Source organism: Staphylococcus ureilyticus, assembly GCF_025558845.1.
Classification (GTDB): domain Bacteria; phylum Bacillota; class Bacilli; order Staphylococcales; family Staphylococcaceae; genus Staphylococcus; species Staphylococcus ureilyticus.
Genome location: NZ_CP094825.1, coordinates 288358 through 346028 on the forward strand (window position 1 = coordinate 288358; position 57671 = coordinate 346028).

56 protein-coding genes and 1 pseudogene (1 of these 57 running past the window's edge) are annotated in these 57671 nt (G+C 32.5%); 38 read left to right on the plus strand and 19 right to left on the minus strand.

Translation table 11 applies throughout. The annotated features are described in order from the left end of the window. Window positions 1–81: the 3' portion of a sialate O-acetylesterase gene (locus tag MUA21_RS01305; protein WP_192958736.1), read on the plus strand. 762 nt of this gene lie to the left of the window's left edge; only the last 81 of its 843 coding nucleotides appear in the window; the start codon falls outside the window, past its left edge; it ends in the stop codon at window positions 79–81. Between the two features lie 128 nt (window positions 82–209). Here the strand turns inward: MUA21_RS01305 and MUA21_RS01310 are convergent, their stop codons facing one another. Then, window positions 210–515 carry a monooxygenase gene (locus MUA21_RS01310; protein ID WP_192958735.1) on the minus strand — a complete coding sequence of 102 codons (306 nt, stop codon included), beginning with the start codon at window positions 513–515 and terminating at the stop codon, window positions 210–212. Between the two features lie 270 nt (window positions 516–785). Between MUA21_RS01310 and isaB (MUA21_RS01315) the strand changes: the two genes are divergently transcribed. From isaB (MUA21_RS01315) to cidR, 3 genes are all read left to right on the plus strand, one after another. Beyond that, entirely contained in the window at window positions 786–1373 is a 588-nt protein-coding gene (isaB, locus tag MUA21_RS01315) for an immunodominant staphylococcal antigen IsaB family protein (protein WP_107360022.1), read from the plus strand. 376 nt (window positions 1374–1749) lie between these two features. Beyond that, a complete protein-coding gene (gene bla, locus MUA21_RS01320; RefSeq protein WP_225792144.1) occupies window positions 1750–2598 on the plus strand; it encodes a class A beta-lactamase in 849 nt (282 codons plus the stop codon). Between the two features lie 42 nt (window positions 2599–2640). Next, the gene (cidR, locus tag MUA21_RS01325; RefSeq protein WP_040029908.1) at window positions 2641–3516 is read left to right on the plus strand and encodes a cidABC operon transcriptional activator CidR; all 876 of its coding nucleotides are present in this window, start codon (window positions 2641–2643) and stop codon (window positions 3514–3516) included. Between the two features lie 443 nt (window positions 3517–3959). On the opposite strand, the gene MUA21_RS01330 is transcribed toward cidR, so the two are convergent. After that, complete coding sequence (locus tag MUA21_RS01330; protein ID WP_107360020.1) at window positions 3960–4904, minus strand: LacI family DNA-binding transcriptional regulator; 945 nt, start codon at window positions 4902–4904, stop codon at window positions 3960–3962. Between the two features lie 145 nt (window positions 4905–5049). Here MUA21_RS01330 and eda point away from each other — a divergent pair, with 145 nt between their 5' ends. The 10 genes from eda to MUA21_RS01380 all read left to right on the plus strand — a co-directional run bounded on the left by eda (window position 5050) and on the right by MUA21_RS01380 (window position 14752). Continuing rightward, a complete protein-coding gene (gene eda, locus MUA21_RS01335; protein ID WP_046207228.1) occupies window positions 5050–5667 on the plus strand; it encodes a bifunctional 4-hydroxy-2-oxoglutarate aldolase/2-dehydro-3-deoxy-phosphogluconate aldolase in 618 nt (205 codons plus the stop codon). Between the two features lie 2 nt (window positions 5668–5669). After that, window positions 5670–6641, plus strand: coding sequence for a sugar kinase (locus tag MUA21_RS01340; protein WP_192958731.1), 972 nt, complete (start codon window positions 5670–5672; stop codon window positions 6639–6641). Window positions 6642–6669: 28 nt separating this feature from the next. Continuing rightward, complete coding sequence (locus tag MUA21_RS01345) at window positions 6670–7707, plus strand: TRAP transporter substrate-binding protein (RefSeq protein WP_073343537.1); 1038 nt, start codon at window positions 6670–6672, stop codon at window positions 7705–7707. Next, window positions 7682–8191 (plus strand): TRAP transporter small permease, encoded by a 510-nt coding sequence (locus tag MUA21_RS01350; protein WP_107525625.1) that lies wholly within the window; start codon window positions 7682–7684, stop codon window positions 8189–8191. Before MUA21_RS01345 ends, MUA21_RS01350 begins: the two co-directional genes overlap by 26 nt. After that, on the plus strand, window positions 8188–9483 hold the full coding sequence (locus MUA21_RS01355; RefSeq protein WP_064209874.1) for a TRAP transporter large permease: 1296 nt from the start codon (window positions 8188–8190) through the stop codon (window positions 9481–9483). The genes MUA21_RS01350 and MUA21_RS01355 overlap by 4 nt, the downstream gene beginning before the upstream one ends. Before the next feature lie 15 nt (window positions 9484–9498). After that, the gene (uxaC, locus tag MUA21_RS01360; protein WP_040029914.1) at window positions 9499–10905 is read left to right on the plus strand and encodes a glucuronate isomerase; all 1407 of its coding nucleotides are present in this window, start codon (window positions 9499–9501) and stop codon (window positions 10903–10905) included. 2 nt (window positions 10906–10907) lie between these two features. Beyond that, window positions 10908–11939, plus strand: a complete 1032-nt coding sequence (uxuA, locus tag MUA21_RS01365; protein ID WP_262561659.1) for a mannonate dehydratase — start codon at window positions 10908–10910, stop codon at window positions 11937–11939. After that, the gene (locus tag MUA21_RS01370; protein ID WP_070657517.1) at window positions 11939–12760 is read left to right on the plus strand and encodes an SDR family oxidoreductase; all 822 of its coding nucleotides are present in this window, start codon (window positions 11939–11941) and stop codon (window positions 12758–12760) included. The genes uxuA and MUA21_RS01370 overlap by 1 nt, the downstream gene beginning before the upstream one ends. A gap of 181 nt (window positions 12761–12941) precedes the next feature. Continuing rightward, a complete protein-coding gene (locus tag MUA21_RS01375; RefSeq protein ID WP_262561660.1) occupies window positions 12942–13388 on the plus strand; it encodes an MFS transporter in 447 nt (148 codons plus the stop codon). A gap of 290 nt (window positions 13389–13678) precedes the next feature. Further along, window positions 13679–14752, plus strand: a complete 1074-nt coding sequence (locus tag MUA21_RS01380) for a YkvI family membrane protein (RefSeq protein WP_046207236.1) — start codon at window positions 13679–13681, stop codon at window positions 14750–14752. A 69-nt stretch (window positions 14753–14821) separates the two neighbouring features. On the opposite strand, the gene MUA21_RS01385 is transcribed toward MUA21_RS01380, so the two are convergent. From MUA21_RS01385 to MUA21_RS01395, 3 genes are all read right to left on the minus strand, one after another. Then, window positions 14822–15997, minus strand: a complete 1176-nt coding sequence (locus MUA21_RS01385) for an Nramp family divalent metal transporter (protein WP_438873804.1) — start codon at window positions 15995–15997, stop codon at window positions 14822–14824. A gap of 61 nt (window positions 15998–16058) precedes the next feature. Next, window positions 16059–17003 (minus strand): agmatinase family protein, encoded by a 945-nt coding sequence (locus MUA21_RS01390; protein ID WP_262561662.1) that lies wholly within the window; start codon window positions 17001–17003, stop codon window positions 16059–16061. A 221-nt stretch (window positions 17004–17224) separates the two neighbouring features. Further along, window positions 17225–18469, minus strand: a complete 1245-nt coding sequence (locus MUA21_RS01395; RefSeq protein WP_107525619.1) for a Glu/Leu/Phe/Val family dehydrogenase — start codon at window positions 18467–18469, stop codon at window positions 17225–17227. Window positions 18470–19303: 834 nt separating this feature from the next. On the opposite strand from MUA21_RS01395, the gene MUA21_RS01400 reads away from it, so the two are divergent. Together MUA21_RS01400 and MUA21_RS01405 are read left to right on the plus strand one after the other, a co-directional pair. Then, window positions 19304–20686, plus strand: coding sequence for an amino acid permease (locus MUA21_RS01400; RefSeq protein ID WP_262561663.1), 1383 nt, complete (start codon window positions 19304–19306; stop codon window positions 20684–20686). Window positions 20687–20761: 75 nt separating this feature from the next. Next, window positions 20762–21238, plus strand: a complete 477-nt coding sequence (locus MUA21_RS01405; protein ID WP_040029923.1) for an SRPBCC domain-containing protein — start codon at window positions 20762–20764, stop codon at window positions 21236–21238. Between the two features lie 151 nt (window positions 21239–21389). On the opposite strand, the gene MUA21_RS01410 is transcribed toward MUA21_RS01405, so the two are convergent. Beyond that, window positions 21390–22571 carry an MFS transporter gene (locus MUA21_RS01410; protein ID WP_107525616.1) on the minus strand — a complete coding sequence of 394 codons (1182 nt, stop codon included), beginning with the start codon at window positions 22569–22571 and terminating at the stop codon, window positions 21390–21392. 123 nt (window positions 22572–22694) lie between these two features. Between MUA21_RS01410 and MUA21_RS01415 the strand changes: the two genes are divergently transcribed. After that, on the plus strand, window positions 22695–23585 hold the full coding sequence (locus tag MUA21_RS01415) for a LysR family transcriptional regulator (protein WP_040029925.1): 891 nt from the start codon (window positions 22695–22697) through the stop codon (window positions 23583–23585). Between the two features lie 379 nt (window positions 23586–23964). Here the strand turns inward: MUA21_RS01415 and fusF are convergent, their stop codons facing one another. Then, window positions 23965–24609 carry a fusidic acid resistance EF-G-binding protein FusF gene (fusF, locus tag MUA21_RS01420; protein WP_040029926.1) on the minus strand — a complete coding sequence of 215 codons (645 nt, stop codon included), beginning with the start codon at window positions 24607–24609 and terminating at the stop codon, window positions 23965–23967. Between the two features lie 409 nt (window positions 24610–25018). On the opposite strand from fusF, the gene MUA21_RS01425 reads away from it, so the two are divergent. Further along, window positions 25019–25975 carry an NAD-dependent epimerase/dehydratase family protein gene (locus MUA21_RS01425; protein WP_046207245.1) on the plus strand — a complete coding sequence of 319 codons (957 nt, stop codon included), beginning with the start codon at window positions 25019–25021 and terminating at the stop codon, window positions 25973–25975. A gap of 528 nt (window positions 25976–26503) precedes the next feature. Beyond that, window positions 26504–27580 (plus strand): branched-chain amino acid aminotransferase, encoded by a 1077-nt coding sequence (locus MUA21_RS01430; RefSeq protein ID WP_040029928.1) that lies wholly within the window; start codon window positions 26504–26506, stop codon window positions 27578–27580. Between the two features lie 135 nt (window positions 27581–27715). Here MUA21_RS01430 and MUA21_RS01435 read toward each other — a convergent pair whose 3' ends face one another. Next, a complete protein-coding gene (locus tag MUA21_RS01435) occupies window positions 27716–28231 on the minus strand; it encodes a cupin domain-containing protein (protein ID WP_371913910.1) in 516 nt (171 codons plus the stop codon). 165 nt (window positions 28232–28396) lie between these two features. Between MUA21_RS01435 and MUA21_RS01440 the strand changes: the two genes are divergently transcribed. Both MUA21_RS01440 and MUA21_RS01445 read left to right on the plus strand, forming a co-directional pair. After that, a complete protein-coding gene (locus tag MUA21_RS01440) occupies window positions 28397–29083 on the plus strand; it encodes an HAD family hydrolase (RefSeq protein WP_070657538.1) in 687 nt (228 codons plus the stop codon). Between the two features lie 217 nt (window positions 29084–29300). Then, complete coding sequence (locus MUA21_RS01445) at window positions 29301–29690, plus strand: UCP033725 family protein (RefSeq protein ID WP_046207248.1); 390 nt, start codon at window positions 29301–29303, stop codon at window positions 29688–29690. Window positions 29691–30279: 589 nt separating this feature from the next. Here MUA21_RS01445 and MUA21_RS01450 read toward each other — a convergent pair. Next, window positions 30280–30942 carry a deoxynucleoside kinase gene (locus MUA21_RS01450; protein WP_040029931.1) on the minus strand — a complete coding sequence of 221 codons (663 nt, stop codon included), beginning with the start codon at window positions 30940–30942 and terminating at the stop codon, window positions 30280–30282. Next, window positions 30935–31552, minus strand: a complete 618-nt coding sequence (locus MUA21_RS01455) for a deoxynucleoside kinase (RefSeq protein WP_046207250.1) — start codon at window positions 31550–31552, stop codon at window positions 30935–30937. The genes MUA21_RS01450 and MUA21_RS01455 overlap by 8 nt, the downstream gene beginning before the upstream one ends. Before the next feature lie 64 nt (window positions 31553–31616). Between MUA21_RS01455 and tadA the strand changes: the two genes are divergently transcribed. From tadA to MUA21_RS01470, 3 genes are all read left to right on the plus strand, one after another. Further along, complete coding sequence (gene tadA, locus MUA21_RS01460) at window positions 31617–32126, plus strand: tRNA adenosine(34) deaminase TadA (protein WP_046207251.1); 510 nt, start codon at window positions 31617–31619, stop codon at window positions 32124–32126. Window positions 32127–32205: 79 nt separating this feature from the next. Further along, window positions 32206–33078, plus strand: coding sequence for a Cof-type HAD-IIB family hydrolase (locus MUA21_RS01465; protein WP_046207252.1), 873 nt, complete (start codon window positions 32206–32208; stop codon window positions 33076–33078). Window positions 33079–33096: 18 nt separating this feature from the next. Continuing rightward, complete coding sequence (locus MUA21_RS01470; RefSeq protein WP_262561667.1) at window positions 33097–33663, plus strand: NADPH-dependent FMN reductase; 567 nt, start codon at window positions 33097–33099, stop codon at window positions 33661–33663. Between the two features lie 135 nt (window positions 33664–33798). On the opposite strand, the gene MUA21_RS01475 is transcribed toward MUA21_RS01470, so the two are convergent. The 5 genes from MUA21_RS01475 to MUA21_RS01495 all read right to left on the minus strand — a co-directional run bounded on the left by MUA21_RS01475 (window position 33799) and on the right by MUA21_RS01495 (window position 37292). After that, the gene (locus tag MUA21_RS01475; RefSeq protein WP_046207254.1) at window positions 33799–34137 is read right to left on the minus strand and encodes a transcriptional regulator, SarA/Rot family; all 339 of its coding nucleotides are present in this window, start codon (window positions 34135–34137) and stop codon (window positions 33799–33801) included. A 36-nt stretch (window positions 34138–34173) separates the two neighbouring features. After that, on the minus strand, window positions 34174–34980 hold the full coding sequence (locus tag MUA21_RS01480) for a helix-turn-helix transcriptional regulator (RefSeq protein WP_107525611.1): 807 nt from the start codon (window positions 34978–34980) through the stop codon (window positions 34174–34176). A gap of 381 nt (window positions 34981–35361) precedes the next feature. Continuing rightward, window positions 35362–36240: a GTP cyclohydrolase FolE2 gene (folE2, locus tag MUA21_RS01485; RefSeq protein ID WP_046207256.1), complete on the minus strand. Its 879-nt coding sequence runs from the start codon at window positions 36238–36240 to the stop codon at window positions 35362–35364. Between the two features lie 14 nt (window positions 36241–36254). After that, window positions 36255–36920: a bacillithiol biosynthesis deacetylase BshB2 gene (gene bshB2 / locus MUA21_RS01490; RefSeq protein WP_262561668.1), complete on the minus strand. Its 666-nt coding sequence runs from the start codon at window positions 36918–36920 to the stop codon at window positions 36255–36257. A gap of 12 nt (window positions 36921–36932) precedes the next feature. Next, the gene (locus tag MUA21_RS01495; protein ID WP_040029939.1) at window positions 36933–37292 is read right to left on the minus strand and encodes a YojF family protein; all 360 of its coding nucleotides are present in this window, start codon (window positions 37290–37292) and stop codon (window positions 36933–36935) included. 360 nt (window positions 37293–37652) lie between these two features. On the opposite strand from MUA21_RS01495, the gene MUA21_RS01500 reads away from it, so the two are divergent. The 3 genes from MUA21_RS01500 (at window position 37653) to hxlB (ending at window position 39679) form a co-directional block, all read left to right on the plus strand. Beyond that, window positions 37653–38381: a glucosamine-6-phosphate deaminase gene (locus MUA21_RS01500; protein WP_107525609.1), complete on the plus strand. Its 729-nt coding sequence runs from the start codon at window positions 37653–37655 to the stop codon at window positions 38379–38381. Window positions 38382–38496: 115 nt separating this feature from the next. Further along, entirely contained in the window at window positions 38497–39129 is a 633-nt protein-coding gene (hxlA, locus tag MUA21_RS01505; RefSeq protein WP_046207260.1) for a 3-hexulose-6-phosphate synthase, read from the plus strand. A 1-nt stretch (window position 39130) separates the two neighbouring features. Beyond that, complete coding sequence (gene hxlB / locus MUA21_RS01510; protein WP_262561670.1) at window positions 39131–39679, plus strand: 6-phospho-3-hexuloisomerase; 549 nt, start codon at window positions 39131–39133, stop codon at window positions 39677–39679. Between the two features lie 143 nt (window positions 39680–39822). Here hxlB and MUA21_RS01515 read toward each other — a convergent pair whose 3' ends face one another. Beyond that, the gene (locus MUA21_RS01515) at window positions 39823–41997 is read right to left on the minus strand and encodes a bifunctional glycosyltransferase/CDP-glycerol:glycerophosphate glycerophosphotransferase (RefSeq protein ID WP_262561671.1); all 2175 of its coding nucleotides are present in this window, start codon (window positions 41995–41997) and stop codon (window positions 39823–39825) included. A 228-nt stretch (window positions 41998–42225) separates the two neighbouring features. Then, window positions 42226–45411, minus strand: a complete 3186-nt coding sequence (locus tag MUA21_RS01520; RefSeq protein ID WP_262561672.1) for a CDP-glycerol glycerophosphotransferase family protein — start codon at window positions 45409–45411, stop codon at window positions 42226–42228. A gap of 118 nt (window positions 45412–45529) precedes the next feature. Between MUA21_RS01520 and MUA21_RS01525 the strand changes: the two genes are divergently transcribed. The 10 genes and pseudogenes from MUA21_RS01525 (at window position 45530) to MUA21_RS01570 (ending at window position 55344) form a co-directional block, all read left to right on the plus strand. Then, a complete protein-coding gene (locus tag MUA21_RS01525) occupies window positions 45530–46957 on the plus strand; it encodes a glycosyltransferase family 2 protein (RefSeq protein WP_262561673.1) in 1428 nt (475 codons plus the stop codon). 303 nt (window positions 46958–47260) lie between these two features. Then, on the plus strand, window positions 47261–48070 hold the full coding sequence (locus MUA21_RS01530; RefSeq protein WP_262561674.1) for an acyltransferase family protein: 810 nt from the start codon (window positions 47261–47263) through the stop codon (window positions 48068–48070). Beyond that, a complete protein-coding gene (locus tag MUA21_RS01535; protein WP_262561675.1) occupies window positions 48037–49287 on the plus strand; it encodes an acyltransferase family protein in 1251 nt (416 codons plus the stop codon). The genes MUA21_RS01530 and MUA21_RS01535 overlap by 34 nt, the downstream gene beginning before the upstream one ends. Window positions 49288–49363: 76 nt before the next feature. Continuing rightward, window positions 49364–49519, plus strand: a complete 156-nt coding sequence (locus tag MUA21_RS01540) for a hypothetical protein (RefSeq protein ID WP_157948047.1) — start codon at window positions 49364–49366, stop codon at window positions 49517–49519. Between the two features lie 370 nt (window positions 49520–49889). Beyond that, the gene (locus MUA21_RS01545) at window positions 49890–51257 is read left to right on the plus strand and encodes an AMP-binding protein (protein ID WP_262561676.1); all 1368 of its coding nucleotides are present in this window, start codon (window positions 49890–49892) and stop codon (window positions 51255–51257) included. Further along, the gene (locus MUA21_RS01550) at window positions 51258–52400 is read left to right on the plus strand and encodes a thiolase family protein (RefSeq protein WP_262561677.1); all 1143 of its coding nucleotides are present in this window, start codon (window positions 51258–51260) and stop codon (window positions 52398–52400) included. Beyond that, window positions 52372–52755 carry a VraC family protein gene (locus tag MUA21_RS01555; protein WP_107525605.1) on the plus strand — a complete coding sequence of 128 codons (384 nt, stop codon included), beginning with the start codon at window positions 52372–52374 and terminating at the stop codon, window positions 52753–52755. Before MUA21_RS01550 ends, MUA21_RS01555 begins: the two co-directional genes overlap by 29 nt. Further along, complete coding sequence (locus MUA21_RS01560) at window positions 52736–53002, plus strand: hypothetical protein (RefSeq protein WP_107525604.1); 267 nt, start codon at window positions 52736–52738, stop codon at window positions 53000–53002. The genes MUA21_RS01555 and MUA21_RS01560 overlap by 20 nt, the downstream gene beginning before the upstream one ends. Window positions 53003–53188: 186 nt before the next feature. Next, window positions 53189–54597 (plus strand): annotated as a pseudogene (locus MUA21_RS01565) (MFS transporter). A gap of 306 nt (window positions 54598–54903) precedes the next feature. Then, window positions 54904–55344, plus strand: a complete 441-nt coding sequence (locus MUA21_RS01570) for an ASCH domain-containing protein (protein WP_070657564.1) — start codon at window positions 54904–54906, stop codon at window positions 55342–55344. A 247-nt stretch (window positions 55345–55591) separates the two neighbouring features. On the opposite strand, the gene vraX is transcribed toward MUA21_RS01570, so the two are convergent. After that, window positions 55592–55762: a C1q-binding complement inhibitor VraX gene (gene vraX / locus MUA21_RS01575; RefSeq protein ID WP_019468209.1), complete on the minus strand. Its 171-nt coding sequence runs from the start codon at window positions 55760–55762 to the stop codon at window positions 55592–55594. 284 nt (window positions 55763–56046) lie between these two features. Between vraX and isaB (MUA21_RS01580) the strand changes: the two genes are divergently transcribed. Beyond that, complete coding sequence (gene isaB / locus MUA21_RS01580) at window positions 56047–56574, plus strand: immunodominant staphylococcal antigen IsaB family protein (protein WP_073343439.1); 528 nt, start codon at window positions 56047–56049, stop codon at window positions 56572–56574. A gap of 82 nt (window positions 56575–56656) precedes the next feature. Here isaB (MUA21_RS01580) and thiD read toward each other — a convergent pair whose 3' ends face one another. After that, window positions 56657–57487, minus strand: a complete 831-nt coding sequence (gene thiD, locus MUA21_RS01585) for a bifunctional hydroxymethylpyrimidine kinase/phosphomethylpyrimidine kinase (protein WP_107525601.1) — start codon at window positions 57485–57487, stop codon at window positions 56657–56659. Window positions 57488–57671: the final 184 nt, after the last annotated feature.

Below are 57671 nucleotides of genomic sequence, written 5' to 3' on the forward strand. Positions count from 1 at the left end.
TATATGCTTGTGGCTAGGTTATCTAAAAATGAAATCACGTATCAAGATTTTATCAATGAAATGTCACAAATGAATAAATAATGATCTGGAAAATTATCATTTTTAAAAATATTTATTTTTTCGTTCAATCTATGTCTAAAAAGCCTTTCAAAACACACGAGATGTGTGTACATTTGAAAGGCTTGTTGTATTTTATCATCCCATTATGGTTATGTTAATCGTCCATGTGTGATTTTAGTAAGTGCGTCATTTGTAGCAAATATTTTAGCATTTACAGTTGGGACACCCATGGATTGTAGGCGCTCACTATGCATGTTTAAATAATTTTTAGCATTTTTGTAACTATCAAATGCATAAATGCCACCCGCTTCTTTTTCATCAGCATTTTCTGTCCAAATTTTCCATAAAAAACCTGGTTCTCTATTTATAGATTTCGCTAAATCAGCGAATTGTCTGGACATCTCTTGTCCAAAAGGACCATCGATTGGAAAATCAACTTGTAAAATATAGATCATGATAAACCATCCTTTTTAAATTATTTATTATGTTTACTATACCAATTAAAAATACATTGCAGTATGGTTTTAGCTCAAGCACTTTTCTAATATGAACAATAAAATGTTTAACATAACATCAAAGCTATATCGATAAAGTATTTTCATATATAATTTGTACTAATATTTACAAAAGTGTAATATTACTTGAAAATAAAACGGAGAGGTGTATGATGAAAGTAAACAATTACACTTTGCATATGGAAGACTACAAATAAGGAGTGATTTATTATGCGGAAAGTTGGAAAGTTAATTTCAGCAACTGTCGTTGTATCTACACTGGTTGTCGGTTCTTCAGCAGCATATATCTCAACGAGTAGTCCAACAGCGCAAGCAGCAGAGCAAGTCCAAAAGTGGGGACACGGTGAAGGTGGCGCAAGCGGTGCAAATAGTGAAAATGGTGTTCGTTCACAAGCACAAACAACACCTTGGTATAATTACGAAGGTTATACAACATATGATCCATCTTTTACTCAAGATTATAACTTCGTACGTGCTTTAAAATATGACAATGTTACGATTGATGGTTATAAAGTTGACACTAATGCCAAGAAAGAATTTGATCATTCTAAGAAAATTTATGATACAAGCGTAGAATTTAATAGTGACAATGAAGTGGTGCAACTTACTTTCTTCACAAAACCTGATTCAGTATCTAAGTCAACATTTAAGAAGGCTCATACTTCAAATGAAATCATAGGAGAAGGTAAATTAGGCAATAAAGATGGCACTTATGTGAAATATGAAACAAATAATGGCTTTTATACTGCTTTCTTTGATCAAAATGATAATTTGGTGGAAATAACAATTGGTCAGTAGTTTAAATAGTATTAAAAAAGTTAAGATTCAACTCAGAGATGATTTGAAATCGCACGTTTTTGAGATTATAGCAACAGTTACTTTAATTGAAATTGTATGCTTTGGCTGGGGCAAATTAAATGTCTCAGCCTATTCTGTTGTATAGTCAATAAAATAAAGTATTCATTAAGAGTGAATGTAGCAGATTTTGTTGATGAAATGTTTAATTGCAGTATTTTTAAATTTTAAAGTTACTGAAGTATATATTTAGTCCCAATTATTTCTACTCGTTAATGGTTAGGCGTAATAAAGATAATTGTGTTTTGTTATATTTATGATTATAGTTAAACGTAAGTATAGCGTATTGCTTTCAAATGTGAATAGGGGGATTGAAAACTTGAAAAAATTCTATTTAAGTGTTTTGTTTGGGCTTTTTTTACTCACAGTGACAGGAAAGGTCGCTGATGCAAAAAGTTTTGATCAAATAGAACAAGATAATGATACAATTGTAGGGGTTTATGGTGTCAATACAGCTAATGGCAAAGTGGTACAGCACAGATCAGGTGAACGGTTTGCATTTGCATCTACATATAAAGCAATTTCAAGTGGTATATTATTACAAAACACGCCAACGTCAGAACTAAATAAAAAAATAGTGATATCCAAAGATGACATTGTCGCTTATTCACCCGTCACTGAAAAATATATCGGCAAGCAAATGACGTTAAAAGCATTAATAAAAGCTTCTATGTTGCAGAGTGATAATACAGCTAATAATAAAGTCATCGAAGAAATAGGTGGAATTAAAGGATTTCAACAAGCACTCATACATCGTGGAGACCATATAACTAATCCACAAAGACTCGAACCAGATTTAAATTTATATGATCCACAAAGTACAGATGATACAACCACACCTAAAAGAGCTGCAACAACGTTAAATCATCTTCTACAGAGTGAAAATATGAGCAAAGCCAACCTTGAATTACTAAAGCATACAATGATTCATAATGAAACTGGAGATACGTTAATAAAAGCAGCTGTATCTAAGGATGATGTTGTAGGAGATAAAAGTGGTCAAGGTTTAACCTATGGTAGCCGAAACGATTTAGCTTTTATATATCCAAAAAAGCAAAATAAGCCAATTATTCTTGCTATTTACACGAAAAAATCAGATAAAGATGCGAAACCTGATGATAAAGTTATTCAAACAGCGGCAGAAACAGCTATTAAGTCATTAAAATAAATTCAAGTAAGCGAAACTTAGATTGGTGCAGAGGGGTTAAACATGGAAATAAAGCAAATGAAATATTTTGTAGAAGTTGTGAAAAATGGGGGGATGACACAAGCATCCGAGCATTTATATATTGCGCAATCTACAATAAGTAAAAACATTAAAAGTATTGAAGACGAATTTAATATCACTTTATTTGATAGAAGAAAAAAGCATATTATTTTAACGGATATCGGCCAGATTTTTTATGATAAATGCGTGGAAGCTTTAGCGGTGCTAGATGATTTATCATTAGAAATGGGAGATGTAACAAATTTAGAAAAAGGCCATATTAGAGTTGGTATATCAGCAATTATGAACGTGAGACTTTTTACAGAAAGTTTAAATCATTTTCATAGTAAATATCCAAAAGTGACATACGAAGTTATTGAAGGTGGAGGCAAAGCTGTAGAGTCTTATTTAAATAATGATGAAATTGATGTAGGCATTACTACGTTACCTGTAGATAATGATATCTACCATGCTATCCCACTATATAATGAAAAGTTATTGCTAGTCGTAAACAAAGATGCGATGCTTGCGAAACAAGGACCAGTCTATCTAGGTGATTTGAAAAATGAACGTTTTATTATGTTTCATGATGATTACTATTTAAAAGATCAAATTATTGAAAGTTGTAGAAAAGTTGGTTTTCATCCAAAAACGGTTGCTAAAATGTCTCAAATTACTTTTATTGAAAATATGATCCGAGATGGCATCGGTGTGAGTATATTACCAGAAAGTATCGTAAATATTTTAAATGAAGACCTTGTGGGTATAGAAATTTCAGGTGCAGATGTGTCATGGAATTTGGGAGTTATTTGGAAAAAAGATAGCTATATGAATTATGTAACTCATGAATGGATTAAATTTTTAAAAGATACTAGATAATGATGCTTAACAAAGCGACTATAGTTTATGAAATATGTATTCCATAACAGAATGTTATATATTCCAACTATGTATTTTAATCATATTTCAGTGCGTAATATAATAGACATATAGAGGTAGTAAGTACTGATGATTAATAGAAGAATAAAAGTTAAAACATTTATGATAATCCCTAGCGCCAAAATATTAACTATATAAGCGTTTCATAATTTAAAGCTCATAACAAATTTATATAGAATTTAACTAATATAATAACTCTCCCCATTCATTCACTAAAATAAAGACACCCTATTCTTATTCATTATTATATTATTGAGCAATGATATTTAAAAACTAAGCTTATCTTCTAAATCAGTACAGTTTAATAAACGACCCTCTTGTCAAACATCAAACAAACATATAAACATGCCCAAACCTTAGCAATAGGTTTGGGCATGTTTATTTTAAATGTTTTTTTGTATTTTAGGGTGAAGATGATAGGCCGACTCAGTTGCTTCATCTTTAATAACTTTATCTAAAGTTGCTACAATCGTTTGAGCAATTTCAGCGGTTGGAACGCCAATCGCGTTGACTGGGTAATCTAATTTTTTAATTTGAGGGATATTGTCATATGAATACAAGATGGGGTGATCTTGTGGTCCTAGTGCATTTATTGTACCGACTGTTATATCATAGCTGCCACAAATCACGCCTGGTGCAAGTGCGTGTGTTTGTAAAAATTGTTTAACGGCAGATTCCGTTTCAATTGCATTCAAACTTGTAGAATCAATGATACGATAATTTATCTTGTGTTTGTCACAATATTGAGCAATCGCTTCTTTTTTTGCGATTTGACGTGTATCATTTGTATGTACATCACCAATATAATCAATGTGATCAATGTCCTGATCGATCAATGCTTCAATTGCCATGATCATCGCTTCTGAATGGTTTACGTTTATAATCGGATAAGGGATGTCACGATCGACACCATAGGCAACTACTGGGACATTGTTATAAATTTCTGGAGATAAGTTTGTTGCGTCACCTTCATCAAAAATGACGATACCATCACAACCGAATTCAACAAATTTTTTCGAAGCGGCAGCGACATCGTCTATCGACACAAACATGACATAACCTAAATCTTTGATGGCGTGATTGATTTCTGAAATAAGGTGTGTAACCGCTACACGATCTACAGAAGGCCAGATTAATCCAATTGTGCCACTTTTCTTTGAAACAAGTGCTCTAGCAGAATGATTAGGTATATAATTCATTTCTAAAGCTTTTTGTTGAATTAAATTTTTGGTTTTTGGTTTTACGAGATGAGAATTTTTAAGTGCTTTACTAACTGTGGAATAGCTGACACCACAGGCTTCAGCAACATCTTTTAAAGTTACAGCCATAAAATTTCTCCTTGAAATTGATTGATTTAAATGCAAATTAATTATACCATAGAGATAAGCATTACAATATTTTTTTGTACAAAAATAACAACGTTGTTATTTTGAAAGGTATTGTAATTGATATCATTTTTGAGGGGTTGAAGACATGGATTCAATGAATACAATGAAAGAGATTCAACAAGGCAAACACATTGCTGTCATGCGGACTGAAGATGCAAAATCTTTTTTAGATATTGCACATACCATTATTGATAAAGGCCTACACACAATTGAGGTTACTTTAACAACGCCGAACGCTATAGAAATTATAGCTGAATTATCAAAAAGAGACGACGCATTGATTGGTGCAGGAACAGTGTTAGACAGTATTTCTGCGCGTACTGCCATTTTAAATGGTGCGAAATTTATCGTTAGCCCATCTTTTGATAAAGAAACAGCGAAAATCGCTAACTTATATGATGTGCCATATATTCCAGGCTGTATGACTGTTAAAGAAATGGTTGAATCATTACGTTATGGTTGCAAAGTCCTTAAATTATTCCCAGCGACGCAATTCACACCTAAGTCAATTAAAGATTTCAAAGGGCCATTACCACAAATTGAAATTGTGCCTACAGGTGGCGTTGGTAAAGAAAACCATAAAGCATGGTTAGATGCTGGAAGTTTTGCAGTTGGCATTGGAAGCGAAATAACAAAAATTTATCAACAAGAAGGAAAAGATGCTTTAGAAAGATATATTTCAGAAATAAAAAGTGAGGTATAACAATGACGGTCTATGGTTTTGGTGAAGTATTATTACGTTACACGCCACCAAATTATGAACAGTTGAAAGATGCCAATACGTTTAAAGTAAATGTTGGTGGTGCAGAATTGAACGCACTTGTGACATTAGCACAATTTGGACATACGACTGAAATGTTAACGGTATTACCCAATCACGCGCTAGGACATTTAGCATTACAAAAAATGTTTCAAACACGTGTAGGTACTGCTTCAGTGAAATATAATAATGGCCGAATTGGTACATATTATATGGAAGAGAGTTTCGGCTTTCGTAGTGGCAAAGTGATTTATGATCGCGAACATTCAACATTTGCGAATCATGGTGAAGATGTAATGGAAGAAATCAATGCTCAAAGTGGAGATTTCTTTGTATTTACAGGTATTACGTTAGCTGTAAATAAAATGATTCGTCATCAAATTGTCGATGTATTAAAGCAACTAAAGCAACAAGGCGTTAACATAGTGTTCGATATTAATTTTAGAAGTAACTTATGGTCAAAAGAAACAGCAGTACCAATAATAAAGTCAATTTTACCATTTGTCGATGTTCTATTTTTTGGAAAAAAAGATGCTACACATTTGCTTGAAACTAATGATTTAGATGATGATATACAGTCATGTGCACAAACAATTCAATCCGAATACGACATTGATTTGATGGCTTCAAGTAATAGAAATATAGAACAAAGTACATTACAAGGTATTATGCTGACAAAAGAAAAATATATTGAAGGCCAAGCATATACTTACACTGTTTTAAACAGAATCGGTGCTGGTGATGCATTTATGGCAGGTGTATTACATGGATTGAATAAAGCATGGCAACCAGAAGATACAGTAGATTTTGCAACGAAATGTTCTGTTCTACAACATACAACAAATGAAGATGCACTAAGTGTACAAGAAAGTGACGTATTTAATTTATCAACGCATTTTGGAGAACTGAAACGATAAAAATTGCAATATAAGGGGTATAATCTTTATGAAGAAATTCACACTCCTTCTTGTAAGCGCATTCTTTGCGATGGGGATGGTATCGATGTTGCTTACAAATAAGGAGACAATTGCTAAAACAAAGACAAAAGAGATCATGTTAGCGCATAATCAGCCAACGGAACATCCTGTCCATAAATCTTTAAAAATTTTTAAAGATAGATTAGAAAAAGAATCACATGGTCAAATAAAAGTGAATATTTATCCGAATGGTCAGCTCGGTAGTGAGCGTGAAGCAATAGAAATGACACAGACGAATGCAATTCAAATGACTAAAGTTTCGGCTGGGGCATTGGAAAGTTTTTCGCCAACGTATTCATTATTTAATATGCCGTATTTATTTGAGTCAGAAGAAAATTATCGACACGTAATGAAACGTAAAAACGTACAAGACGCTTTCTTTAAATCGACAGGGGACCAAGGATTTTTAGGTATTACTTATTATGATGCAGGTATGCGTAATATCTACACGAAAGACAAAGAAATCAAAGACAACAAAGATTTGAAAGGCTTGAAGATTCGTGTTCAGCCAGGCAAGACAAGTGTAGATTTAATTAAATCGTTAGGTGGCACGCCAACACCGATGGATTATGGTGAAGTGTATACTGCAATGCAATCAGGTGTTATTGATGCAGCAGAAAATAATGAAACATCTTTAACAACGAATAACCATGGTGAAGTTGCAAAAAATTATTACTACACAGAACATGCAACCGTACCTGATATTTTAATCATGAACAAAGAGACCTATGACAGCTTGACGAAACAACAACAAAAATGGTTAGAAGATGCAGCAGATTATTCCACAAAAAAACATGAAGTAATTTGGGATAAAGCAGTGAGCGATGCTAAAAAAACAGCGACAGAAAAAATGGACGTGAAGTTTCACGATGTAGACAAATCTACATTTAAAGCGACTTCAAAACCTCTTCAAGATGAATTTAAAAATAATCCGGATACGAAAGCGGATTATAAACTAATCGAGAAGGAGGAACAGCGCTATGAAAAGAGCAAAGCAAATCATTGATAAATTGTTGTTAACGCTAGCTGGTATAACGCTTTTTGTTATGGTTATTTTATCGATTTACCAAGTTGCAACACGCTTTATTTTTAACACACCGAGTACGACGAGTGAAGAAATTGTTAGATTCTTGTTGATATGGTTTGGGTTATTGAGTGCAAGCTATGTCTTTGGAATCAAACAGCATATTGCCATTGTATTTATCAGAGAAAAATTGCCTGAGAAAGTACAGTTATACTTGGAAAAGATTTCGGACATTATATTAATTATCGTGGCACTCGTGCTCATGATTTGGGGCGGTTTTGAAGTTGTGAAGTTAACCTGGTCTCAAATCGCGCCGTCAACAGGTTTATCAATGGCAGTAATGTATGGTGCATTGCCAGTTTCAGGAATATTTATTATTTTCTATGCATTTTATAATTTATTTAGTAAAGAGACAATGACTACAATTCAAGCGCGTGATGAGCTTGAAGGCGGTGATGGCTTATGACAATGATTGCGGGATTAGTATTATTCATCACTTTCTTCATCTTTCTTATCATTGGCTTACCGATTGCATTAGCGATTATTTTAAGTTCTATTATTACGCTATTATTAATCTTACCATTCGATGTCACTATCGTAACTGCAGCACAGCGTATGGTTACGGGCATTGATGATTTTACGATGTTAGCGATTCCGTTATTTGTGCTAGCAGGTATCATCATGAATAACGGCGGCATTGCATTTAGATTAGTTAACTTTGCGAAGGTACTCGTTGGCAGATTGCCAGGATCATTAGCGCATACCAATATTGTTGGGAATATGCTTTTTGGTTCCATTTCTGGTTCTAGTGTTGCAGCAGCAGCTGCCATGGGTCGTATCATGGGACCAATGGAAAAAGTACAAGGTTATAAAAAAGAATATTCAGCAGCAGCAAATATCGCTTCAGCACCGTCAGGTTTACTTATCCCACCGAGTTCACTATTGATTGTTTATTCATTAGTCAGCGGCGGGACATCCATTGCAGCGTTATTTATCGCGGGTTATATTCCAGGAATTCTATGGGGTATTGCTTGTATGATTGTTGCTTATGTCATGGCGAAAAAACAAGGTTATAAAGTATCAGAGAAAATTAGTTGGAAAGATAGATTATTCTTAACATTAGATGCATTACCGAGTTTATTTTTAATAGTAGTAGTGATTGGTGGTATTGTCGGAGGAATTTTTACAGCAACAGAAGGTGCAGCGGTCGCAGTTTTATATTCTGTAGTACTTTCGCTAATTTATAAAAGCTTAAAAATCAAACAATTATCCAACGTTATCAAAGAAACAGCTGAAATTAGCGGTATGATTTTATTTCTAATCACCGCTTCGGCGTTATTTTCACTTGTGATGAGTTATACCGGCTTACCGGAAGCAATATCCAATGGCATTATCTCAATGACTGACAATCCAATTGCACTGTTATTATTAATCAACGTTATCTTATTAGTCATTGGTACTTTTATGGACATTACACCAGCAGTACTTATATTTACACCAATATTTTTACCAATTTCAGAAGTATTAGGTCTTGATCCCATTCATTTTGGTATCATTATCGCGTTTAACTTATGTATTGGTAATATCACACCACCAGTTGGTAGTGCGTTGTTTGTAGGAGCAAGTGTAGGCGGTGTACGTGTTGAATCAGTATTTAAATATTTAATTCCATATTTTGTAGCTTTAATTATTTTAATGCTAATCATTACTTTTATACCACAATTATCATTATTCCTTCCAAAATTATTAGGATTATAGAAAAGGAGCAATTATATGACTTTAATTAATGACAATTTTTTATTAAATAGTAAAACAGCAGTAAAACTATACCAGAAAGTTAAAGATTTACCGATTTATGATTTTCATTGTCACTTAGATCCAAAAGAAATTTACGAAAATAAAAATTATGACAACATAACGCAGTTATGGCTAGGTGGAGATCATTATAAATGGCGTTTAATGAGAGCTTATGGCATTGAGGAAGCTTTTATTACAGGCAGTGTTGATGATTTTGATAAATTCCAAGCATTTATGCATATGTTACCGTATGCGATTGTAAATCCGATGTATCATTGGTGTGCATTAGAATTAAAACGCTATTTTAATGAGGATACAGATTTAGATAAAGTGAATATCAGTAAATTATATAAATCATTAAATAAAAAGTTAGCAAAACCTTCACATACACCACAAAATCTAATTAAGCAAAGTAATGTTAAGGTGGTATGTACGACAGATGATCCATGTGATGACTTAAAATATCATAAGTTATTAAACGAAGATAGCAACGTTACATTTAAAGTTATACCTACATTTAGACCGGATAGTTACGTTTTCTTAAATCATGAATCTATCAATACAAAAATTGACCAGTTGAATCAAGCGACTGATTGCGACATCCAAGATTTAAATACTTATATTGATGCATTAAAAGCACGTGTACATTATTTTGATAGACAAGGTGCGCGCAGTTCAGACCAAAGTTTTGAAAAGACACCTTTAGTAACAGCAACGGTTGACACAGCAACTGAAATTTATAATGCGCTCAAACGTGGCGAACAAGTAACAGAAACTGAACAATATGAATTAGCAGGTTATATATTAACTGAAATTAGTAAAGTTTATGAAGAATTAGGTTGGGTTGTACAATTCCACCTTGGACCAACAAGAAATAATAACTCAAACATGTTTAAAATTACAGGACCAGACAGTGGTTTTGATAGTGTAGGTGAACAGTTGAGTGCTAAAAAATTAAATGCATTGCTAGATCATCTTGAGCAAAATCATGCGTTATCAGATACCATTATTTACCCAAATAATGGCAATGATCATTTAATGGTACAAGCAACTGCAGGGAACTTTACAAATAGTCATCACAAAGTCCAACTCGGTGCTGCATGGTGGTTTAACGATACAAAAGAAGGTATGGAACAACATTTAGTAGAGTATGCTAATGTCGGTTTATTATCTAAATTTGTAGGAATGCTCACAGATTCACGTAGCATGATTTCGTATACACGTCATGAGTACTTTAGAAGAATATTATGTAATTTCTTAGGAGATAGAATTGAAAAAGGTGAGATTCAATTATCAGAAGAAACTATCACTCAAATAGTGAAAGATATTTGTTATAACAATGCAGTAAAATTATTCAAAATAGAAGGCGTTGAGGAGGTATAACCATGGAATTATCATTTCGTTGGTATGGGGAAGATGACCCAGTAACATTAAATAATATTAGACAAATTCCAGATATGAAACAAATTGTTACAGCAATTTATGACATTCCAGTTGGAGAAGTTTGGACTAAAGAAAGAATTGCAGCATTAAAACAGTCAATTGAAGATGCAGGTTTGAAATTTGAAGTTGTAGAAAGTTTACCTGTCAGTGAGGAAATAAAGCTTGGTACAGAGAAACGCGATCAACTCATTGAAAACTATAAAACTTCATTGATTAATCTCGCAGAAAATGGTGTTAAAACAGTAACTTATAACTTTATGCCGGTATTTGATTGGACACGTTCACAATTAGACTATGACTTGTCAGATGGTTCCAATACACTGATTTATAACCATGATCAAATTAAAGATATTGATCCACTAACGACGAATTTAAATCTACCAGGTTGGGATGAAAGTTACTCGCGTGAAGAGATGAATCAACTGATTACATCCTATCGTGAAACCTCAGATGAACAATTATGGGACAATCTGAAGTACTTCTTAGATGCTGTGTTACCCACTGCTATCGAACATGATGTGGATCTGGCGATACATCCGGACGATCCACCTTGGCCGATATTTGGCATACCACGTATCATTAAAAACAAAGAAAGCTACGAACGCTTATTAGCTATTAGTAATGATACACATAATGGTATTTGTTTCTGTACTGGTTCATTAGGTTCATTAGCAGAAAACGATTTACCGAATTTGATTCGTACATTTGGTGATCACATTCATTTTGTACACATGCGCAATGTTAAACGTATTGGTGATAATTCATTTATAGAAACAGGCCACTTATCTAAAGATGGCTCAGTAGATATGAAAGCTGTTACTGAAGCACTGAGAGATATTGATTACAAAGGGACTATCAGACCTGACCATGGACGTATGATCTGGGGAGAAACAGGTAAAGCTGGTTATGGCTTGTTTGATAGAGCTTTAGGTGCAACTTATATTAATGGCTTAATAGAAGGAGTGAGTAAATAATGGCAATACGATTCAAAGATGTTAATGTCGTTATTACAGGTGCGACAGGTGTGATTGGTTCTACTTTTGTCAAAGCACTTGTAGAAAAAGGTGCTAATGTGGGTATATTAGGTCGTTCAGAAGACAAAATTATAGAATTACAAGATGAAATTGATAAAAATAGACAACAAACTGTAGCGCTCGTTGCAGATGTGCTAGATAAATCAGCTTTAGAGCAAGCGAAACAAACATTCAATGATAAATTTGGTGCAATTACAATACTTATCAATGGCGCCGGTGGTAATCATCCTGATGCGACAACGAATGATGAAATGTACGATAAAGCAGGCGACAAAACGTTCTTTGATCTCACAGAAGAAGGTGTAGATAATGTATTTAAATTAAACTATACTGGAACATTTTTACCATCACAAGTATTCGGCAAAGATGTTGTGGCATCTGAAACAGGAACAATTATCAATATTTCATCTATGAACGCCTTTACGCCGTTGACAAAAATTCCAGCCTACAGCGGTGCAAAAGCTTCAGTAAGTAACTTTACTCAATGGTTGAGCACTTATTTTGCAGGGCAAATTCGTGTTAATGCAATTGCACCAGGATTTTTCGAAACAAATCAAAATAAGGCATTGCTAAGAAATGAAGACGGTTCTTATTCAGAACGTGCTCAAAAAATTCTTTCACAAACGCCAATGGATCGTTTTGGTGTACCTGAAGATATTTTAGGTACATTGTATTGGTTAATGGACCATGATATGAGCGGTTTTGTAACAGGTATTGTGGTTCCAGTAGATGGTGGCTTCTCATCATATTCTGGCGTATAAATTAAATAAAATAAATCAAATAAAAATCAACACTTTCATTGTTATAAGGATGAAAGTGTTGATTTTTTTGTTGCAGCACTAGTTGATTAAAATAGCAGTGATTCTATTCGTCATGATAAGTAATATTGTTGCGATATAATACATCTTCTAATTAGGACGGAAAAAAATATTTGCTATCAATATGTTTTATTTAATAGGTATTTTTCCAGCATTATACTTAGTTGAAAAATATGGAAGAAGACCTACTTTGATATGGCCCTTCTTGATTACTGCGCTAGCTTTGTTACCATTAGGTATAGTATCTGGTGGCAACGTTCCATTTTTAATGATACTTGTACTATTTATTATTTGCGGTATTTTCAATACAGCTATGGGCAGTCATCAATGGATTTATCCATATGAACTATTCCCTACATATGTACGTGGTACAGGTGGAGGTTTTACTACTACTGTGAGTCGATTAGCATCTGCTTTAAGTACATTTTTCTTTCCGATGATTTTAGAAAATTATGGATTAAGTGTAACAATGTATATTTCATCGGCACTATTATTTATTGGTTTTATACTGTCGATTTATATGGCACCGGAAACAAAAGGGAAAAATTTAGAAGAGGCAGGAGCTATTTAGGTTGAAATTTAAAGTGTTGTGGTGTTTTTTAAGCATCGCTAAATGGCCTTGATTTGATTGAATATGATTGTTTTGAGCTGAATGAAGTGAAAAGTTGACTAGATGAACTGTACATTCATCCTAGTTACTTTTGTTGGGCGGACAAAGGAATCTACTAGAAAAGTATGATGTTTGTCTCGCTCTTGTTTGCTTCGACATATGTATTTTTAATCTTTTAGCACAATGATTGTTTGTTTTGAAAACCTGATAAATAGTACATAGTAACTAACTTCGAAGGGGATGTATGATCAATGAGTAAAGATAATAAGGCAGCAGTTAAGACTGCGCTCGCTTATCTTAGTTTTATTGTTGGCGCAGGATTCACAACGGGCCAAGAACTATTACAATTCTTTGTTAATCATGGAAACTATGCATATATTGCAGTAATTCTTACAGGTATTATTGTAACGTTTGCGACTAGGCAAATTTCAAAAATTGGTTATCGCTTGGATGCGAATACATATGAAATTTCATTGAACCATATTTTCGGAAAATATGTAGGTAAGATTATTGATTATTTAACTATTTTCTTTTTATTTGGTTTAACTGTTGTTATGATTGCAGGCGGCGGCTCTGCACTTTATCAAGGATTTGGTCTTCCAATGTGGACAGGTTCATTGGCAATTGTAATTTTACTTTTTATTGTACTACAACTTAGGTTTAATAAAATCATGACAATATTAAGTGTAGTGACACCATTTTTAGTCATCGCAGTTTTAGTGATTGCCGGCTATAATATTATCAATCCTACAATTCCATTTTCAGAGGTAGAACAATACACAAAACCATCTAAAACGTCTAGTTCCGTATGGTGGTGGGATGCAATTGTTTATGGAGGATTAATCATTGGCAATAGCTTTAGCTTCCTAACCATCGTTGGTAGTGATGCTATGAGTCATAAAACAGCACGTAGGGGAGCATTTTATGGTGGCCTATCTTTTAGTATATTGTTATTAATTATGACGTGTGGATTAATGGCTAATATCCACAACGCTAATAGTGTAGACATTCCTACATTATTATTGGCAAATGATATACATCCTTATATAGGTGTATTTATGTCGGCGGTGATGATTGGTGTTATTTTCAATAGCTGTATCGGTATGTTGTATCCATTTTTAAGCAGATTTACACGACCAAGTAGTAAAGGGTATGTTGCACTTTTAACAATTTCTTTAATTGTGGCTTTTATCTTAAGTTTTATTGGCTTTGTCGATCTAGTGAATTTCGTGTTTAAAACATTCGGTTATATCGGTCTGTTTATCAGTGCTGCGCTATTAGTTAGATGGGTTTATAATAAATTTAGTGAAAAACGTTTAATGTAATCATTAAAAATATAAGTAAAAGTCGTATAGTCCAATTTTGTAAATAATTGGACTATACGACTTTTTTATTTAAGATAGAAAGCTAGTAATTGCGTCGACCAGACTATAAAGGCCTAAGAAAGTAACGATTAAAACGACGACAAAACCGAAGATATTAAGCCAAACATTATTAACAAAACGGCCCATCAAATTTTTCTTGTTGATGATAATAAAGATTAATATAGCAACAACAGGTAAAATAATACCATTTAAGGCTTGTGCCACTAACAATACTTCTAATGGTTCAAATCCGAGTGAGGATGTTGTAATACCAATAAGGATAATGACGGTAAAGACAATCTTGTACTTTTTGCTTTCCATGCCACCTTTCCACCCTAATAAGCTGCTTATTGTAGCTGCCGCTCCGGTAGGGGAAGCAATCGCTGATGAAAGCCCGGCTGCAAACAAACCAATGCTAATGGCAAAGGGAGCAGCATCGCCTAAAACAGGTTTGAGTGGGCCAGAAAGCTGTATAATACTTTTGACTTCGTCACCACGAATTAATGTGGCAGCAGCAATAAGAATAGCCGCTGAAATAATACCACCAACAGTAATCGAAATAATAGTATCCCAACGCGCAAATTTGAGTTCTTTTATACCATTAAAACGTTCGTGTACCGCAGTGGAGTGAATGAAGAAATTATAAGGAACTACAGTCGTTCCAATTAATGCTATAACAGTTATTATAGAACCGTTCGGAATCGTAGGTACAAATACACCTTTTAAAATACCAAAAATATCAGGCTTAATGACGATCATAGTTGTAATAAAGATAATGCCCATGATGACCATCAGGAAAATCATTATTTTTTCTAAAAATTTATAATTACCAAATAACCCAATGAGTAAAATAATAAAGCCGATGATTGGTGCTACTAGGTTTTCTGGTAAATTTAATAGATATGCTGCACCAAGTGAAGTTCCAATTAAATCGCCACTGATGTAAGCGGCACAACCAATGGTTACAGCTATTAATGTAAACCATACAATGATTAGTTTTCCTACTTTATGAGCGAATAATTCTTGTATCGCTTCGCCTAAACCTTCTCTTGTTACAAGAGATAGTCGAATAATCATTTCTTGGAGTACGATGGTTGCAACGATTGAGAACACAATAGCCCATAACAAGCTATAACCAAACCCCGCACCACCTTGTGTCATCGTTGTAACGGTTCCGGGACCTATAAATGAAGCGGTGATAATCATACCAGGACCGAGAGATTTAAGAGTCTTCCTTACATTTTTGACCAATGTCATCACCCCTCATTTATTTTGTGTTATTTAAATAATTCACATGTCCCGCAAGTACATATAATACAGCTGTTGAAACGAAGTGGGCAGAGTTCTGGTTAGCGTCTTGCATTGGGTAAACTTCAACATAATCCATACCACATAAGCCTAATGCACCAAACTCATATATCATTGTTAATAGCTCATAAGAATTTAGTCCATTGCCATCTACTGGACCACCTGGATTGAAGGCAAAGTCTAATACATCACTGCAAATGGTTAAATATACGACATCTACATCTTTACTAGCCTGTGCATAAATATCTCTAGCATATTGTTTTAAATCCTTAGCGGCTCTAATATCATTGATTGTAAGTGTTACTGCACCAGCTTCTTGAGCGTAACGACCTGTCTCAGGTTTGTTTCTAGGACCATGAATACCTGTATGAATGATACTTTCATTACGTATACCATCTGTTTCGTATAGTCTCATGAATGGAGTGTTACGGGCGTAGGGTTCTCCTTCATAATCGGGCATGTTATCATAATGCGCATCCAAATGTATAATACCCACTTTTTTACCCGTTTCCGCCAGTGACTTAAGGATAGGGTAAGTGACACCATGTTCACCACCAAAACCAACTAAAAATTTCTCGCTTTCCCATAGCTTTTTAGTGAATTTTCCAATGTTTTCGTAGCTTTGTTGATTATTGTGTGCAACAAATGGCACATCACCTACATCGCCCATTGTTAAATGTTCACTAATATCAATATGATTTAATTCTGGTAAATATTGACTGTAACGAGCTGAGCAAACTCTAATTTGCTTTGGACCTAACTCAACGCCAGTATAATCACCCCAAGTACTTTCACCTTCAAAAGGTGCACCATAAATTATGACATCTGTATCTAAATTATCTGTAGATGTAAGATTTTTACTATTTAAAAAGCATGGTACATTACCATAAATATTGTTTTTCATAATGTATAACCTCCCCTTTGTTGTAAATAAGTATATATTGGATAATTTTTTATTTCAAATAAATTCAGAAAATTCTATTTTTAAACCTTTTGAAAATGTAAATATTTCAATAGAAAAGTATTTTTATATTGAAATTTAGTCTGAGTGTAAAAATTAAGGTATAAAAAAAGCTGATTCAAATTTGAATCAGCTTGTGACAACGTGGAATAAGCAATAAAGTATTATGCCCAACCACGGAAACGCGTTGCTTCAGCTGTACGTTTTAGACCTACAACATAAGCTGCTAAGCGCATATCCATTTTTCTATTTTCTGCTAAATCATAAATTTTATTAAATGCTTCAACCATTTTTTCTTCAAGTTTCGTGATAATTTCTTCTTCCGACCAATAATAGCCTTGATTATTTTGCACCCATTCGAAGTAAGACACTGTTACACCACCTGCACTAGCAAGTACATCTGGTATGATTAAAACGTCACGGTGGGTTAATATTTTAGTTGCTTCTTGTGTCGTAGGGCCATTAGCTGCTTCTGCCACAATCTTAGCTTGAATTAAATGAGCGTTTGCTTCTGTAATTTGATTAGATAATGCAGCAGGAATCAAAATGTCGCAGTCGAGTTCAAATAATTTTTCATTAGGAATGACGTCTTCAAATAATGGTGTTACACGACCATGTTGTTCTTTTAATGCTAGAAGATGTTCAATATCCAGCCCCTCAGGATTATATAAAGCGCCTCGACTTTCTGATATCGCGACAATTTTAGCCCCTTTATCATGCAAAATTTTAGCAATAAAACTTCCGGCATTGCCAAAACCTTGAATCGCTACACGAGAACCTTCGATATTAATATTTCGATGTTTCGCAGCTTCTTCAATTGTGATTACAGCACCTAGCGCTGTGGCGCGATTACGTCCTTGTGAACCACCTAATGAAAGCGGTTTGCCTGTAATAAATGCAAATGCATTTGAGCGGTTGATTTTACTGTATTCGTCCATCATCCAAGACATGATTTGTGGGTTTGTATAAACATCTGGTGCTGGAATATCACTGGCAGGTCCTACAAATTGTGAAATAGCTTTAACATAACCACGTGATAAACGTTCTAGTTCTAAATTACTCATTTCTCTCGGATCACATATGACACCACCTTTACCACCACCAAAAGGTAAGTTTGTGATGCCGCACTTCATTGTCATCCACATAGATAATGCTTTCACTTCTTCAACATTCACATCAGGATGGAAGCGGATACCACCTTTGGTAGGTCCTACGGCTTGATTGTGTTGTGCACGATAGCCTTTAAAAGTTTTAACGGTGCCATCATCCATACGCACAGGAATTCGTATTTCTAAAAATCTTAAAGGTTCTTTGACAAGCTCATACATACCATCGTCAAACCCTAATTTATGTAAGGCTTCTTTCATAATTTCTTGAGTCGAAGTTACTAAGTTATTGTTTTCTGTCATGTTTATCTCCTCTATCATTACTTCAATACTTATAAGTTACTTATATATAAATGTTATCGATAATAAGATATAAAATCAATACATAATGACTGAATTTTTATAAAAGTTTGAAAATTCAATTAATATAAAATATATGATTTTTTGGAGAGAAATTGTCTAGTTTTATGCTTGAATAGAGGGTGATTATAGTCGAGAACTTTAAGTGATTGCTTATAGTGTTGAAAAACAGCATCGTATAATTGATTAATTATACTGAAAAATTAATAGATATAGAAAAGTATATGATGCTTTAGATAGTAAAATTTAATGTTACTTAAATATGAGTAATCGTTTATAGTTACAATCGACTTAGAGGGGATGAGAAAATGGATAGTAATGATTAAATGCATGTATATTTATTAGAAAAGCTATATTTTTGTTACATATTGTATTGTGACTTGTCTATCTGAGTTAAGAACTATGCCATAATGTAACTACTTTATTATAGCTGTGAAGCATTAAGAGACATACTTTTTTAATATGAATTATTTACAATTACCATAGACTTTAGCACACAACGAAGATATAGCACGCAAATATCATGATGTACAATGAAAGTAAAAATAAATAAAATAGTAATTCACTAATAAACTTTATAGTATAAATGAAACAATAGTGTAATAACACATTTTTATTTAAAATAATTTTGAAGAATAGTTGTAATTTTCAGAAAAAAATAATATTATACAATCAAACATTTTTGATTTATAGTATTTTGCAATTTGAAATTAAGGGGTATGATTTTAAGTTCTATATGTTGATTATGTTTTAAAACAAAGGAATTGGAGCAAATTTATGACAAATAAATTAAACAGAGAGTTAAGCAATAGACACATTCAACTTATTGCTATTGGTGGCGCCATTGGTACTGGACTATTTTTAGGGGCGGGTCAGTCTATCAGTTTGACTGGACCATCGATATTACTCACTTACATAATTGTAGGTTTTGTTTTATTTTTATTTATGCGCGCAATGGGGGAAATGTTACTTGCTAATACGAAATACAAAACATTTGCAGATATAGCTCATGATCAAATTGGACCTTTTGCTGGTTTTATAACAGGATGGACGTACTGGTTAACATGGATAACTTCAGGTATGGCAGAAATTACAGCTGTTGCTAAATATGTAGAATATTGGGTTCCAGATTTACCAAATTGGATTACATCATTAGCTTGTATCTTGATACTCATGACTTTCAACTTAACGAGTACGAAAATGTTTGGTGAGTTAGAATTTTGGTTTGCCATTATTAAAGTTGTGACTATACTAGCACTCATAATTGTAGGTGTAGTGATGATTATATTTGCGATCCAAACGCCATTTGGAAAAACGAGTATATCTAATATTTATAGTAATGGTGGATTATTTACACATGGTGCTTCAGGTTTCTTTATGTCATTTCAAATGGTTGTTTTTTCATTTACAGGTATAGAAATTCTAGGTATTACAGCAGGTGAAACGAGAAATCCACATAAGACGATACCTAAAGCAATCAATAGTGTGCCTATACGTATCTTATTGTTTTATGTAGGGGCTTTAGCAGTTATGATGTCAATTATTCCTTGGCAAGATATAGATCCGAACAATAGTCCATTTGTCAGCTTATTCGCATTAATAGGCGTACCATTTGCAGCTGGTTTAATCAATTTTGTAGTACTTACTGCAGCATCATCAGCTTGTAATAGTGGTATTTTTGCGAATAGTAGAATACTATTTGGACTATCAGAAAAAGGTCAAACACACCATTTGCTAATGAAGACGAATCATAGAGGTGTCCCTTTTGTTGCAATACTTGTCACTTGTGCATTACTGTCTATAACTGTACTGTTAAATTATTTTATTTCAAATGCGACTCAAGTATTTTTCTATGTAACGGCAATTTCAACTATTTTGTTAGTTGTTGTATGGATGTTCATCATGCATGCGTATGCAAAATATGCGAAATCAAATCCTAACCATCACAAAGAAAGTCAGTTTAAGTTACCAGGTGGTATTCACACTGCAAGATTTGTACAATTATTCTTTGTCTTTGTGTTGTTGATATTATTTATTGTACCTGACACAAGAATGGGTGTTGTATTATCACCAATATGGTTTATCTTACTGGGGCTTATCTATTTTAATTACACGAAAAAAGAAAGAGCGATTCAATCACAAGTTAAAGAAAAAGTATAATAAAAATAATTTTAGGGAATATAACCAAAGTAATGATTACTGATAGGTTATATTCCTATTTTTAGGAGGGAAAAAATGGCAATACAGTATGCTAAAGATAAATCAGGCGTTTATCAAACAATAAATTTGAAAATTAAGAGTGACGTGCATCGTATTTTTGATTATTTAAGTACTACAGAAGGGATACAGCAATGGTTTCCACAATTGTCATTTCAAGAACGAATAGAAGGCGGGAAAATGTTGTTTCACTTAGATGATAGTGAAGATTTAGAAATGCGTATTACACATTTCGAACCAAATAAAACGATTGGTTTTACATGGGATATTGGAAAAGTGAAATTTGAATTATTTGAACATCAATCATATGTAGAACTCATTTTTTATGAATATTTACCTTTTGAATTTCCACATATTACATTAGATTTTGCTGGTTGGCAATTCCAAACCGAAAGTATCAAAAGTATTGCCGAAACAGGCAAGCCATTATCACAACAGGATTGTGATTTTGATGCGAAAAAAACTGAAATTGAAGCCAGCTTAGCTGTGATTTAAAGTGAAAGGCATTAAAAATGCTTCCAAAATATAAGGCAAGCAAACGACAGTTCGTTTTCGTTTGCTTGCCTTATTAATGCGATACAAGTATATGGTAGATGACAAATTTTGTTACATCCACATTTAGATGATTAGATTATAAATGATTATATTAATAATTGTTGTTTTTAGCTGCTTTTTTTCCATGTAATAGGAAATAAAGTACAATTGATAAAATAACGAGCGCAGCCATGGTGATATATAGGTTACGATAACCCATAATTGGAATAATCACACCTAAAATAAATGGTCCTATACCAGCACCGAAATCTGCAAACATATAGAATGTAGAAGTCGCGAGTCCAATTTTTTTAACTGGAGACTGTTGTATAGCAATGGCTTGTGCGCTTGGAATGATAGTACCATATCCAACGCCAATGAAAATTGCTGAAATAAGCAATAATAAACTTGTGTGTGTTGCGCTTAAAAGTATAAGTCCAAGCATGAAACTAATTAATACTGGATACATCACTTTATTTTCACCGTAATGATCATAAATTTTTCCAGTAAACGGACGTGTAACAAATGTACTCACTGCATATACAATAAAGAAGAAACTAGATGCCGTAGCAAGATTGATTTGTTCTGTATAAACAGTTAAAAATGATAGTACACTAGAATAAGCGATACCAACGAAGATGATTACAACAGATATTGGTAATGCTTCTTTTTGGATATAAGCACTAAGTCCTTTTTCCTTGGAATCATTGTCTGTTGTTGACGGTTCTGCTTTTGGTAACCCTTTGATAAACAATGAGATAACAAAAGCGAAAATAATGACTGCCAAGCTAACGATAAAAATAGATTCAAAACCAAATCTTTGATTTAATATGATACCAGTGAATGGTCCGATTGCTGAAGCGGTCGTTACGCTTAATGCATAATAACCGATACCTTCACCTTTTCGTTTATCTGGAATAATTCTAGATGAAATGGTTCCAGTTGCAGTTGACGATAAACCAAAAGCAATACCATGCAGTAATCTTACGATCATTAATATAAGAAGACTGTTGATTGCAAAGTATAAGCCAACTGTAATAATTGAGAAAATAATACCATATATTAATACTTTTTTAGGCTGTAGATTATCGATAATTCTGCCAGAAACTAAGCGTCCAAATAACATACCGATGATAAATATACCAGCTGCTAAACCACCCATACTTTCTGAAGCGTGGTATTTATCAATTGTAAATATAGTGACAGTGACGATTAATGTATAATGGATTAAATACATTAAAAAGTTTGTCATTGTAATGAAGATAAAATCTTTTGACCAGAGTTTATCGTACATATTTAATACCGTCCTTTAATATAAATTTTTTCAACCATCATTTATTATAATAGATAATGTATACTAATGTATAATTAGAATTTTTTAAGTTTACATAAGCTTTACTGATATAAGGAGGATACAATGAATTTTGAACAATTATCGTATGTTAAAAAGATTTATGAGTTAGAATCTATTGTTCACGCTTCGGAAGCAATGCATATTAGCCAATCAGCGATGAGTCAGTCTATTGCTAATTTAGAGTCAGAGTTAGGGTATAAAATTTTTAATCGTTCACGTAAAGGGACATTGCCAACAGAAGTTGGAAAGCGACTTATACCTTTAATTATAGATATTTTAGAAGCCCAGACGAGTTTATTATCGGAAGTAGAGGCATTGCATAGTAATATCAAAGGTTCATTGAAAATAGCGACGATACCAACTTTATTTAATAAAATTGTGCCAAAAGCTTTATCAAATTTTAAAAAAGACTATGCGCATATTGACGTAGAAGTATTTGAAAGTGATAGACAAGAAATTATAAAAATGATTGAAAATAATGAGATTGATATCGGACTTATAGGAAAAACTGAAAATGAAACTTTTAGCCATCACATCGTCCCACATTCATTGAATTTATCTACTGACTTTAAATTAATTGTACCTAAAAAGTCTAAACTATCATTAAAAAGCATGGTTGAAATGGAATCAATTAAACAATTTCCTTTTGTCCTGTATGATCGCAATTTTTATCATAATAATTTTAAAGCATTTGAAGATGAAAATGGTCCATTAAAAATTGTGTTTAGAACGAATAATCCAAGTGTATTGATTAAAACAGTTTCCGAGGGATTGGGTGTAAGTATCGTATCAAGTTTGATGCTAGAAGATGATCCGTTCATACTTAATGGTTTGATTGAGATGCTCCCCATTGGCTCACCATTTGATTATTATATTTATTTTACAGCTTTAACAAATGTTGATCGCGTGAACGAACAAACCATTCGTACTTTTATTGAGTATTTGAAAAATTAAAGTCCCACTTCCCAATTTATTGGGTTAGTGGGACTTATGCATGAGCGAAAGCTCAAGTAAACCTTTAAAGCACTTCCCAACTTGTTGGGTTAGTGGGACTTATGCATGAGCGGAAGCTCAGGTAAACCTTTGAAACACTTCCCAACTTGTTGGGTTAGTAGGACTTATGCATGAGCGAAAGCTCAGGTAAACCTTGAAACACTTCCCAACTTGTTGGGTTAGTGGGAGTTATGCATGAGCGGAAGCTCAGGTAAACCTTTGAAACACTTCCCAATTTATTGGGTTAGTGGGACTTATGCATGAGCGAAAGCTCAGGTAATTCTTTGTATTTTGAAGTTAAAGTACTAACATAATGATCATACTAGCGGAACTATAAAACTTATGAGTGGATTTTATCGACGAATTGATAAAATTGTGTAATATCCGACAATTGTTGATTACATTTGATACTGTCAAAACAAATATAGTCACCTTTTTTGGTATATTGTCCATCACCAGAAGTACGTGTTTTACGCATAAATAGAGCGACATTAGATTCTTTATTACAAATTGCGCAATAGCCCTTAACGGTTTGGTTAGCAATGTCGCCATAAAAACCTGTTAAAGTTCCTTGCTCGTTATAATAGATGATAAATTTTCTGTTTGAAGCGATATCGTTCCATCCGATATAAGTACTTTCCAAAAGAATTTCATCACTAATAAGCGGTGATTTAAGCTTTTTAATTTTACGAAAAGTTTTTTCGACTTGTTTTTTTGAAGGGTGTTCAAAGGGTATAACGTATGTCTGTAAAGTTTCTAATATTTTATCTACTTGTACTTTAGTAATACGTATGTTCATTAATTTTTCGATCGCTTCAGTCAACGTATCATCTGTTTGATGAAACTGCTGATAAATGTCTATTTTAGTTGTTTCTTTTATAGAAGCAATTGTATTTAAGTCATTTACTGATTTATAAGCATTAAGTAAATGTGCGATTCGTTCTTTAATATAGTTAAATTGATATGGATAAATTTGTTTTTCCAATTTTTTTAAATTCCTTTCACATTATAATTTTTAAAAGCAAAAGATGCTTTGTGAAAAGAAATTTTAAACAAAGCATCATACTATAGACAGTAATTGCTTTGTATTAATAATGAAGCATTGTTATGCAACATATCATCATCTCCACATATTGTATTTGTTTGTTTTATATCAAATTACCAAAGAAATGTCAAAATCTATATATTATAAAATTTTCCTATATATTGAGAAGTCAAAAGCTTAACAATCATCAGCTTGCAACGACAATACCGGTAAAATATAATTAGTCGATTCATGTACACGCGTAGTATACAAAAAAGCGCTTTTATAGTACAATGTTTGTAAATGATAGATATTTGTCCACTACGAAAATACATTACGATTTCTGTAATAAACAAGGGAGTTTTTGATTATGAAAAAGATAATGATTACAGGTGCTTTAGGTCAAATTGGTACTGAGCTCGTAGTAAAATGTAGAGCGTTATATGGCAATGATAATGTACTTGCCACAGATATTAGAGAGCCAGAAACAGGTTCGGCGATTGCTAATGGACCATTTGAAATTTTAGATGTTACAGATAAAAACAGAATGACGGAAATTGTTGAGTCTTTTAAACCAGATACATTTATGCATATGGCGGCATTATTATCTGCAACAGCTGAAAAAAATCCACAATTTGCATGGGATTTAAATATGGGTGGTCTTTTAAATGCTTTAGAAGTAGCTCGAGAATATGACTTACAGTTCTTTACACCAAGTTCAATTGGAGCTTTTGGACCTTCAACACCGAAAGTGAACACACCACAGGTTACGATTCAACGACCAACTTCTATGTATGGCGTTAACAAAGTTGCTGGTGAGCTATTATGCCAATATTACTTTGATAAATTTGGTGTAGATACAAGAAGTGTTAGATTCCCTGGATTAATATCACATATTAAAGAGCCTGGTGGCGGTACAACAGATTATGCAGTAGATATTTATTTTAAAGCAGTTCGTGAAGGTCAGTATACAAGCTATATTGCTAAAGATACATTTATGGATATGATGTATATGGAAGATGCAATTGACGCTATTATCAAGTTAATGGAAGCAGACGGCGTAAAATTAATTAATCGTAACGCCTATAATTTGAGTGCGATGAGCATTGAACCAGAAATGGTCAAAGCGGCAATTCAAGAGCATTACCCAGATTTTAAATTAAATTACGAAGTTGACCCAGACAGACAAGGTATTGCTGACAGTTGGCCAAATAGTATTGATACAAGTTGTGCTAGAGCAGAGTGGGGCTTTAATCCTAAATATGATTTGACTAAAATGACAGAAGTTATGCTTAAAGAAATCTCAAATAAAGATAAAGTAAGATAATTACTTTTGAAATAATCGATGACAAGCGAGTAAGGCATAAAATTTTAAAAAGTAAGGGCGCTAATTCACTATGGATTAGCGCTTTTTATATTTGAAATTATATCATCATGTACGTGAATGCTTCTTGTCTGATATATGGTTTAGCCAAATAATCTTGCAGTTATGACGTTCCTTGAGTGTCAGTATTGTACAATACCTTTGCACAGCTTTTAATACTCAAAAAAGCCTTTTTCCTATCGTTCACTACACAATATCAATGAAAATTTTGAACTTAGTTACTAATATTAATAGATTGTGATATATCAATATCAATTTCCGTAGTATCTCAAAAGATGTGAATGTTCATGCTTTAATCAGTGACATCTATGTATTATCTTCTATATGATGTTACACTTGAATCAATTAATTTCATTAGTTTAACCAAAGATGTTGTTATTTTTTAAATTTTTTGAAAATTATTGAATGAAACTATTCTGATTGGTATAATTTAATGTATTAGTTATTAATAGAACATTGGAGGAAACAGTCATGTCAGAAAAAATAAAATTGATACAGCGTGAAAGCCTTAAAGAAAAACCAGATCCAAGTAATTTAGGTTTTGGGGAATATTTCACAGATTATATGCTAAGTTTCGATTACGATACTGATCAAGGATGGCATGATTTGAAAATTGTGCCTTATGGACCGATTGAACTTTCTCCAGCGGCCCAAGTATTACATTATGGACAAGCAGTATTCGAAGGATTGAAAGCTTATAAACATGACGGCGAAGTAGATTTATTCCGTCCATCTGAAAATTTTAAACGTATTAACAATTCTTTAGCACGTCTAGATATGCCTCAAGTTGATGAAGATACTTTATTAGAAGGTTTAAAACAATTAGTAGATATCGAACGTGATTGGGTACCAGAAGGAGAAGGCCAATCATTATACATACGACCATATGTATTTGCTACAGAGGGTATTTTAGGTGTACGACCTTCATATTCATATAAATTATTAATTATTTTATCACCTTCAGGTTCTTATTACGGTGGTGACTCTTTAAATCCGACAAAAATTTATGTAGAAGATGAATATGTACGTGCAGTCCGTGGTGGCGTTGGTCATGCAAAAGTAGCTGGTAACTATGCGGCTAGCCTTTTAGCACAAACAAATGCATCAGCACAAGGCTATGACCAAGTACTATGGTTAGATGGTGTAGAGCAGAAATATGTGGAAGAAGTCGGCAGTATGAATATCTTCTTTGTAGAAAATGGAAAAGTGGTAACACCTGCATTAAATGGTAGTATTTTACCAGGTATCACACGAAAAACAGTTATTGAATTAGCGCAAAATTTAGGTTATGAGGTAGAAGAACGTCGTGTATCTATCGACGAGTTGATTGAAGCGCATCATAATGGTGAATTGACTGAGGTGTTCGGTACTGGAACAGCAGCGGTGATTTCACCAGTTGGTCAATTAAAATACGGAGATACTGAAATCGTTATTAATAATAATGAAACAGGAGAAGTAACTCAAAATTTATATGATCATTATGTTGGTATTCAAAGTGGTAAGCTTGAGGATCCGAATGGTTGGAGAGTAGTCGTACCAAGATATTAAATTTCTCCCCAAAAGATAACAATAAACAGCACAATAAAAGGAGCAAGTCAGAAATCTCACGTTTCTAAAGATTTCAGCGTCTTGCTCCTTCTTTTTTGTTGAAAACTATTAACAGACAGTCTGCGATGGTTTAACTTAATGCCAATATTTAAATAGCGGGCCATCCTTGCCATATATTGGATCTGTGTCAGGTAAACTTGCATTTTTGATGTTCTCTATATTTTGTGGCCATTCGTCAGGGTTTCCAGTACAAAAATCATAATCTTGACCATTTGGATAGGCACCTATTACTGCAAAATTATGGTAACTGTGAACTCGTTTATGACCATAACCAGCTGGTATGATAATGACATCGCCTTGCTGAATATCTACATGAGGACCAAATTCACCACCTAGTTGTACGATGGCATTTCCTGAAACGACAATTAGGACTTCATGTGTATTGCTATGATAATGATGTACTGGAAATATGCCGCTACGCCAAGCGTTTGACCAATTGTTTTTATTTAAAATATCTAGAGGACTTTCTTCTTGTTTGATTACATTTTTATATAGCAGTACGGCATATTTAGGGTTGTTTGGAATTGAATCATCACTGTCGCAAGAAATGGTTTCGATTTGAACATTAGGGTTAGGTACCAAACTATTCACCTCTTTTATGGTATTACTATAACTCATAACCTAAATATTAGGATTTTAAACGGTGTTCACAGTCAGTATGTTAGTTGAGTTATTTGTTTTAAGAACGATTTTTATATTAAAATTAAGTAGTAAGTTGAGGGATACATATTGTTAAACATAGGAGCTGTTTAAAACATGGAATGGATATTATTTGATAAAGATGGCACAATCATATATTTTGATCGCAGTTGGATGAAAATCGGATTGCAACTCGTTGATGATTTTATGGAAACATATAAGGATGCAATTGACGATATAGATGAAGGTTACGCGTATTTAGGTGTTATAGATGGTGAAATTCAACCAGGTACGATTATGGCTTCAGGCGCATTAGATGAAATGATTGAGGCATTTTGTAAAATTGCAAATCAAGATGTAACAAGTTGGGCTCAACAAAGAAGTCAAGTGCTCGTCGATAATAGGGTGCCAGAAAATGTTTTAGTTGAAGGCATCAGTGAAACATTAGATACGTTAAAGCAAAGAGGTTACAAACTAGGTATTGTGACAAGTGATTCTAAAAGAGGGGTAGAACAATTCTTGGAATACACGCAATTCGACCATTACTTCGATATTGTGATTTCTACTGAAGCGGATGCCGTTGAAAAACCAAATCCTGAAGTGCTAAATCCACTTTTTTATAGATATGATGTAGAACCTGAAAATGTAGCCATTATCGGTGATACTGCGAATGATATCCAAACTGGCATCAATGCTAAATTAGGGTTGAAAGTTGCAGTTTTAACAGGTGTTGGTTTAAAAGAATCATTTACTAAAGCGGATTATATTTTTGAAACTGCAAATAGTGTAGTGGACATATTATAATAATAGGACTAATCCACAAAATATAGGAGCGGGACAGAAATCTAATTTTATTAAATAGATTTCGTCGTTCCACCTTGGCAAGTATGGCTAGAATTGAAAAAACTTGATTTAAAGCGCATTTTCAGTTCAATCACCTACTGTCAATATGGGATTGGGCTGGCACGAATCCATTATGTCTTAGTCTCTATTTGTAAAAAAACGTAAACGAGGTGGTTGAATGATTGATGGAAGATATGCAAATTATCGCGGTGAAACATATAAAGTTGTAGAAATTGTAAGTAATGAAGTATTGTTAGTCACTGAGGATGAACGAGCTACGGAACATGGTTTTGAAGCACAAACGCATCGTCACGCTGCACATACATTATATTATAAACATGTAGCGAGAGATGATGTTGATGAACTTTATGAACTATACCAAGAAGCGAGATATAGTGGTGCTATTTTTGATTTATATCAAGACTTAGAGGGGCAATTATATATAGGTACTGAAGACGAAGATAAAGCAAGTACTTTTGGTCTCGACCAAACTGATGAATATTATTATAGTAAGTATGTAGATGAAGACGAGATAGAAAAGATTATTTATCGTAAACATATTGAATAAAGTCCCACTTCCCAACTTGTTGGGTTAGTGGGACTTATGCATGAGCGAAAGCTCAAGTAACCCTTTAAAGCACTTCCCAACTTGTTGGTTTAGTGGGACTTATGCATGAGCAGAAGCTCAGGTAAACCTTGAAGCACTTCCCAACTTGTTGGGTTAGTGGGACTTATGCATGAGCAGAAGCTCAAGTAACCCTTTAAAGCACTTCCCAACTTGTTGGGTTAGTGGGACTTATGCATGAGCGATGGCTCAGGTAACCCTTTAAAGCACTTCCCAACTTGTTGGTTTAGTGGGACTTATGCATGAGCGAAAGCTCAAGTAACCCTTTAAAGCACTTCCCAACTTGTTGGTTTAGTGGGACTTATGCATGAGCAGAAGCTCAGGTAACCCTTTAAAGCACTTCCCAACTTGTTGGTTTAGTGGGACTTATGCATGAGCAGAAGCTCGGGTAATGGGTTAACTTGATGGTGCGTGCAGGAAAGAATTGATTTCTTTCAAAAGATATTGTTGCCCTGCGTTTTGTTCTACATTACAAAATCTGTTTTATATGGTACTATTCTTGATTTTGCAAATGTTTTAAGTAATAAACGTATTATCGTTGATCTACATTTCGATAAGTTTCAATAATGTGACGGATTTTATCAATAACAGGATTTAGTGATTCTGGATCTGCATGTAAATCATATTCATTGATGTTCACTCTTACAACTGGACACGCATTGAATTCACTAATCCAATCTTCATATCGTTTGAATAATTTTTTCCAATATTCTGGATCTGTTTCAATTTCCATTTGTCGACCACGTTGTTTGATGCGATCAATCACTTCATCATAATCACACTCTAAATAGATAAGTACATCTGGTTTTGGGAAGTATGGTGTCATGACCATAGCATTAAATAGTTCGGAATATGTGTTGAAGTCTTCTGGACTCATTGTCCCTTGTTCTTCATGCATCTTAGCAAAAATATCAACATCTTCGTATATAGAGCGATCTTGGATAAAGCCGCCGCCATATTCAAACATACGTTTTTGTTCTTTGAAGCGCTCTGCTAAAAAATAAATTTGTAGATGAAAGCTCCAACGTTCAAAATCATGATAAAACTTATCTAGATAAGGGTTATGATCTACATTTTCAAACGATGTTTTAAAATTTAATCTTTGTGCCAATGCTTTCGTTAATGTTGATTTTCCAACGCCGACTGTACCAGCGATTGTTATCACAGCATCTTGAGGGATACCGTATTTATTCATCATCTTTTCCTCCAATCAATGGTTGCACTAAATCTAAAATATAATTATAATCATTTTCTTGCTTCATAAAATCTAAATCAGTCGTATCTATTCGAATAACACTTTCACCATCTGCTTTTAACGAACGATAATAAGCATTGTAATCACGTTTTAAATTAAGTAAGTAGTCGTCTTCAATCTGATGTTCGAAGCTACGATTACGTAACGCGATACGCTTTTTCAATATTTCTAAATCTGCATCTAGAAAGATAATCACATTTGGCATTTCTAAATCTTCAGTTAAAATATCATAAATTCTAGAGAATTTATTGAATTCAGAAGGTGTTAAAGTATTATTTGCAAATATTTTATTTTTATAAATATGGTAATCACTTACAATACCTGTAGAAATTGCTTCAAGATCTTGAAATTGTTTGTAACGATTACATAAAAAGAACATTTCTGTTTGAAAACTCCATTTGGAAATATCTTCATAAAAATCGGATAGAAAAGGATTTTCATTTACGATTTCTTTTTCTTCATAATAATTAAAAGTCTGGCTAAGTTTATGTGCTAATGAAGATTTACCGACGCCAATCGGCCCTTCAACAGCAATAAATTGTTTTTTCATGTTTTTACCGCTCCAATGTTAAAATAGACAATAAATATTGTACCATATGTGAGGTGATAGACACATGTATACTGACCAATTTTATATGAAAATTGCGCTAGAAGAAGCGCGGAAAGCTGGTGCTATTGGAGAAGTACCAATTGGAGCTATTGTCGTGAAAGATAATGAAGTTATTTCACGAGCGCACAATTTACGAGAATCCACTCAAGATCCTACTGCACATGCTGAACATATTGCGATTCAAAAAGCTGCAAAACAGCTTAATAGTTGGAGGTTAGCGTCTTGTAAACTTTATGTTACTTTGGAACCTTGTGTAATGTGTTCAGGTGCAATCGTCATGAGTCGTATTCCCGAAGTAATCTATGGTGCACAAGACTTAAAAGGTGGTTGTGCAGGTAGTTTGATGGATCTGCTGCAAGAATCGAGATTTAACCATCGGGCCAAAGTTACTACTGGTGTATTAGCAGAGGAATGTAGCCATTTATTGAAGACATTTTTTAAAGATATTAGACAAAAAAAGAAAATCATACGAACAGAGGATAATACAAATAGTGAAACATTTGGTAAAATATGAAATGTGTTACAAAATTATGGCAATTTGTAAATGAGTATTCAATCGGTGTTTTGAGATAAAGTAGAAACGAGGTAAATCAATGATAAATTTAATTGCAACAGATATGGATGGTACGTTATTGAACGCTGCACATGAAATATCAGAAGAAAATATCCAAGCTATCAAATATGCACAATCACAAGGCATAACTGTAGTCATTGCTACTGGTCGGGCATTTTATGAAGCAAATGCACCAATCAATCAAACAGACTTAAAAGTGCCATATATTTGTTTGAACGGTGCAGAAGTCAGAGACGAATCATTTAATATTATGAGCACTTCAAATTTAAATAGAGAACTCATAAATCGCATTACGGTAGAATTAAATAAAGAAAACATTTTCTATCAAGTGTATACCAACTTAGGCATCTATACTGAGAATCCATTACGAGACTTAGAGATTTATATTGATATTGCACAACGTGCTGGTCAAGAAGCAGATGTAGAAAAAATTAAAAGTGGCATTCAAAAACGTATAGATAACGGTACATTAAAAGTAGTTGAGAATTATGACAAAATTCAAGATACACCTGGTGAAATTGTGATGAAAATATTAGCTTTTGATAGTGATTTAGAAAAAATTGATCGAGTAAGTGAAACATTAGCAAAATCAGAAAGTTTGGCAATTTCTTCTTCATCACGCGGAAATATAGAAATTACGCACTCAGATGCACAAAAAGGTATTGCTTTAAACACGATTGCAGAGCGTCTAAATATTGATATGGAAAATGTTATGGCAATCGGTGATAATATGAATGATGTTTCAATGTTGGAACGTGTTGGTTATTCAGTTGCAATGGAGAATGCAGCTCCAGAAGTTAAAGCAATCGCAAAATATGAAACTGACTCTAATGAACAAAGTGGTGTTGGTAAAGCGATAATGAAACTACTTAGAGAAAATAACAAATCATAGCATGAGGTGAAAGGATAAATGAAAGGATTAATCATAATAGGGAGTGCTAAAATGGGCTCGCATACAAATGCTTTAGCTCATTATTTAAAAGGTCATTTTGAAGACCAATATTTTGAGGTGGAGATCTTTGATCTAGCGGAACATCCAATTCATCAACTGGATGTCTCAGGCGTTTCTTCGCCAAGTGAAGTGTATAAAAATAATTTAACATTATTACAAACGAAAGCGCGAAATGCAGATTTCTTTATATTAGGAACACCAAACTACCATGGGTCATATTCTGGTATTTTAAAAAATGCATTGGATCATTTAACGATGGATGATTTTAAAATGAAACCAGTTGGATTAATCGGTAACAGTGGTGGAATTGTAAGCTCTGAACCATTGTCTCATTTACGTTTGATAGTACGTTCATTACTCGGAATCGCAGTACCAACGCAGATTGCGACGCATGATACAGACTATAATAAATTAGATGATGGTACGTATTACTTGGATAACGGGGAGTTTCAATTACGTTCAAGACTATTTGTGGATCAAATTATTTCATTTGTGAAAAATAGTCCGTATGAACACTTGAAATAGTGTGAAGTCATTTTTGAATAGGGGTTACGATGCAAGTTGTATCTCGCTATGTACATAACCTAAAGGGTTTTGGAGCGCATATGAAATCAAACATTACTTTGATTTCATATGCGCTCTTATGTTGCTGAAGTTTAATTAGGCAGTACTGTGAAGTATTGAATTAACTATTAAATGATACTGTTCAATCAGCTGTTTAATTTCTTCTAACTTGATATCATGCAAATAAATACATCTTTCATCAGATTGATCTCGAGATTTTTTTAAAAGGTTAAGTTCGATAAAATGGTTGATTTGTGAAGAAACAGGTGAATTTTGGACTTGTAATAACTTTTTTAATTCAATGGCATTTATTTTATTCTTATTAAGATAGAGCAATTTATCCAAAATGATTACCTCAGAAATCGTAAGATTCAAATTTTGTTTCACTACTTTATTAATCAATCCTCTTTTTTCTTCATAAATAATTGTATTCATATTGTCACCACACTTTTAATATTTTGCTTTTATGCGTTAGATTGAAATTGTTGATAGAAATAGAATTTTAAATGTTGAATTACTGACTAGTTTCTTATGGTATTTAAAATCAGAAGGTTGGCAACCAATAATATTATTGAACAGATAACAATATTCATTTTGACTACGAAAATCATAGCGTTGTTGAACAATGTTTAAATGATCACCATTAAGCAAATCACATATGGAAGCATGAATTTTAGATGACGTAATATATTGAGATAACTTACAGTTCATCAATGTTGAAAACTCTCTTGATAAAAAGCTATTATTTACAAAAAAATAATTAGCAATTTCTTTGCAGGTAATTTTAGTCGTTAAATGCGTATTAACATATTGAACGACATCTTTAATTAAAGCTGTTTTATAACTGCATTGTAATTCAGAACTTTGAAAATTTTGATGCTCAGAATATTTTATACTTTTAATTAAATCTTTAATGGCATTGTTCGGATTGGTTATAGATTGATGTTGAATCGCATCAATTATATCTAATAATTTGAGGCGTATCTCTTTTTTTAACGATATATGTTTAAACGTGTTAAAATTTAGTTGTTGGAAGTATTGATAATAGTAAAAATTATTTAGTGAAAGACAGATTAAACTACCGTTAAAAGAGATTTGTTTAATGGATTCATAGTCGTGAATATAAAATACGTCACCTACTTTAAAATGATGAAAAGTAGTGTTTTTCAAAGCTATAAATTCTCCTTCTGTTACTAAAAAAATATGTAGAAAATGAGGTCTACTTAATTGGCTTATAGAGCCATACTGCGCATGTTTTATTTTAAAAGTATCATCCATTTTATTGGTTTCACCACTTACATCAAAATAAAAATTAATTATAAACTACTACTGTAATTATTTTAATATGAAAATTGTATATAGAACATTAATAAAATTTAACAGTTAATATACATTATTTTATAATTAGTTGTAGATGGATATATTTAGTGGTGGTATTTTTAAATGAACCATTAAAATTTTACTATTACAAATTTAACTAATGAATTTGGAGAAAAATAACATTATTTAGTAAGGATAGAAAGTTTAATTGTTGAGAGAATGTTTTGAAATTAAAATAAAAATTGAATAAAAAATAATAGGCTACTAAACTTCTATATCATTAAGAAATTCAGTAGCCTTTTTTTGATGATTTGCTGTGTTAATTTATAGTCATAATTACTATTTTCTATATTTTATTTTTGCAAAAGCGTCATGTTGGTGAATAGATTCTTCATTTCTACACTCAATGTCAAAGCCCTCTATCCAATCAAAATCGACTAAATCTGCTGCGATTAGGCGAATTAAATCTTCAACAAATCTTGGATTTTCATAAGCGCGTTCTGTGACACTTTTTTCATCTGGTCGTTTTAATATAGGGTAAAGTATAGAACTTGCGTTGGCTTCCATTGCATCTAAAATTTTTTCTTTGTAGTCATCTGTTAAAATAGTTTCGTTATTCAAAATTGCTTTAACGGTAATGATACCGCGTTGGTTATGCGCCGAGTACTCACTGATTTCTTTTGAACAAGGGCACAATGTTGTAACTGCTGCTTGTAGTGTAATTTCTTTTCTTGTAATATTTTCCTTGTTTATCGCCATACCGTATGTCACATCTGCATGGCCTACAGCTTTGATATTCGTGATTGGACTGTAGCGATCAAAAAACCATTTAGCTGAAACATCAACGCCAGCAGCATTTTGTTCCATGCGTTCTTGTAAGCTACGCAAAAGACGATACAAAGAATCGAAATCTAATTCAATGCCGTTGTCATAGTGTTTTTCAACACTTTCTAGAATACGACTCATATTTATACCTTTTTCATCTTGATTAAGGCTTGTTGAGAAACTGAAGTTTCCAGCTGTTTGAAAACGGTCAACTAATACAGGATATACAAGATTTTTAATACCCACTTCTTCAATTTCAAATAAGTAGTTTTTGTTCGTACTTTGCAAATCTTTCATTTCTTCTTTAACGGTTGGTTTTGTACCTTCGATTGGATCAACTGAACCAAAATGTTTCCATCGACCTTCTCGAGTTGATAAATCAAATTCTGTCATGATATTGCCTCCACTTAAGATTCAAAGTTATAAGTCCAATAAGGTTCAACTTCTAAAAAGCTTTGCGCTTCTCCAGAAACATCAGGTGTAGCAAGTTGTTTCAAGAATGGTCCTGTTTGAGATGCGTGTGCTTCAAATGCGCGAAGTTTTACCTCTTTATAATCACTGATCTCATTTAGAATGTCAGGTTCACCCAATTTTTCAGGCGCATCATTACTAAATGCAACAAGTTGTAGACGGGGTCTTTCTGATGGGTTCATGCGTCCCACAGTTCTCACGACTGCTTCTGCTGTAGCTTCATGGTCTGGGTGTACTGCAAATTGAGGGTAGAACGATATGATGACGGATGGATTTAATTCATCAATTAATGACTGTACCATCTCATCCATTTCGTCGTGAGGTTCAAATTCTATAGTTTTATCACGTAAGCCCATTTTGCGTAAATCAGTTATACCAATGGCAGCCATCGCTGCTTCTAATTCTTTTTCACGAATGTCAGGTAAAGATTCACGAGTGGCAAATGGTGGGTTACCTAAATTACGTCCCATTTGACCTAATGTTAAACAAGCGTATGTGACTGGTACACCATTATCTATATAACGTGCCAATGTCCCTGCAGATGAGAATGATTCATCATCTGGGTGTGGAAAAATAACTAATACATGGCTTTCTTCTGTCATGATTCATCCTCCTTATGCTTTAAATGGTTGAGTGCTTATTTCTAAAGCAGCAGCTAGTTGACCTTCATAGTTAAAGCCAGCTAATAGAAATTCACCTTGCTCATTTATTTCGTAATGTGTTAAACCTTGAACGTAGACCCAACCGCCATCTTTTAGTTTTAAACCTACACGATATGGGTCTTTATTACCACCTTTAAGCTGTGCATGCTCAAAAGTGACTTGAATATTTCTTAAAAAAGTGCCCGCGTTAAATACACGTTGATCAAAATGTGCAGCATATGCACCATTCGTCGTCTCTACATGTAAATACACGGGTTTATCTTCATATGAAGAAAGTAATGTTTGTACTTTTTCATCTATTATTGATTCCAAACTTTTTGCCTCCTTGATTCCAAACCCCTATACTTTTATGCAATAAATTGTACGATACAAGTGTTAATAAAAATAATCAGTCTAATCTTTAGTGTAAACTGACTTTGAAACATTTTCTACCTGAAAAATGAATTTCAACTTAGATTTATACATAAAATTTTGATTATCTATTTATTTTACTAAAAACAGCGATGAAAATGTATTAGTCTGCTCATTATACTTTTAGTCATTTTAAACAATCATTACAATTTATCAAATATCGATTTTCTGTAAAAACGATTAAAAGCACGTATAATAGAAGTGTATTCACATTTTGTTTATAGCTAATGACAAATTCAATATATTTGGGAGGGCAATAACATGAAAATCACAAATTTAGGGTCTAGTGCATATGCTTCATTTTATGTTGCATGTGAATTGTTTAAACAAATGAGTCAACAACCACATAGTAAATTAGGATTAGCTACAGGTGGGACAATGGTAGAAGTTTACGAATTTCTAGTTAGTTTACTGCAAAAGAATCAATTAGATGTATCTGGAATCGAAACATTTAATCTAGATGAATATGTCGGTTTATCGGCGACGCATGAACAAAGTTATCATCGTTATATGAATGACATTTTATTTAATCGTTATCCACATTTTACGAAATCTTTGATACACATTCCTGATGGAGCTGCAGAAGACTTAATGGAAGAAACGAAGCGATATGAAGATTTAATCAATCAAAAAGGACCAATGGATATACAAATATTAGGTATTGGTGAAAATGGTCATATCGGTTTTAATGAACCAGGGACTGATATGAATAGTACCACTCAAGTTGTGGATTTAACTGATAGTACAATCAATGCAAATAGTCGTTATTTTGATAATGAAAGTGAAGTACCTAAACAAGCTGTGTCCATGGGTTTAGCTTCAATTTTAAAAGCGAAAAGAATCATTTTGTTAGCATTTGGAGAGAAAAAAAGAGAAGCAATTGAACAATTAGCTAAGCATGAAGTCAATAAACAGGTTCCAGCTACGATTCTGCTTGCACATCCTGATGTTGAAATTTACGTTGATGACGCTGCAGCACCTCGCTTATAATCTCTCAGTTTAAATTATGACTTTAAGGGTAAAGCATTTGTGCGTAAGTTTTTAAATAAAGTAAGTTAGGTCATGATTTCCATGCCTATCATTAAATCAAGAAGGGATGATTATTTTGGAATTACAACTAGCAATTGATTTATTAAATAAAGAGGAAGCGGCAGAACTTGCAAATAAAGTTAAAGATTATGTTGATATTGTAGAAATTGGTACACCTATTGTGATTAATGAAGGTTTACCGGCTGTTCAACATTTAGATAATAATATCGATGGTGTGAAAGTACTTGCAGATTTAAAAATTATGGATGCGGCAGATTATGAGGTAAGCCAAGCTGTTAAGTATGGTGCAGATGTAGTTACAATCCTAGGTGTTGCAGAAGATGCATCTATTAAAGCTGCGGTAGACGAAGCACATAAAAATAATAAAGAATTACTTGTAGATATGATTGCAGTACAAGATTTACAAAAACGTGCGAAAGAATTAGACGAATTAGGTGCGGATTATATCGCTGTTCATACTGGTTATGATTTACAAGCAGAAGGTGAATCACCATTAGAAAGCTTAAGACAAGTTAAATCAGTGATTAATCAATCTAAAGTTGCTGTAATTGGTGGTATTAAACCAGATACAATTAAAGAAGTGGTAGCTGAGGACCCAGATTTAGTTGTAGTTGGTGGCGGCATTGCTAACGCAGATGACCCAGTTGAAGCAGCAAAACAATGTAGAGATGCGATTGAAGGTAGATAAGATGAGTGAAATTACAAATTATCGTTTGATTTTAGACGAGTTAGATCATACGTTATCTCATGTTAGAGATAATGAAACACAAGCTTTTTTATCGCAAGTGACTAAAGCAAAACATGTATTTGTAGCAGGTAAAGGACGTTCTGGATTTGTAGCAAATAGTTTTGCTATGCGTTTAAATCAACTTGGAAAATTTGCTTATGTTGTTGGAGAATCAACAACACCTTCAATTACTGAAAATGATTTATTTATTGTCATTTCAGGTTCAGGTTCAACGGAACACTTGAGATTATTAGTTGAAAAAGCAAAATCTGTTGATGCAGAAGTTGTGATATTATCTACGAATCCAAATTCGGCAATTGGCGCATTGGCAAACACTGTTATAGAACTTCCTGCAGGTACAAAATATGATGCAGAAGGATCTGCACAACCCTTAGGTAGTTTGTTTGAACAAGCAGCGCAAGTCTTTTTAGATAGTTTAGTACTAGATTTAATGAACGAACTTAATGTCGATGAAGAAACGATGCAAAGTAATCATGCTAATTTAGAGTAGTGTATTAGAATAAAACGTTTTTTCGTTGAGGACGTGAACGATGAATCTCATCCTCATAGAAAAGAGCTAATCTCAAATGATTAGCTCTTTTTTTATGAGAAATTTTACAAATTAATTTTAATCGTACGCTTGTATGAATATTATTAATTTTTAGGATTGTGAATATTATTATAAATCAAATCACCAATATATTGAGAAACATGGCCATTTTCGATTGAACAAAATTTATTATGAAAACTGTTTATTTTATCGCTGTATTGTTGTGCATAATATGCAAAGTGATTTAAGCCTTCAATCACTTCATCAGTGTTTGTGAAAATAGGACCTGGTAATTCATGGAAATAATCAATATAAAATCCACGTAATTTTTCTTTGTATTTTTCTATATCATAAGCATAGAAAAATTGAGGGCGTTTCAAAACACCATAATCAAACATCACAGAAGAATAATCCGTGATTAAACCATCGCTAATTAAGTAAAGCTCAGAAATATCACTATAATCGGAAACATCAACGATAAAGTCTTCATAATCGCTCAAATCAAGTTTATTTGCAATTAGATAGTGCATGCGTAATAAGATAATATATTGATCACTAATATTTGCACGGAGTTTAGTTAAATCTAGTTGTACAGTTTGTTGATAATTACCTGCTTCATCATATTCATCATCTCGCCATGTTGGTGCATATAAAACAACTTTTTTATCAAGAGGTATATTTAAGTTTGCTTTAATTTCATTTATATATGGTTGGTTCTGAGCATGATTGACTAAAATATCATTTCTAGGATAACCGATTTCTAAAATGTTTTCTCTTTGCATCCAAAATGCTGATTGAAAAATAGCGGTAGAATAGGCATTGGGTGATATTAAGTAATCCCAGCGGCGAGTTGCGTTATAAAATGATTTTTTATAAGATGCAGTAGTTGTATTGGGCATTCGTACTACTTTCATATCATTTGCTAATTTTTTAAGTGGGGTACCATGCCAAGTTTGAATATATAATTGATTATTCTTTTTGTTGATGTGCACTGGTATCCTAGCGTTTGTAACCCAAATATGTGCTTTTCGATAAATGTCGAAATAGGATTTACTGTTTTTAGCAATTAAATTTAATTCCTGAGGGAAATTCACTTTATTTTGTGTATCATAAATCCAATAATATTTGAGATTAGGGTATTTATGTTGCATGTATTCATAAATGTACTTTGGGCTATCGTTATAATTTTTTCCGCTAAAAGATTCAAATACTATCATTTCATTGTCTACATCTTTCTTTTTATTGAATAAAAGGTATTTAGAAAGGTTTTTATTTGGTTTATTTAGCAGTATATTTTTTAAATATCTTGTACGTAATCTCAACTTATTAATAGAAAATGCCAATCGATAATTTGTATGTTGTAATAATAATAATTCGACTTTAAATAGAAATTTAGTTTCGCGTTGTATAGCTGGCATTAGTAATGGAATTAATTTAGTTAATGATTTACGACCGATACGATATTTCTTTTCAATATCAGGGTCACTGGGTTCAAACCAAAGTTTAATAGCTTTTAATATGCTTTTAAGCACATATTGCTTTAATATTGGGTCTTCGATACGAACAAGTGCATCATGAGATGCTTTAACAAAATCTTTAAATAAATATTCAAAAGATTGTTCTCGTAGTTTGTTTGTATTCAATGGATCATAAATTTCTCCGCAAATATAGAAAGGGATTCCTTTAATATCAACATAAGTTTTTGCATATTTCAGATAGTCGATGACAAACGACCAATCTGAATAAACATTCAAAGATTCGTTAAACATTAATCTTTGTTGAAGCACAATACGTGTATTAAAAATAATGTTAACAGTAGCATGTTGTGCTAAGATATTGCTCTCATTTTCTAGGATTTTTTTATAATTAACCTGTAAAGTATCGTCAGTATATACTGTTGGTATATTCAAAATAAAATCTGTAATAGGAGCAATAAGGGTATCACAGTTTTTTAAATATTTGAGGTATATTTCAACTGTATAAGGTGCAAGAAAATCATCAGCATCAACAAATAAAAAATGAGTCGTTTTAACATGAGTAATGGCTTCATTTCTTGCACGACTATGGCCCTGATTTGTATTGAACTTAATGTATTTTACATTTATATGATCATTATCGATTTGGTTAAATAATCGCTTTTCTGAAGTATCGGTAGAACCATCGTTTACTAATATTAAATTAAAATTTTTATCTGTTTGATTCATTAATGAAGCGATACATTGCTCAATGTGATCTTCATTATTAAAAAAAGGAACTATTATAGACAATGTATTGGTCATATTTAGGTAACACCTCTCGAACATAGTATTAGATATAAATACAGGAGTGAGTTAAGAAATCAAATAGAGATTATTTGATTTCAAATACTCACTCCTAACATTGATATTAATCATTAGATTTTTGACATCTTTTACATTATAAACAAATAGGAATACATATAGAGTGGGTATTTTATTTGTTTACGTTATTAAATATACTGTATTTTTAATAATAATTACGTGCATTAGTTAAAAGAAACGTTCTACTATACTTTGAGCTGCAGTTCCGTTCTCATATGAACAAAATCTTTCGTGAAATTGCTCGTATTTCATTTTGTATTCTTGTTGAATTTGTTCAATATTTTTAATTGCGTGTATTAATGTTTCATTTGTTTTTATAAGCGGACCTGGTGCTTCATTTTCAAAGTCAAAATAAAATCCACGCAAACTGTTTTTATAGTGTTCTAAATCGTAAGTGAAAAATAGCATAGGTTTTCTAGTATTAGCAAAATCAAACATTACAGAAGAGTAATCCGTGATACAAATGTCCGTAATTAAGAATAAATCACTGATATCGTTATATTTACTGCCGTTAATTACAAAATTGTCTAAGCTACTATCTAATTTTAATGCATTACTAATAATTATATGTGGCCTTAGAATTAAAATATAGTCTTCACTAAGTTGTTCTTGCATCTTTTGTAAATCAATTTGTAAGTTGATGATATGCTTTTTAGCTTTATTAATTTCATCATCACGGAAAGTTGGTGCGTATAGGATGATTTTACGATCATCTTGAATACCCAAACGTTGTTTGATTTTTTCTTTTTTATTATTAATATAAGCTACATCGTTATTGTAGAATATATCATTGCGTGGATAGCCAACTTCTAATATATCTTTATGAAATTCAAAGGCTGATCTAAAACATTCAGATGCATATGGACTTGGTGAAACGAGATAATCCCAATATTGAATTGCTCCGTTAACACGTTTTTTATAGTTCGCATCTCTACCCTCAAAGCTTTCAACATCATTTAGCATTTTTTTCAAAGGCGTACCATGCCATGTCTGAATGTAGATTGTATCCTTAGGTTTTGAAATATAGTGTGGGAAGTTTTGGTTATTTATCCAATATTTTGCACGTGATAAATAATGGTAATACTCCGGTGACAATCGTTTTACTGTTATGACGTTAGGATCATTAAAAGGGAATTGTTGATTACTTACCCATACAATTTGGTAATGGTCAGTATATGCTTTTAATTTGTCATAGATAACTTTTGGACTGTCACTGACAGCTTTGCCTACATTACTTTCAAATACAACTAAATCTTTTTTGACTGGTACAAGCTTAGAAATAGCGGAGTTATATTTATCCATTACATTAAAGTATTGTTTACTTTTTCTAAAACGTTTGAATAAATGTTGTGACAATATATCATATTTAAATTTGCTTTTTAATTGGTTAGTTGTTTTGTGATTTAAGACTGCTTCGAAAATTCTTTCGCTATTGTGTTGATCATGATATTTAACGAAACGATTTGCTTTTATTTCGACTGCTTTATCGATTTGATAATGATTGCTAATCGTTTTATTTAGCAATGATTCTAAATCATGTTGATTATTAACAATTGTACCAGGTAATTCATTTTCTATATCAAGGTGTGAAGGTTCATTACCTAAAAATGCGTGTTTATCAAATTGATAATAAATCACAGGTTTGTTTAAAAAGCTGAAATCAAATGCAACACTTGAATAGTCAGTAATCATTAATTTACTTTCTTGGATTAGTTTCTGTACGTTAACATCACCTTGTTTAATACTTGTAATATAATTTGGCACATTAAATAATTCAATGAAAGGCTGCATATTAGGATGTAAACAGAAAATGACTTCATTGCCTTTGTTAGCAATAGACTTAATACTAGGGCTATTCAATAATTGGTTGATATTTTCTAGATATTCAGAATCCTCTAGTCGCTCCCAATTGATTAACCAGTCTCTCCATGTTGGAATAATTAAAATTTGGTCTTTGGTATTAACTTTTGGATTAAAAAGTTCGTCAAATCGTGCTAAGCCTGTCACTACAACTTGTTTACTATCAAACTTCAAATCTCTTACTACGATTTCTTTCTCTCTTTCAGAACTTGCAATAAAAAGGTCAACATTGAAATCTTTCAGTTGATTGCCATTAATATTTGATAAATTTTTAACCCCTAAGACACCATGTTGTAAAAAGACTCTAGTTGCTTTAATCTTTTTTGTGTAAATGGCGCTATTAGTAGGAAATATTAATTCGGGATGATGTGTTGTACAAATATAATCAGCATGTAACATAATGTTGAAATGCTCTGGCGATTTATAGTAAATAACATTACCAAAAGGAAGCACATTTTTAGCTTCGATAGAGTCTTTTTCAATTATGTAAAAGACAGGTAATTCAGGATGGTGTGTACGCATATATTTAAAGAAGTGATAACCATTATCTTGAGCTTTATACGATTTTTCACCAATTACCCAAACCTTTTGATTTTGCTTTTTGAAGGGTAATTTCATATTTGGCATTTTTAAATTTTGTATATAAGTTAAATAACTATCGATTGTATATCTATTGACTCTAAATGAAAGGTTGCGACCTTTCATAGTTAAATAAGGCGTAATAGAGATGATTTCATCTTTGAATTCAGTAATGATTTCCCCTTTAAGAAAGCGCTCTGCTAATATTCTAGGATTTCCTAACTTAACTTCAATAGGTAATTTTGATTCTTGAATGTCAATTTCTAAGTAGATATCAATGATATCACCGTTTTCAAATGGATATTTCATGAAATCGATGAGTTCGTGATAAATATCTAATGAAAAATTTATGTAAGTTGTCTGCTTTCTTTTAGTAACTGATTTTGATGGGAATGTAATCGTTTTTTTTCGAGTCGAAAATCGTGTGCCTAATACCAGAGCGATGTTTTCAAAGGTTGAATTAATGATTGAACATTGACCCTCGATTTTAGCTTCATGATTATTAAATCTAAATGAGTCAATATGTCTTCTTGAAAAATAATTTTTTGAAGGTGTATATTGAGTCATTGAAAAGTGTAGAAAACCATTTTTAGTAATATAAGGATGGATAGAATAGTCACCATCTGTTACTTCTGATAAATTGCAAACAGTTGAATTTGCGTTATTAACTTTCAGGTTTTTTTGCGTCGTTAGAATTACATCAGATTCTTCAACGACCAAATATAATTTATTCGTCTCTTGTTGTTTAAAAACAGAAATTACTTCATTTAAATCAATCTTAAAGTTAGCTGTATCATCTATAGGTTCATAACAAAGTGAGTTATATTCGTTTTTAATATATAATTTGTCAATTGATCTATTCGTTTCATTAAAAGAAATATTAAGGTTTGACCCTTCTTGTATTATATTTTGCAACAAACTTCCTCCCCAAAATAAATATTTTTTTTATTAGTATAATTATAACAATCTATAGGCTATAATTGTTAATATAATTCAAATTTCAAAAAGAAAATAATTTACATGGAGGTAACATATGAAAAGAGTTTTATTTTCGATTGTCATAACAACCTTCAATAATGAAGATTTTATTAAAAAAACATTAGATTCAGTTGTAAACCAAACGCTCAATAATAAGCAATATGAAATCATTGTTATAGATGATCATTCAAGTGATTGTACTTGGGATATCGTGCAACATACGGAAGCAGAAAATTTAAATATGTATAGATTGCCCAAAAACAGTGGTGGACCGTCACATCCAAGAAATAAAGGAATTGAATTAAGTAAAGGAGATTTTATATATTTTCTAGATGGTGATGATTGGTTAGAACCTACGATATTAGAAAACATTGCTGAAAATAAACAGTGGTTAAAAAGTGATGTGATTATTTCTAAAATAGTAAAAGTAGGTGACAACAAACAATCAATTCATGCTCGGTTTATGACAGATCAAGTACATATTAATCAACAAACTAATAGTATCCCATACTTATATTATTACTTAGGGCCTAGTGGTAAATTTATTAGTCGTCAATTGATTAAAAAAAATAATATTCGTTTTTCACCTGACTTACACTTTGGTGAAGATAAGTTATTTTTTATGAATGTGTTTAATGTAGCTAAACGTGCAACTACTACTAATAATATAGGTTGTTATATAAATAGATTGTCTCAAAACGTTTCTATTATAAGAAGAACGAATTTTATAAAAAAAAGGGAAAGCGACTTTGAAATTTTTAAAGCAGCCTTACAAATAAAAAATAAAAAAACACGTGATAAATTTTTATTGCGTATCGTCGAATATGATTTGCTATATAATTGTAATTCTCATGTATTTAACAACTTAAATGATTCTGAAAAAGAAAGCGTTTTTGAAATTATAAAAAGTATTTATTATAATAACTATGTAAGAAAGAAAATTGTTAAAAATATTAGTTATAGATTTAAAAATGCTGTAGAAGCTATTTATGAAAATGACTTAGAGAAATTTGTGTACTTCTTTGAATGGTTGAAACAAGGAGTGAAGCTATTAGAACAACGCGATCATAACCGTTATAGTTTAACAAGTGTAGATGATTATCATTTTGAATATATCGCACCAATTAGTAACCTGAAAAATTTACAAGTTTCTGAAGAACATGTATATTTGCAAATTGATATTCATAACTTAGACAAAGAACGAGTGTCATCTATTCAACTAGAAAACCGTAAAAATTGGCAAGATTCAACATTCATTCAAACATTTACATTGAGCAAAGGTTTTTTGACAATTGTATTAAATAAAAAAGATTTAGATAAATTAGTTTTAGGTATTTTTAATATTATGATTATGTATGATAGTTACAAAACATTAAATGTTAAATATGCTTTTACTAAAGAAGTAAAGATTACAGGTAAAATTGCTACATTTTATCCCACAATCAACGGTAATCTGGCACTCAAAGTTACATCTAGTTCATGAATTTATTGAATAAACCATATTATGTTTGAAAAAAATTAAATAATAAAAACAAAATGAGAAGGAACGCTAACATTTTAGTCTCAATAATTACTTTGGATTTAAGTAATTTGATTGTACAACCATTTATTTGGTTATTTATAAGCTTACCTATAAATATCTTGTAAGGTAGATGGTTTAGACGACCTAAGTAGTTCTTAAAAATACTTAGGAATTTGTACGGTTTCTAATCGATTTTGTTAGAGTGGGATAGAAAAATTCTATCCTGCTTCTTTTTATAAAGGATCATAATTAAAGGAGAACAAAATGGAAAATAGGAAAAATTTAATAGACATAGAAAGAAAATTCAGACCAGAAATAGAAGGTTTAAGGATAGTTGCAGCTTTGCTAGTTGCAATTTATCACATTTGGTTTGGAAAAGTATCAGGTGGTGTAGATGTTTTCTTTGTAATCTCAGGTTTTTTAATTACTACATCCATTATTTCTACAATAAACCGAACAGGTGATTATAAATTTTGGCCATACATATCTAAGTTGTTGAAAAGACTACTACCATCAGCATTATTTATTGTTTTAGTAACATTAATATTAAGCTTATTCTTTTTACCTTCGACTATTTTAGTGAAAACAATTAAAGAATCATTAGCTTCCATATTTTATTACCAAAATTGGCAATTGGCATTTAGTAGTACCGACTATTTAGATGCTAATCAAATGAAAAGTCCATTAGAACATTTTTGGGCTATGTCCATACAAGGACAATTTTATATCATTTGGTTTTTGTTATTTACTTTTGTACTATTTTTAGTTAGAAGATATTCACTTTCAAATGGTAAGAAACTCGTCAATTTCTTTCTAGGAATCATATTTATTGTTTCGTTTATTTATTCGATATATCTTACTATCGTGAATCAACCTTTCGCATACTTTATAACCTTTACAAGAGTATGGGAATTTGCACTGGGTGGGTTGCTATGTGTAAACCTAGCTAGTATTAAAATTAATAAAAAAGTAGCTGCCATCATAGGGTGGATAGGTCTAGTAGGATTGATATTAACAGGGCACTCTTTGATGTTTCTACAATGTTTCCTGGCTACATTGCTTTATGGCCGATGACTTGTGCTTTATTAATTGTGCTCTCAGGTAATGTGGATACTAAATATGGTGTGAAAAGATTTTTATCTTTACCTATTATGACAAAATTAGGTGGTATATCATTTGGTATTTATTTATGGCACTGGGTATTACTGTCATTTTTCAAATACAAAATAGCTGAAAATCCTTCAATATTAGAAGGGGTTATAATTATTTTATTATCTATAGTTCTATCTTTATTAATGACTAAATATATTGAAGCGCCTATAAGAAATAATAAAATAAACAAAAAAGCGTTTAAACCAATTTTAGTGATGTTAGCAATTAATTTGTTATTGGTCATTGCACTATCCATAATACATTTTTCAAATAAAAGTAATATGGACAAGCCTATCAATACAAATGATTATCCGGGTGTAAATGCTATTTTTAAACAATTGAATGTAAAAGAACAGAACCCAATACCTAACTCAGCAAATACATTTGATGACTTACCACAATCTCACAAAGATGGAAGTAACCAAAACCTCAAAGATACAGATGTTAAAGTAGGAAAATATGGTAAAACAAAAGATTATAAAGCGACTATTGCGTTAGTAGGTAGTTCTCACTCAGAACATTGGCTTGGTGGCTTTATCAAAGCAGCAGAAAAAAATGATTATAGAGTGTTAAATATTACTAAATCAGGCACACGTTTTTCGAGTGGTTATGAAGATGATTCGATTAAAGGTAAGTGGGTAAAAAATGTGAATAAATATTTGGAAAACAACGATGATATTGACTTAGTAGTTTCACATGCTACTTCCGCTGCAAGTGATAGTAAGTGGGTGCAAGATCAAATGGTAAATCAACTCAATATTGTAAAAAATGATTATGGTATTGACGTTTTAGCAATTAGAGATATACCAACATATAATTTTAACGTTGCTGAGGAATTTGATAAGTATGGTGAGAAAAAAATAATTAATAAAATGAATAATTATCATAGTCAACAAGATCAATCGTATTGGAAGAAGTTTATACAAAACAATAATAATATGTATACATTTGACCCAACTGAATATTTCAAAGAAGATAACCAATATAAACCGGTTATTGGTAATGTTGCAATTTATAGAGATATGGATCATATGACAAATACTTATTCAGAATCGTTTGGGGATATGCTGGCAGAAAAATTGAAATATGCAATCGAAAATAAAGAGGACAATAAAGATAAAAACTTAAATGAAATATAGCGATTAGTATTTCTTTTTTAGTTCAATAAGTATGATTATGTTGTTTAATATAAGTAATGGGAAAGGGGAATTATTTATGAAGTTTGTAAAAGGAATTATTGGTTTCATTTGTATTAATTTATCGATTTTGGGAGTAATAAACATTTTAAAGCGGTATAAAAAAGATTCTATTACAGTAGATGAGGATACATCAGACAAAGCATATGCGTTGATTATTAACAATATTGACTAAATCATTCAATGATAACTGAGAGTGAATAGATATGAATATTTGATTATCAAAGAATAACTAATAAATTGATGTTACTAACAAATTAGGGGAAGTAATTGAAATAAATACAAAAAGTATTTATTTTGAATACTTGCCCTTTTTTTAATCATTTACTTAATAAAAAGATTTAGAAATATAGCTTTATATGCTTAAAATTGGGATAATTCACCACGAATTGTGCCATTTTTTGTATTTTAAGGAAAACAAGATTCAAAATGACTCAATTTGAATTAAAAATTTGGGATGTTTATGGCATTGGACACCAAATGTTTTCATTATATTATTCTATGCCCTAAATGTTAATATATTTTGTATAAAAGTTAACAAAGGGGTGTTGCATTTGGAAATTTTAGAAAAAATAGAAAATCACGCTAAGAAACAACCGCATCAAGTTGCTTTGCGCTTTGATGAACAAGCATTAACATATGATGAATTAATTAAAGAATTAAATAACAAAAGTGACTTATTTTCTAATATACCTAAACATAGCATTGTAGGATTGGTCACACGACATCCGCAGAAGGCAATGATTATTTATTTAGCATTGTTAAAAAGTGAGTGTGTACCATGTATTTTTGATGATAGATGGTCGAGCGTGCAAACCTTCAATTTAGTCGAAAAATACGGTGTTCAATATCTTATGGAAGAAGAGGATTTAAGTATACATAATGTGACCAAAAAAGATAATTCCAAGGACGATGAAGATTTGTTACATATCGGTTTTACATCTGGAACGACAGGCTTACCTAAAGCATATTATAGGGGAAAGTTATCTTGGATTAAGTCTTTTTCCAAAAATGATCAGTTATTTGACAGAATGATAAATACAGTTGTTGCTCCGGGTCCGTTGTCGCATTCTTTATCGTTATATGCATGTATTTATGCATTATATACAGGTAGAACATTTATTGGACAGCGATATTTTGAAGCCAAGCGTTTAATGCAGACAATCCAACACCAAAAAGTAAACACAGCGTGTTTTATGGTGCCAACAATGATACAAGCTTGCGTTGCAACTCAAATTTTAATAGAAGGAAAACATTATATTTTAAGTACTGGGGATAAACTTGGCTTACATATTCGTCAACGTATTCAACAATGTTTCCCTAAAAGTGATCTAATTGAGTTCTTTGGGACATCAGAAGCTAGCTTTATTAGTTATAACTTCAATAATAGTGCACCACCAGAATCTGTTGGCAAATTGTTTCACAACGTGCACGTGAATATTGAACAGCCTGACGTATCAGGTATAGGCCTACTAAAGATAAGAAGTGATATGTCATTTGGTGGTTATGTTGATGAAGATGTCAGCGATGATAGTTGGATTGAAACAGGAGATTTTGCATCATGTGACGCGCATGCACATTTATTTTTACATGGTAGAAAGCATGATCGTATGATTATTGGTGGACGTAATGTTTATCCGTTTGAAATTGAACAGCATGCAAAATCCATTAATTTATTCAAAGAAGTAGTTGTTATCAGTGAAAAACATTCTAAATTTGGAGAAATTGCCGTATTACTATATACCGGTGATCATACAGTTCGTTATAACGATTTTAGAAAAATTATGAAACATCTTGTAGCGCGTTACCAAATACCATCGAAACTAGTTAAAGTAAAGCAAATGGTCTATACCTCAAGTGGAAAGATTGCGCGCGAACGTATGAAACAATGCTATTTAAAAGGAGAATTATAAATGAATGAAGCGGTAATTATAGCAGCGAAACGTACAGCATTTGGGAAGTATGGCGGGAAATTGCGACATTTAGAACCTGAATTATTATTACAGCCACTATTCAATTATTTGAAAAATAACTTTCCAGCAATTGTTAGTAATATAGATGACGTGATTTTAGGTAATGTTATCGGAAATGGAGGTAATATTGCGCGAAAGGCACTTTTAGAAGCTGGATTAAATCAACAAGTGCCAGGTGTGACGGTTGATCGCCAATGTGGTTCGGGATTAGAGGCTGTAAATCAAGCCTGTCGCATGATACAAGCAGGTGCAGGGTCAATATACATTGCAGGTGGCGTGGAAAGTACAAGCAGAGCACCCTGGAAGATTAAGCGGCCACAATCTGTATATGACACACATTTACCAGAATTTTATGAAAGAGCATCATTTGCACCTCAAGGCCAAGATCCATCTATGATACAAGCAGCTGAAAATGTTGCAGAAAGATATGGTATATCAAGATTTGAACAAGATGAATTCGCATGGCATAGTCATCAAAAAACGCTTGATGCATATAACCATCGTAAGATTACTCAAGAGATAACGCCACTGATGATTAAAGGGGAAACATTTCAACAAGATGAAAGTATTAAACCTAAATTAATGCAACAAACGCTAAATCGATTAAAGCCATTATTACCAAACGGGAGCATTACTGCTGGCAATTGTTGTATGAAAAATGACGGTGCCGTACTACTACTTGTCATGGAAAAAACACTTGCTAAAGCATATGGCATACACAGTGGATTATCATTCATTGACCAAGTAACTATAGGTGTAGACCCAAATATACTTGGTATTGGTCCTGTACCTGCTATAGAAAAACTATTAGCAAAGCAGCAATTGTCTTTAAATGATATCGATGCTATAGAATTAAATGAAGCTTTTGCATCACAAGTGTTAGCAAGCCAACAAGCTTTAAACGTACCAGCTAAAAAATTAAATATTTATGGTGGCGCGATAGCTACTGGACATCCTTATGGCGCAAGTGGTGCTGCACTTGTTACACGGCTATTCTATATGGAACATAAACATAGGACAATTGCAACTATGGGTATTGGAGGAGGTATGGGCAATGCCACATTATTTGAAAGATGGTCATGAACAACGAGAAATGATATTCCCAAAAAAAGATGTAGAAGCTTATAATCAATTGTTTGCACAAACGAATAGCGTTGATGTTTCGCCACTTTATTGTGCAAGCCTGTGGCCCGAATTTGAATTGTTCAAACCGTTTATTTCTAGTAAGTTACTATTAAAATCAACAGAAATTGAACAATATCATCCCTTAGCAATAGATGTCAGATATCAAGTGCAATTAACAATAATTGAACAAAAAAGAATTCGTCAATTTATCAAATATAGCTTTGAAATGAAAATAAATAAAAATCTGACTAAATGTATATATATTAAGCAAACGTTTTTAGAGAAGGTGAAAAATGATACAGATATTACCTAACGATGTAGAACGATATTTGAGACTTGTCAAAGATGAGAATCCTTTGCATCAACATATTGTACCAGGACAAATGATTGTACAAATTGCATTGATATACAATGAATTGAATTGGAAAAATTATAAAATTAATTATGTTGAACCAGTTGATACATATGAATTTCTTCATTTTGATTTTGAAAGCAATAATAAATTAATCGTGAAAAATAATTATGATAAAGTTAAAGTTACTATTTGTAAAAATAAATAAGTAATCATTGAAAATTGTCCTTAACTAGATAACAAACTTAAAAATAAAAAGAATTTTTCCATATTTAAAAACAACTACAATTTTTGTATAAAAATTAAAAAATAGAATTTAAAAAATTTGAAACAGTTTGACATACACTCCGAACTCAGTATAATAAGTAAACATGTTAAGAGAGTGACTTAAATCGTGGATTATGAACAAGATTTTGATAAAAGTAATATTAATAAGGTGAATCCTAGAACTGCGAAAAAAACTGTATTTGCAACCGGTATTGGTAATGCGATGGAATGGTTCGATTTCGGGTTATATTCTTACCTAGCAGTTATATTGGGGCAAAACTTTTTTAGTTCGGTAGAAAATGACCAGTTAAAAACGATATTTACATTTGCCACATTTGCAATTGCATTTTTATTAAGACCAGTAGGTGGCATTATTTTTGGTATTATTGGTGATAAATTTGGTAGGAAAGTCTTTTTAACGACAACCATTATCATGATGGCATTTTCAACTTTGTTAATTGGTTTATTACCTACATATGATCAAATAGGTGTATGGGCGCCAATTTTACTATTATTAGGTAGAGTGCTTCAAGGGTTTTCAACTGGTGGAGAGTATGCAGGTGCGATGGTTTATGTTGCTGAATCCTCACCAGATAAATCTAGAAATGGTCTTCAGGTTTGGAAATTGGTACATTATCAGGTTATATCGCCGCATCAGTAATCAGTGGCTTACTATTTTTCTTTTTAAATGAGGAACAAATGGCTACATGGGGATGGAGAATACCATTTATTTTGGGTCTATTTTTAGGTATATTTGGTTTTTATTTAAGAAGAAAATTAGAGGAATCTCCAGTATTTGAAAATGAAATAGCTACACAACCTAAACGAGATAACATCGGATTTTTCACAATTGTTCGATATTACTACAAAGATATTATTGTATGTTTTGTAGCTGTAGCATTCTTTAATTGTACTAATTATATGGTAACTTCATATATGCCATCTTATTTACAACAAATAATTAAATTAGATAGCACAACGGTTTCTGTACTTATCACGGTTGTCATGGCAGTAATGATTCCATTGGCATTAATGTTTGGTAGAGTTGCAGATCGCATCGGAGAGAAAAAAGTCTTTTTAATCGGGCTATGTGGCACAGCTATTTTTAGTACTGTGGCATTTGCGTTATTCCAATCAGGTTCGTTGGTTTTAATAATTGTAGGTATATTTACGTTAGGATTTTTCTTGTCTACTTATGAAGCAACGATGCCAGGTTCATTACCAACGATGTTTTATACGCATATCCGTTATCGAACATTGGCGGTAACATTCAATATGTCAGTATCATTATTTGGTGGAACAACACCGTTAATTGCTTCTTCATTGGTTGCGAAAACAGGAGATCCGCTTTCACCAGCTTATTATTTAGCGGCAATGAGCGTCATAGGGATTATCGTTATTTCATTGTTACATGTCAGCACAGCAGGTAAATCGCTTAAAGGTTCATATCCAAATGTTCAAAGCGATGAAGAATATGAATATTATACGAAAAATCCTGAGAAAGCTTTATGGTGGGCAGACGATAAACGCGTATAAGCCGAATGACATTACAAACGACTAGTAAGAAAAAAGTATGCTAGCTATCGATACTAAAACTGAATAGTAGAAATTTAAAAATAGGTTATTCATTTCCTTTTAGAGTTAGGAAGTGAGTACCTATTTTTTTAGTAAATTTCACTATTATTGCAAGAAAGAATAGATTTCTTGCAATAGTCTAGATATTTATATTTTAGTGTATTATCTCATTTTGGTAGTAGAATAACATAGGATAGCAATGGTTATATCATTTATTTATGTTATGTTTAAGAAGGAAAAGGACATACATAGTTTGGAGGAAAAATGATGACAGTAGAACAATATTGGGAGAATTTTGTACAATTATTTCCATCTTATAAGGGCAAAACATATGAAGCATGGTCATTTGGTGTAGATGAGGATACATTAGCAGAATTAGTAAAACAAGGTGAAAAAACGGCTACGACAAGTGGTTACGAAACTTATCAAGTTGATGGTGAACCACTACCTCAAGTGGGAGATGTGAGCGTGATTTTAAATAAAAAAGGGGAACCACAATGTGTGATTGAAACAACACATGTATATCAAACAACTTTTAATGCTGTCTCTGACCATCACGCTTATTTAGAGGGTGAAGGCGATAAGTCACTAGCTTACTGGCGTAAAGCACATATTGATTTCTTTGAACCTTACTATGCATCTCTAGGATTGGCATTTAACGAATCTACTATTGTAGTGTGTGAGGAATTTAAAGTTTTATATAAATAAGTAAAGTGGTACATAAGTTAGGATCGCTTCGAGTGCGCTCTCCAAGCAAACAAAGGGGACAATCTTTGCCTAACTATGTACCACTTAGGGTGAGTGTTTATAAGGGATGTGTTATACCATGTATATATAATGGGACAGTTACATATATATGGCGCATATTTCTAAAGGGGAATTCTTTGTTCTGTTTCTTCTAATTTTAGTCTTGGAACTTACGCTTCTGTTTTTTCATCGATGTATTGAAGTGTAGCTAATAACTTACATTTAAGTTATCAACATCACTTTCAAGTAGAGAGAGTAACGTATATAATTCATTCTTGCTGAAATTTTCATCGCATTTAACAGAAATCGTTTTGAACGTCTTGGTGATAATTTCATAGATAGGGTTACCATTCTCAAAAGATTGTTCGTAGATAATCATGATGTCATACCTCCTTGTCTCTCTACACTTATTATAATAATAGATATGTATGCGAAATACATGAGTCTACAGTATCAACTTTTTATCAGTCGAACGTCGTATAATCATAAAATACTTTATTTTAATTTTTGTTGTATTAATACTATCACTTAAATGTTTATGCTATTAAAAAGCAAAAATAATATATTGTGTATTCGGTTTATATTTGCACTTTTTGAAACATTTCTGTAACATTGTAATCGAATCGTAATGCGATTCGAAAATTTTAAATGGAGTGATACAGAATGAATAAGATTGCAAAGACTTTTGTAGCTGGAAGCATTGTATTTGGAACTGCATTAGGCATAAGCGTTTCTGATGAAGGCGTATCACATAGCGAAGCACAAGCAGCAACAACACCTTATTATCAATATGAAGGAAATGCTGGTAACGACCCTAGCTTTTTATTAAATGAACAATTTAAAAATGGAATCAAATATGGCAAGGTTACTTTTAATGGCGTGAATGTAAGTGCAAGAACAGTAGAGGGTGGCAAGACAACTCAGAAATATGACCAAACTTTCTCAGACTATTCAAAAGATGATAATATAGCAAGTAACGTTAATTTTTCTATAAAAGGGAACTTAACTTATGAGCAAGTCAAAGATGCTTATGGAAAAGATTTAAGTAAGATTAAAACACCAGATAAACAACCTAAAGGTACAGGTGTATACGCATATCAATCTCAAAATAATGGGCCAACCGTTTTCTTTGAAATGAAAGATGGTCAAGTCAATGAAGTGAATATTGGGTATGGCGGATACGGTGGTTAAATAAAAACATAAATGAGTAAAGCAACTTAAAAAAGGCGCACGTTCATCATCAGAAATGGACGTGCGCTTAGTTTATATTTGATTAAACTTCTGTAACTTTGACATCGATGTGTTCTATACGATTATAGGCACCGTGGTCAACAGGACCGACGAAGTCGTTCATTTTCCAACCGTTTTTAATTGCAGATGCAACAAATGCTTTAGCAGCGATGACGGCTTCTTTAGGAGATTTGCCTTTTGCTAAATATGCAGTAGTTGCTGCGGCAAATGTACAACCAGCTCCGTGATTATAACTTTGTTGGAACATATCAGTAGTTAGTTGATAGTAGTTTTCCCCATCATAGTATAAGTCATAAGATTTATCTTGATCTAACGCTTTACCACCTTTAATTATAATGTGTTGTGCACCTTGTTGATGAATGATATCAGCAGCTTTTTTCATATCGTCTATTGATTTTAAAGTGCCGAGGTTTGCAAGTTGACCAGCTTCGAATAAATTCGGTGTTACGACTGTAGCTTTTGGTAACAAATATTCAATCATTGCATCAGTATTGCCAGGATTTAAAACTTCATTTTCTCCTTTGCATACCATAACTGGATCTACTACAAAGTAGTTCGCACCAGATTCAACATATGCTTCGCCGGCACGTTTGATAATTTCTTGCGTCCCTAGCATGCCCGTCTTCACTGCATCCGGACCGATTGATATAGCTGTTTCTAATTGTTTTTCAAAAACATCGAATGGAATTGGCGTAACATCATGAGACCAAGATTCTTTATCCATTGTTACAATTGATGTTAATGCAACAATACCGTATGTTCCTAACTCTTGGAATGTTTTTAAATCTGCTTGCATGCCTGCACCGGCACTTGTATCTGAACCAGCAATGGTTAAAGTTTTTTTCAATGCCATTAATTTTCACTCCTAAATATGCTTTTATATATATCATACCACGTTTGTCGACTATTCTAAATCATGACGTTTACAATGTAATAAGGTTACAATGATAAATAAATTAGTATATCCTTTTGATTCTATTACTGATACATATTAAAATGAAATAAAATATATTCATTTTAATTGTGTTTATGATAAA

Excerpts from the sequence above, each read along its gene's own strand:
- MUA21_RS01310 (WP_192958735.1), bottom strand. The coding sequence starts at position 515 with ATGATCTATATTTTACAAGTTGATTTTCCAATCGATGGTCCTTTTGGA.
- isaB (WP_107360022.1), top strand. The coding sequence starts at position 786 with ATGCGGAAAGTTGGAAAGTTAATTTCAGCAACTGTCGTTGTATCTACA.
- cidR (WP_040029908.1), top strand. The coding sequence starts at position 2,641 with ATGGAAATAAAGCAAATGAAATATTTTGTAGAAGTTGTGAAAAATGGG.
- MUA21_RS01330 (WP_107360020.1), bottom strand. The coding sequence starts at position 4,904 with ATGGCTGTAACTTTAAAAGATGTTGCTGAAGCCTGTGGTGTCAGCTAT.
- eda (WP_046207228.1), top strand. The coding sequence starts at position 5,050 with ATGGATTCAATGAATACAATGAAAGAGATTCAACAAGGCAAACACATT.
- MUA21_RS01340 (WP_192958731.1), top strand. The coding sequence starts at position 5,670 with ATGACGGTCTATGGTTTTGGTGAAGTATTATTACGTTACACGCCACCA.
- MUA21_RS01345 (WP_073343537.1), top strand. The coding sequence starts at position 6,670 with ATGAAGAAATTCACACTCCTTCTTGTAAGCGCATTCTTTGCGATGGGG.
- MUA21_RS01350 (WP_107525625.1), top strand. The coding sequence starts at position 7,682 with ATGAAAAGAGCAAAGCAAATCATTGATAAATTGTTGTTAACGCTAGCT.
- MUA21_RS01355 (WP_064209874.1), top strand. The coding sequence starts at position 8,188 with ATGACAATGATTGCGGGATTAGTATTATTCATCACTTTCTTCATCTTT.
- uxaC (WP_040029914.1), top strand. The coding sequence starts at position 9,499 with ATGACTTTAATTAATGACAATTTTTTATTAAATAGTAAAACAGCAGTA.
- uxuA (WP_262561659.1), top strand. The coding sequence starts at position 10,908 with ATGGAATTATCATTTCGTTGGTATGGGGAAGATGACCCAGTAACATTA.
- MUA21_RS01370 (WP_070657517.1), top strand. The coding sequence starts at position 11,939 with ATGGCAATACGATTCAAAGATGTTAATGTCGTTATTACAGGTGCGACA.
- MUA21_RS01375 (WP_262561660.1), top strand. The coding sequence starts at position 12,942 with ATGTTTTATTTAATAGGTATTTTTCCAGCATTATACTTAGTTGAAAAA.
- MUA21_RS01380 (WP_046207236.1), top strand. The coding sequence starts at position 13,679 with ATGAGTAAAGATAATAAGGCAGCAGTTAAGACTGCGCTCGCTTATCTT.
- MUA21_RS01385 (WP_438873804.1), bottom strand. The coding sequence starts at position 15,997 with ATGATTATCACCGCTTCATTTATAGGTCCCGGAACCGTTACAACGATG.
- MUA21_RS01390 (WP_262561662.1), bottom strand. The coding sequence starts at position 17,003 with ATGAAAAACAATATTTATGGTAATGTACCATGCTTTTTAAATAGTAAA.
- MUA21_RS01395 (WP_107525619.1), bottom strand. The coding sequence starts at position 18,469 with ATGACAGAAAACAATAACTTAGTAACTTCGACTCAAGAAATTATGAAA.
- MUA21_RS01400 (WP_262561663.1), top strand. The coding sequence starts at position 19,304 with ATGACAAATAAATTAAACAGAGAGTTAAGCAATAGACACATTCAACTT.
- MUA21_RS01405 (WP_040029923.1), top strand. The coding sequence starts at position 20,762 with ATGGCAATACAGTATGCTAAAGATAAATCAGGCGTTTATCAAACAATA.
- MUA21_RS01410 (WP_107525616.1), bottom strand. The coding sequence starts at position 22,571 with ATGTACGATAAACTCTGGTCAAAAGATTTTATCTTCATTACAATGACA.
- MUA21_RS01415 (WP_040029925.1), top strand. The coding sequence starts at position 22,695 with ATGAATTTTGAACAATTATCGTATGTTAAAAAGATTTATGAGTTAGAA.
- MUA21_RS01425 (WP_046207245.1), top strand. The coding sequence starts at position 25,019 with ATGAAAAAGATAATGATTACAGGTGCTTTAGGTCAAATTGGTACTGAG.
- MUA21_RS01430 (WP_040029928.1), top strand. The coding sequence starts at position 26,504 with ATGTCAGAAAAAATAAAATTGATACAGCGTGAAAGCCTTAAAGAAAAA.
- MUA21_RS01440 (WP_070657538.1), top strand. The coding sequence starts at position 28,397 with ATGGAATGGATATTATTTGATAAAGATGGCACAATCATATATTTTGAT.
- MUA21_RS01445 (WP_046207248.1), top strand. The coding sequence starts at position 29,301 with ATGATTGATGGAAGATATGCAAATTATCGCGGTGAAACATATAAAGTT.
- MUA21_RS01450 (WP_040029931.1), bottom strand. The coding sequence starts at position 30,942 with ATGAATAAATACGGTATCCCTCAAGATGCTGTGATAACAATCGCTGGT.
- MUA21_RS01455 (WP_046207250.1), bottom strand. The coding sequence starts at position 31,552 with ATGAAAAAACAATTTATTGCTGTTGAAGGGCCGATTGGCGTCGGTAAA.
- tadA (WP_046207251.1), top strand. The coding sequence starts at position 31,617 with ATGTATACTGACCAATTTTATATGAAAATTGCGCTAGAAGAAGCGCGG.
- MUA21_RS01465 (WP_046207252.1), top strand. The coding sequence starts at position 32,206 with ATGATAAATTTAATTGCAACAGATATGGATGGTACGTTATTGAACGCT.
- MUA21_RS01470 (WP_262561667.1), top strand. The coding sequence starts at position 33,097 with ATGAAAGGATTAATCATAATAGGGAGTGCTAAAATGGGCTCGCATACA.
- MUA21_RS01475 (WP_046207254.1), bottom strand. The coding sequence starts at position 34,137 with ATGAATACAATTATTTATGAAGAAAAAAGAGGATTGATTAATAAAGTA.
- MUA21_RS01480 (WP_107525611.1), bottom strand. The coding sequence starts at position 34,980 with ATGGATGATACTTTTAAAATAAAACATGCGCAGTATGGCTCTATAAGC.
- folE2 (WP_046207256.1), bottom strand. The coding sequence starts at position 36,240 with ATGACAGAATTTGATTTATCAACTCGAGAAGGTCGATGGAAACATTTT.
- bshB2 (WP_262561668.1), bottom strand. The coding sequence starts at position 36,920 with ATGACAGAAGAAAGCCATGTATTAGTTATTTTTCCACACCCAGATGAT.
- MUA21_RS01500 (WP_107525609.1), top strand. The coding sequence starts at position 37,653 with ATGAAAATCACAAATTTAGGGTCTAGTGCATATGCTTCATTTTATGTT.
- hxlB (WP_262561670.1), top strand. The coding sequence starts at position 39,131 with ATGAGTGAAATTACAAATTATCGTTTGATTTTAGACGAGTTAGATCAT.
- MUA21_RS01515 (WP_262561671.1), bottom strand. The coding sequence starts at position 41,997 with ATGACCAATACATTGTCTATAATAGTTCCTTTTTTTAATAATGAAGAT.
- MUA21_RS01525 (WP_262561673.1), top strand. The coding sequence starts at position 45,530 with ATGAAAAGAGTTTTATTTTCGATTGTCATAACAACCTTCAATAATGAA.
- MUA21_RS01530 (WP_262561674.1), top strand. The coding sequence starts at position 47,261 with ATGGAAAATAGGAAAAATTTAATAGACATAGAAAGAAAATTCAGACCA.
- MUA21_RS01535 (WP_262561675.1), top strand. The coding sequence starts at position 48,037 with ATGTTTCCTGGCTACATTGCTTTATGGCCGATGACTTGTGCTTTATTA.
- MUA21_RS01540 (WP_157948047.1), top strand. The coding sequence starts at position 49,364 with ATGAAGTTTGTAAAAGGAATTATTGGTTTCATTTGTATTAATTTATCG.
- MUA21_RS01550 (WP_262561677.1), top strand. The coding sequence starts at position 51,258 with ATGAATGAAGCGGTAATTATAGCAGCGAAACGTACAGCATTTGGGAAG.
- MUA21_RS01555 (WP_107525605.1), top strand. The coding sequence starts at position 52,372 with ATGCCACATTATTTGAAAGATGGTCATGAACAACGAGAAATGATATTC.
- MUA21_RS01560 (WP_107525604.1), top strand. The coding sequence starts at position 52,736 with ATGATACAGATATTACCTAACGATGTAGAACGATATTTGAGACTTGTC.
- MUA21_RS01570 (WP_070657564.1), top strand. The coding sequence starts at position 54,904 with ATGACAGTAGAACAATATTGGGAGAATTTTGTACAATTATTTCCATCT.
- vraX (WP_019468209.1), bottom strand. The coding sequence starts at position 55,762 with ATGATTATCTACGAACAATCTTTTGAGAATGGTAACCCTATCTATGAA.
- isaB (WP_073343439.1), top strand. The coding sequence starts at position 56,047 with ATGAATAAGATTGCAAAGACTTTTGTAGCTGGAAGCATTGTATTTGGA.
- thiD (WP_107525601.1), bottom strand. The coding sequence starts at position 57,487 with ATGGCATTGAAAAAAACTTTAACCATTGCTGGTTCAGATACAAGTGCC.